This is a genomic window from Aquirufa sp. (assembly GCF_044342065.1).
Classification (GTDB): Bacteria; Bacteroidota; Bacteroidia; order Cytophagales; family Spirosomataceae; genus Aquirufa.
The window spans coordinates 1-57,671 of the sequence record NZ_JBIIQN010000014.1 but is presented as its reverse complement, the minus strand read 5'-3'; the positions used below and the strand labels follow the sequence as shown (position 1 = coordinate 57,671).

Annotated in this window: 50 protein-coding genes, 1 tRNA gene and 1 pseudogene (1 of these 52 running past the window's edge); 26 read left to right on the top strand and 26 right to left on the bottom strand. The window is 41.8% G+C overall.

The genetic code is table 11. The features are described 5' to 3' along the window. Positions 1-434 carry part of the coding region annotated (locus ACIQZ2_RS06960; RefSeq protein WP_395768130.1) for a peptide chain release factor 3 on the bottom strand (this coding region is incomplete at its 3' end). Its footprint begins 842 nt before the window's first position, so 434 of the 1,276 annotated nt are shown. Between the two features lie 221 nt (positions 435-655). Between ACIQZ2_RS06960 and ACIQZ2_RS06955 the strand changes: the two genes are divergently transcribed. The 3 genes from ACIQZ2_RS06955 to ACIQZ2_RS06945 all read left to right on the top strand — a co-directional run bounded on the left by ACIQZ2_RS06955 (position 656) and on the right by ACIQZ2_RS06945 (position 4,496). Beyond that, positions 656-1,903 carry a serine hydrolase domain-containing protein gene (locus tag ACIQZ2_RS06955; RefSeq protein WP_395768129.1) on the top strand — a complete coding sequence of 416 codons (1,248 nt, stop codon included), beginning with the start codon at positions 656-658 and terminating at the stop codon, positions 1,901-1,903. A gap of 146 nt (positions 1,904-2,049) precedes the next feature. Then, positions 2,050-3,048 carry a glycosyl transferase gene (locus ACIQZ2_RS06950; RefSeq protein ID WP_395768128.1) on the top strand — a complete coding sequence of 333 codons (999 nt, stop codon included), beginning with the start codon at positions 2,050-2,052 and terminating at the stop codon, positions 3,046-3,048. Positions 3,049-3,311: 263 nt separating this feature from the next. Further along, positions 3,312-4,496, top strand: coding sequence for a helix-turn-helix domain-containing protein (locus ACIQZ2_RS06945; RefSeq protein ID WP_395768127.1), 1,185 nt, complete (start codon positions 3,312-3,314; stop codon positions 4,494-4,496). A gap of 45 nt (positions 4,497-4,541) precedes the next feature. On the opposite strand, the gene ACIQZ2_RS06940 is transcribed toward ACIQZ2_RS06945, so the two are convergent. Genes ACIQZ2_RS06940 through ACIQZ2_RS06925 form a run of 4 tightly spaced genes read right to left on the bottom strand, consistent with a single transcriptional unit; the run spans position 4,542 to position 10,708 of the window. Continuing rightward, positions 4,542-6,158, bottom strand: coding sequence for an OmpA family protein (locus ACIQZ2_RS06940; RefSeq protein ID WP_395768126.1), 1,617 nt, complete (start codon positions 6,156-6,158; stop codon positions 4,542-4,544). Continuing rightward, positions 6,140-6,721, bottom strand: coding sequence for a TIGR00730 family Rossman fold protein (locus ACIQZ2_RS06935; RefSeq protein WP_395768125.1), 582 nt, complete (start codon positions 6,719-6,721; stop codon positions 6,140-6,142). Before ACIQZ2_RS06935 ends, ACIQZ2_RS06940 begins: the two co-directional genes overlap by 19 nt. Then, the gene (locus ACIQZ2_RS06930; protein WP_395768124.1) at positions 6,714-7,589 is read right to left on the bottom strand and encodes a TIGR01777 family oxidoreductase; all 876 of its coding nucleotides are present in this window, start codon (positions 7,587-7,589) and stop codon (positions 6,714-6,716) included. Before ACIQZ2_RS06930 ends, ACIQZ2_RS06935 begins: the two co-directional genes overlap by 8 nt. Continuing rightward, entirely contained in the window at positions 7,589-10,708 is a 3,120-nt protein-coding gene (locus ACIQZ2_RS06925; protein WP_395768123.1) for a glycoside hydrolase family 3 N-terminal domain-containing protein, read from the bottom strand. Before ACIQZ2_RS06925 ends, ACIQZ2_RS06930 begins: the two co-directional genes overlap by 1 nt. Positions 10,709-10,818: 110 nt before the next feature. On the opposite strand from ACIQZ2_RS06925, the gene tpiA reads away from it, so the two are divergent. Then, positions 10,819-11,580: a triose-phosphate isomerase gene (gene tpiA, locus ACIQZ2_RS06920; RefSeq protein ID WP_395768122.1), complete on the top strand. Its 762-nt coding sequence runs from the start codon at positions 10,819-10,821 to the stop codon at positions 11,578-11,580. Positions 11,581-11,659: 79 nt separating this feature from the next. Continuing rightward, entirely contained in the window at positions 11,660-12,337 is a 678-nt protein-coding gene (locus ACIQZ2_RS06915; RefSeq protein WP_395768121.1) for an HAD family hydrolase, read from the top strand. A 221-nt stretch (positions 12,338-12,558) separates the two neighbouring features. Here ACIQZ2_RS06915 and ACIQZ2_RS06910 read toward each other — a convergent pair whose 3' ends face one another. From ACIQZ2_RS06910 to ACIQZ2_RS06865, 10 genes and pseudogenes are all read right to left on the bottom strand, one after another. After that, positions 12,559-13,152 carry a NifU family protein gene (locus ACIQZ2_RS06910; RefSeq protein ID WP_395768120.1) on the bottom strand — a complete coding sequence of 198 codons (594 nt, stop codon included), beginning with the start codon at positions 13,150-13,152 and terminating at the stop codon, positions 12,559-12,561. Positions 13,153-13,410: 258 nt separating this feature from the next. Further along, positions 13,411-13,668: pseudogene (rpmA, locus tag ACIQZ2_RS06905) on the bottom strand (50S ribosomal protein L27); the annotation flags it as partial. A 38-nt stretch (positions 13,669-13,706) separates the two neighbouring features. After that, positions 13,707-14,021 carry a 50S ribosomal protein L21 gene (rplU, locus tag ACIQZ2_RS06900; protein ID WP_395768119.1) on the bottom strand — a complete coding sequence of 105 codons (315 nt, stop codon included), beginning with the start codon at positions 14,019-14,021 and terminating at the stop codon, positions 13,707-13,709. A gap of 107 nt (positions 14,022-14,128) precedes the next feature. Then, positions 14,129-15,298, bottom strand: coding sequence for an AIR synthase related protein (locus ACIQZ2_RS06895; RefSeq protein WP_395768118.1), 1,170 nt, complete (start codon positions 15,296-15,298; stop codon positions 14,129-14,131). 1 nt (position 15,299) lies between these two features. Continuing rightward, complete coding sequence (gene hemB / locus ACIQZ2_RS06890; protein ID WP_395768117.1) at positions 15,300-16,271, bottom strand: porphobilinogen synthase; 972 nt, start codon at positions 16,269-16,271, stop codon at positions 15,300-15,302. Between the two features lie 31 nt (positions 16,272-16,302). Next, positions 16,303-16,635 carry a helix-turn-helix domain-containing protein gene (locus tag ACIQZ2_RS06885; RefSeq protein WP_395768116.1) on the bottom strand — a complete coding sequence of 111 codons (333 nt, stop codon included), beginning with the start codon at positions 16,633-16,635 and terminating at the stop codon, positions 16,303-16,305. Positions 16,636-16,716: 81 nt separating this feature from the next. Then, positions 16,717-18,126 (bottom strand): M61 family peptidase, encoded by a 1,410-nt coding sequence (locus ACIQZ2_RS06880; protein ID WP_395768115.1) that lies wholly within the window; start codon positions 18,124-18,126, stop codon positions 16,717-16,719. Beyond that, on the bottom strand, positions 18,123-18,809 hold the full coding sequence (gene recO / locus ACIQZ2_RS06875; protein ID WP_395768114.1) for a DNA repair protein RecO: 687 nt from the start codon (positions 18,807-18,809) through the stop codon (positions 18,123-18,125). Before recO ends, ACIQZ2_RS06880 begins: the two co-directional genes overlap by 4 nt. Next, complete coding sequence (locus ACIQZ2_RS06870) at positions 18,799-19,578, bottom strand: lysophospholipid acyltransferase family protein (protein ID WP_395768113.1); 780 nt, start codon at positions 19,576-19,578, stop codon at positions 18,799-18,801. Before ACIQZ2_RS06870 ends, recO begins: the two co-directional genes overlap by 11 nt. Position 19,579: 1 nt before the next feature. Further along, a complete protein-coding gene (locus ACIQZ2_RS06865) occupies positions 19,580-23,995 on the bottom strand; it encodes a hypothetical protein (protein WP_395768112.1) in 4,416 nt (1,471 codons plus the stop codon). Between the two features lie 84 nt (positions 23,996-24,079). Here ACIQZ2_RS06865 and ACIQZ2_RS06860 point away from each other — a divergent pair, with 84 nt between their 5' ends. Then, positions 24,080-24,592: a KdsC family phosphatase gene (locus ACIQZ2_RS06860; protein WP_395768111.1), complete on the top strand. Its 513-nt coding sequence runs from the start codon at positions 24,080-24,082 to the stop codon at positions 24,590-24,592. A 10-nt stretch (positions 24,593-24,602) separates the two neighbouring features. Next, positions 24,603-25,112: a gamma carbonic anhydrase family protein gene (locus tag ACIQZ2_RS06855; protein WP_395768110.1), complete on the top strand. Its 510-nt coding sequence runs from the start codon at positions 24,603-24,605 to the stop codon at positions 25,110-25,112. Between the two features lie 83 nt (positions 25,113-25,195). Here ACIQZ2_RS06855 and ACIQZ2_RS06850 read toward each other — a convergent pair whose 3' ends face one another. The 3 genes from ACIQZ2_RS06850 to ACIQZ2_RS06840 are packed head-to-tail and all read right to left on the bottom strand — an operon-like array spanning position 25,196 to position 28,805. Next, positions 25,196-26,689, bottom strand: coding sequence for a GH3 auxin-responsive promoter family protein (locus tag ACIQZ2_RS06850; RefSeq protein ID WP_395768109.1), 1,494 nt, complete (start codon positions 26,687-26,689; stop codon positions 25,196-25,198). Positions 26,690-26,695: 6 nt separating this feature from the next. Next, positions 26,696-27,379 carry a tetratricopeptide repeat protein gene (locus ACIQZ2_RS06845; protein ID WP_395768108.1) on the bottom strand — a complete coding sequence of 228 codons (684 nt, stop codon included), beginning with the start codon at positions 27,377-27,379 and terminating at the stop codon, positions 26,696-26,698. 10 nt (positions 27,380-27,389) lie between these two features. Beyond that, positions 27,390-28,805, bottom strand: coding sequence for a DEAD/DEAH box helicase (locus ACIQZ2_RS06840; RefSeq protein WP_395768107.1), 1,416 nt, complete (start codon positions 28,803-28,805; stop codon positions 27,390-27,392). Here ACIQZ2_RS06840 and ACIQZ2_RS06835 point away from each other — a divergent pair, their 5' ends adjacent. From ACIQZ2_RS06835 to ACIQZ2_RS06825, 3 genes are read left to right on the top strand one after another with little or no spacing between them, the layout of a single operon-like run. Further along, a complete protein-coding gene (locus ACIQZ2_RS06835; RefSeq protein WP_395768106.1) occupies positions 28,806-30,134 on the top strand; it encodes a chloride channel protein in 1,329 nt (442 codons plus the stop codon). Position 30,135: 1 nt separating this feature from the next. Then, positions 30,136-31,320, top strand: coding sequence for a M14 family zinc carboxypeptidase (locus ACIQZ2_RS06830; protein WP_395768105.1), 1,185 nt, complete (start codon positions 30,136-30,138; stop codon positions 31,318-31,320). 4 nt (positions 31,321-31,324) lie between these two features. Then, positions 31,325-31,960, top strand: a complete 636-nt coding sequence (locus tag ACIQZ2_RS06825) for a DapH/DapD/GlmU-related protein (protein ID WP_395768104.1) — start codon at positions 31,325-31,327, stop codon at positions 31,958-31,960. On the opposite strand, the gene ACIQZ2_RS06820 is transcribed toward ACIQZ2_RS06825, so the two are convergent. Together ACIQZ2_RS06820 and lipB are read right to left on the bottom strand one after the other, a co-directional pair. Next, a complete protein-coding gene (locus ACIQZ2_RS06820; protein ID WP_395768103.1) occupies positions 31,955-32,668 on the bottom strand; it encodes a 3'-5' exonuclease in 714 nt (237 codons plus the stop codon). The two genes, ACIQZ2_RS06825 and ACIQZ2_RS06820, sit on opposite strands and share 6 nt — an antisense overlap. Then, positions 32,658-33,401 carry a lipoyl(octanoyl) transferase LipB gene (lipB, locus tag ACIQZ2_RS06815; RefSeq protein WP_395768102.1) on the bottom strand — a complete coding sequence of 248 codons (744 nt, stop codon included), beginning with the start codon at positions 33,399-33,401 and terminating at the stop codon, positions 32,658-32,660. Before lipB ends, ACIQZ2_RS06820 begins: the two co-directional genes overlap by 11 nt. 70 nt (positions 33,402-33,471) lie before the next feature. Here lipB and ACIQZ2_RS06810 point away from each other — a divergent pair, with 70 nt between their 5' ends. From ACIQZ2_RS06810 to ACIQZ2_RS06765, 10 genes are all read left to right on the top strand, one after another. Continuing rightward, positions 33,472-33,825, top strand: a complete 354-nt coding sequence (locus ACIQZ2_RS06810) for a YraN family protein (RefSeq protein WP_395768101.1) — start codon at positions 33,472-33,474, stop codon at positions 33,823-33,825. Positions 33,826-33,847: 22 nt separating this feature from the next. Next, complete coding sequence (gene ybeY, locus ACIQZ2_RS06805) at positions 33,848-34,258, top strand: rRNA maturation RNase YbeY (RefSeq protein ID WP_395768100.1); 411 nt, start codon at positions 33,848-33,850, stop codon at positions 34,256-34,258. Between the two features lie 32 nt (positions 34,259-34,290). After that, positions 34,291-36,150: a tRNA uridine-5-carboxymethylaminomethyl(34) synthesis enzyme MnmG gene (gene mnmG / locus ACIQZ2_RS06800; protein WP_395768131.1), complete on the top strand. Its 1,860-nt coding sequence runs from the start codon at positions 34,291-34,293 to the stop codon at positions 36,148-36,150. 2 nt (positions 36,151-36,152) lie between these two features. Beyond that, positions 36,153-37,037, top strand: a complete 885-nt coding sequence (locus tag ACIQZ2_RS06795; RefSeq protein WP_395768099.1) for a class I SAM-dependent methyltransferase — start codon at positions 36,153-36,155, stop codon at positions 37,035-37,037. After that, positions 37,030-38,652 carry an Ig-like domain-containing domain gene (locus ACIQZ2_RS06790; RefSeq protein WP_395768098.1) on the top strand — a complete coding sequence of 541 codons (1,623 nt, stop codon included), beginning with the start codon at positions 37,030-37,032 and terminating at the stop codon, positions 38,650-38,652. The genes ACIQZ2_RS06795 and ACIQZ2_RS06790 overlap by 8 nt, the downstream gene beginning before the upstream one ends. Positions 38,653-39,148: 496 nt before the next feature. Next, positions 39,149-40,924 (top strand): AMP-dependent synthetase/ligase, encoded by a 1,776-nt coding sequence (locus ACIQZ2_RS06785; RefSeq protein ID WP_395768097.1) that lies wholly within the window; start codon positions 39,149-39,151, stop codon positions 40,922-40,924. Between the two features lie 97 nt (positions 40,925-41,021). Then, positions 41,022-42,098: a GDP-mannose 4,6-dehydratase gene (gmd, locus tag ACIQZ2_RS06780; protein WP_395768096.1), complete on the top strand. Its 1,077-nt coding sequence runs from the start codon at positions 41,022-41,024 to the stop codon at positions 42,096-42,098. 1 nt (position 42,099) lies between these two features. Beyond that, positions 42,100-43,353: a nucleotide sugar dehydrogenase gene (locus ACIQZ2_RS06775; protein ID WP_395768095.1), complete on the top strand. Its 1,254-nt coding sequence runs from the start codon at positions 42,100-42,102 to the stop codon at positions 43,351-43,353. Between the two features lies 1 nt (position 43,354). Next, positions 43,355-43,825, top strand: a complete 471-nt coding sequence (locus ACIQZ2_RS06770) for a UpxY family transcription antiterminator (RefSeq protein WP_395768094.1) — start codon at positions 43,355-43,357, stop codon at positions 43,823-43,825. A gap of 239 nt (positions 43,826-44,064) precedes the next feature. Further along, entirely contained in the window at positions 44,065-45,501 is a 1,437-nt protein-coding gene (locus tag ACIQZ2_RS06765) for a capsule assembly Wzi family protein (protein ID WP_395768093.1), read from the top strand. On the opposite strand, the gene ACIQZ2_RS06760 is transcribed toward ACIQZ2_RS06765, so the two are convergent. Further along, on the bottom strand, positions 45,498-46,733 hold the full coding sequence (locus tag ACIQZ2_RS06760) for a nucleoside recognition domain-containing protein (RefSeq protein WP_395768092.1): 1,236 nt from the start codon (positions 46,731-46,733) through the stop codon (positions 45,498-45,500). The genes ACIQZ2_RS06765 and ACIQZ2_RS06760 overlap by 4 nt on opposite strands. Before the next feature lie 46 nt (positions 46,734-46,779). Here ACIQZ2_RS06760 and ACIQZ2_RS06755 point away from each other — a divergent pair, with 46 nt between their 5' ends. From ACIQZ2_RS06755 to ACIQZ2_RS06740, 4 genes are all read left to right on the top strand, one after another. Continuing rightward, complete coding sequence (locus ACIQZ2_RS06755; protein WP_395768091.1) at positions 46,780-47,448, top strand: M15 family metallopeptidase; 669 nt, start codon at positions 46,780-46,782, stop codon at positions 47,446-47,448. Positions 47,449-47,544: 96 nt separating this feature from the next. Beyond that, positions 47,545-48,999, top strand: coding sequence for a TolC family protein (locus ACIQZ2_RS06750; protein ID WP_395768090.1), 1,455 nt, complete (start codon positions 47,545-47,547; stop codon positions 48,997-48,999). Between the two features lie 109 nt (positions 49,000-49,108). Continuing rightward, complete coding sequence (locus ACIQZ2_RS06745; protein ID WP_395768089.1) at positions 49,109-50,494, top strand: efflux RND transporter periplasmic adaptor subunit; 1,386 nt, start codon at positions 49,109-49,111, stop codon at positions 50,492-50,494. 76 nt (positions 50,495-50,570) lie between these two features. Further along, positions 50,571-50,644, top strand: a tRNA-Asn gene (locus ACIQZ2_RS06740). Positions 50,645-51,050: 406 nt separating this feature from the next. Here ACIQZ2_RS06740 and ACIQZ2_RS06735 read toward each other — a convergent pair. The 5 genes from ACIQZ2_RS06735 to ACIQZ2_RS06715 all read right to left on the bottom strand — a co-directional run bounded on the left by ACIQZ2_RS06735 (position 51,051) and on the right by ACIQZ2_RS06715 (position 56,128). Then, positions 51,051-51,611, bottom strand: a complete 561-nt coding sequence (locus tag ACIQZ2_RS06735; protein ID WP_395768088.1) for a DUF2911 domain-containing protein — start codon at positions 51,609-51,611, stop codon at positions 51,051-51,053. Between the two features lie 44 nt (positions 51,612-51,655). After that, on the bottom strand, positions 51,656-53,884 hold the full coding sequence (locus tag ACIQZ2_RS06730; RefSeq protein ID WP_395768087.1) for a multicopper oxidase family protein: 2,229 nt from the start codon (positions 53,882-53,884) through the stop codon (positions 51,656-51,658). A 2-nt stretch (positions 53,885-53,886) separates the two neighbouring features. Continuing rightward, complete coding sequence (locus ACIQZ2_RS06725) at positions 53,887-54,600, bottom strand: heavy-metal-associated domain-containing protein (protein ID WP_395768086.1); 714 nt, start codon at positions 54,598-54,600, stop codon at positions 53,887-53,889. Between the two features lie 100 nt (positions 54,601-54,700). After that, complete coding sequence (locus ACIQZ2_RS06720) at positions 54,701-55,261, bottom strand: helix-turn-helix domain-containing protein (protein ID WP_395768085.1); 561 nt, start codon at positions 55,259-55,261, stop codon at positions 54,701-54,703. Beyond that, positions 55,262-56,128 (bottom strand): DUF3347 domain-containing protein, encoded by an 867-nt coding sequence (locus tag ACIQZ2_RS06715; RefSeq protein ID WP_395768084.1) that lies wholly within the window; start codon positions 56,126-56,128, stop codon positions 55,262-55,264. It lies immediately after the preceding gene. A 703-nt stretch (positions 56,129-56,831) separates the two neighbouring features. Between ACIQZ2_RS06715 and ACIQZ2_RS06710 the strand changes: the two genes are divergently transcribed. Both ACIQZ2_RS06710 and ACIQZ2_RS06705 read left to right on the top strand, forming a co-directional pair. Next, the gene (locus ACIQZ2_RS06710) at positions 56,832-57,281 is read left to right on the top strand and encodes a 5-fold beta-flower protein (protein ID WP_395768083.1); all 450 of its coding nucleotides are present in this window, start codon (positions 56,832-56,834) and stop codon (positions 57,279-57,281) included. 131 nt (positions 57,282-57,412) lie between these two features. Then, the coding region (locus tag ACIQZ2_RS06705; RefSeq protein ID WP_395768082.1) for a hypothetical protein at positions 57,413-57,671 on the top strand (259 nt) is incomplete at its 3' end.

Sequence of the window (57,671 nt, the reverse complement as noted above, 5' to 3'; positions counted from 1 at the left end):
TCACGGTCCATTTTATTGATGAAGATAATAACAGGCGTCTTGCGCATGCGACACACTTCCATCAAACGCTCCGTTTGTTCCTCGACACCCTTCACGCAGTCGATCACCAAAATAACCGAATCCACGGCCGTCAAGGTCCGATAGGTATCTTCCGCAAAGTCCTTGTGACCCGGTGTATCCAGGATATTGATTTTTACATCATTGTACTCAAACGTCATCACGGATGTCGCAACCGAGATACCTCGTTGGCGCTCGATTTCCATAAAGTCGGACGTTGCCCCCTTCTTAATCTTATTTGATTTCACCGCCCCGGCCGTTTGAATAGCCCCTCCAAAGAGTAGCAATTTTTCCGTCAGGGTCGTTTTCCCCGCATCGGGGTGAGAGATGATACCAAAGGTCCGTCGTTTGGCAATTTCCGCGTCAATCTTTTGCATAATGATAAATCAAGGTGCAAAAATACGCCAAAAATATCGCTTAGGCAATTTTGTAGACATGCGATACCTTAACGATATGTAGAGACGCGATACCTCGCTTCTTACAAAAAAATAGACGCGAGGTATCGCGTCTCTACAAAAAATCCTCCAACGTCTAAAGTCTAATTGTTTGCAAGTCCCCCACACAATCTGTAGTTTGCAACATAATTCACAAGCCATCCATGAAAAATATTCTATTTTTTCTATTCGCAAGCTTCGCCGCAAGCGCGCAAATACTCTCTCCTATTCAAAAATCGCATCCCCAAATGGATGACAGGCGTCTAGCTTACATAGACACCGTGATGGAGGAATACATTCAAAAAAATTGGCTCGTTGGGTCTACGATACTCGTTGTCAAAGACAATGCGGTCGTTTATCATAAATCACACGGACTTGCTGATTTAGCGAATAAAAAACCCATGCCCGCCGATGCCATTTACCGCATCATGAGCCAAACTAAGGCCATCACCAGCGTAGCCATCATGCAACTTTTCGAACAAGGAAAACTGCGATTAGATCAAGCCGTTGGCGATTTTATCCCCGAATATGCAAGCCAAAACGTCCTGAAAGAGTTTAATCCTGCGGACTCATCGTACACCACGGAACCGGCGAAACGAAAAATCACCATTCGTGATTTATTGAGCCATCGTTCTGGCATCGACTATGCGGGAATTGGCTCCGATAATATGAAAGCCATTTATGCAAAAGCTGGTATTCCATCGGGATTAGGCAATATTAATGCACAATTACTAGACAAAATGAAAGCTTTAGGGCGCCTGCCTTTAGTACATCAACCCGGGGAAAAATTCACCTATGGATTAAACACCGACTTGCTAGGTTGTCTCGTGGAAGTCATTTCAGGCAAAACATTGGACGAATACTTCAAGGAAAATATTTTTGAGCCCTTGGGCATGAAGGATACTTATTTCACGGTTCCGTTAGAAAAATCTTCCCGTATGCCAAAAGTCTATACGGAAAATGCTGAAAACCAAATAATTCCTTGGGACCCTACTTTCCGCAATTTGGACCCCAACTATCCTTTGTTCCCACGCACCTATTTTTCAGGTGGCGCAGGACTATCCGCTTCGACCTTCGACTATGCCATTTTCCTTCAAATGCTGGTAAATGGTGGAATGTATAATGGTAAGCAAATTCTTGGTCGCCGAACCATCGAGCTCATGACAAGCCCACAAATCGCTATTGGGAATGATCATTTCGGATTAGGGTTTAGAATTACATCGAAGAAATCCGCTGACCAGAATATGTTTTCCGAAGGAACGTACAGCTGGGGCGGCTACTATGGAACGAGTTATTATGTGGATCCCAAAGAGAAGTTAATCACGTTGATCATGACGCAACATACACCTAATTCACATGGGGAATTCAATCAAAAAGTAGAAAACATCATCTACAGCAGTTTGAAAAAATAGCTTCTACGCACGGGTTGACGCCTGAAGGCCCGTGCGGTGGCGAACGCTGCCGGGGTCATGACCCCGGCAGCGTGGTCACACCAGGCGCCAAAGCCCTAACGATTTTCAAATTACATTTCGTATTTTTGAAACTGATAATCTGAAGCATGCAAAAAATCGTCATTACCATCTGTTCCATTAACTACCTCGCTCAGGCCAAAACGCTCGGCGACTCCTTAATGAAACATAACGCAGATTATACGTTTTTAATTGGATTGGTAGACAAACTCGATGCCTCTCAGGTGGACAAGAACCTTTTGCCCCCTTACCCCCTCGTAGAGTTGCACACCATTGGCATAGAAGACCTCGATGAAATGTGTGCGCGTTATGACATCACCGAACTAAATACAGCCGTAAAACCGTACTTTTTAGACTACGTCTATCAAAACTTTCCTGAAGCCCAACACGTTCATTATTTTGATCCCGACATCACTATATACCAACCGCTTACGGAAATTGAAAAGGGACTTGAAAACCACAGTTTGTTTTTGACCCCACACACGTTAAAAGCCTACCCAGATGATGCCTGCACCCCGAATGAACGCGGACTATTAAACACGGGTTTATATAATTTAGGATTTATTGGCACCAAACGCAGCGAAACCACTAGCCAATTTCTCCAGTGGTGGAAAGACCGATTATTTGATCAATGTTACATCGATTTGGCCAATGGGATGTTTGTCGATCAATTGTGGGTAAATTTTGCTCCCATTTTTTATGAGGACGTCTACGTTAGTAGAAACCTTGGACTGAATATGGCCTATTGGAACCTACATGAGCGCCAGTTGACAAACGATAACGAACCCTATTTAGTCAATAATAAGGATCTCTTGGTGTTCTTTCACTTCTCGGGTTACTCCCCAGAGAAACCCACCAAAATTTCAAAATACCAAGACCGATACACCTTCCAGGAAAAAGGGGATGTTGCCAGCTTATTCGATTATTATGCCCAGGCCTTAATCGCTAATGGCCATAAAGAATTAAAGCAATATAGCTGCTTCTACATCAAACCTATCGCAAAAGCCCCTGTTAAACGTTATTTACGTGTTCGCAAATATATGAGCATGCCTTTCCGCTGGATCATAAAGCTCATTGAGCATGCATAAAAAAAGTCGTACATTAAAAACGCACGACTTTCTCTACTCTGTGTTCTAAAATTTAATCTTTATCGGAAAAAACGAGCAAGCGCTTCAATCAATATATCCTTTGAATTTCAATAGCTCAACAAAGGTCTACATTTTATTCTCCAAAATTGTTTAACTGGGTGTGGACTTGTCCGACTTTCGAAAATTTGGACAGCAAGAATTATTAATTCGCCATTTCCGATATCTTTGTTGTGTTATAACACAATATCTGTTCTAAAATATCAATGTTTCTATTTAATGCCCTTTTGAGTTTATTTATCTCTGTCATACTCGTTATTTTTAATTGGCGAGAAAACAAGAACACCATTTATTTGGGCGCTTTTTTGATTATCATTTCCATTTATAGCCTAACACATTACTTTTCCGTATTTGGTAATTCCACTTTTTGGTTGGCAATCTTTTATGGAAATTTTTCGCCCATCATGATGATGGCTGGGCCATTCTTATTTTTCTATGTTCGAGGCATTATTCGAGATAACTATGTAATCGAAAAAACCGATTTCTTACATTTTATTCCGGCCCTAATCGTTTTTGTAGGTAACATCCCCTATTACCTAACCCCATTTTCAGAGAAACTTGTGCTTGCGGAAAGGATAATAAATGATATGGATCAACTGAAGTATGCGAGCATAAATTTCATTTTTCCTATTTCCGTAAACTACGTCATGCGGGTTACAACCTTGCTAGTATATGGAATCTACAGTTATTACAAAGTTTGGCAATACCGACCTAGCACAAAAAAATCACTCCCGACCGAGCAATATTTATTAACCTATCGCTGGTTAAATATGTTCTTCATATCATTGATTATTTTATTATTTGCCTTTGCATTAATAACTAGTGATTTCATCCAAAAAACCCCCAAAGAAACCTACGGAGAATTGAATTTAGTGCATAGCCTTAGTGGTATTATGTTCACCTTGCTATCAGGTAGTCTGCTGTTTTTTCCCCAAGTCTTATACGGTTTTCCGGTGTATAAAGACCAAAGCAACATGCGAAAAACCAAAATACCCGCTGTTCAATCAAAACGTCTAAACCATCAAGACGACGATTTAGACGAAGAAGATAACCCATTTATTGAATTGAGAGATCAGATTAATGCCTATTTGGAGGACGAAAAACCCTATTTAAATCCAGATTTTTCAATTGGAGATTTAGCTATTGCGCTGAAGGCTCCTCAACATCACGTCTCCTATTGCTTACGGGTATTATTCAAACAAAGTTTCCCCAAACTAAAGACAACCCTACGCATTCAGTATGCGATAGAAATGATGAATTCTGCCGAATTTGAACATTTAAGTATTGAAGGAATAGGCCAAATGGCTGGATTTAGCTCGCGATCAAGTTTTTACTCCGCTTTTCAGGCTGAAATAGGCTGCTCGCCTGGGGAATACCTTGAAAGGAAGTAAGAGGTAAGAGGTAAAATGCCTTCGGACTGACAACTAGCGACTAACCTACAAGATCGAAAACTCTACCCGTCTATTCTGTGCTCTTCCCTCCTCCGTTTCATTTGTGGCTTTTGGCTTCTTAGATCCATAACCTTTCGACTGAATCCGCGCCGCCGGAATACCCGCCGTTAACAGATAGGTTTTTACCGCATCCGCACGCGCCTGTGATAAAGCATTGTTAATTGCATCGGTACCCGTATTATCCGTATGTCCGCTGATCTCAATTCGTAGCGCTACATTGTCAAGCATCACCTGAACCATCCGCTTCAACTCGGGCTCTGATTCGGGCGTTAGTGTCGCCTTGTTTAATTCAAAGAACAAATTATTCACCGTAACCGTACTTCCTTTTGCAATCGGCACGAACGATAAATCCCGCCCGTCTAACTCCAAATATCGGCCCCGCATTTGGCTTAAATCCAAATGCAAGGAACTTGGTAAAAACCCATCAGCTTTCGCCGTGATTCCATAATTCGTACCATATGGCAATACCAATTTATATTGCCCAGAACCAGGATCAGGAGTTGCTTGCCCAATGATCTTACCCGTTTTCAAATCTTCATAACTCACCGAAGCCCCCGTAGGCACCTTACCCGTTGCATCACTCACTTTTCCGGATAGCAAAACAACCGCCTCTGAACTCTCTGAAGATGTAATCCGTGGACTCGACTTAACATCCTGTTGCAAAATCGGCTTCGCCTCCGCTGCATCGACTGCCGCAGGTTCAGGCTCTTGCTCAATCGCAATTCGGAAAATGTCTTTTTTCCCAGACTCCGTCGAGGATAAAAAGTACGCGTAGTCCCCTTTGGCCGCCAAGGTATAATACGCATCATATGTACTCGTATTTACCGGAGGGCCGATATTCACTGGTTTACGCCATGATGACCAGCCATTTCCTAAACGCTTCGTTAAATATATATCGTGAGAACCCTGACCCCCTGGCCGGTCCGACGAAAAATACATCGTCCGCCCATCAGCTGCTAAATAAGGTGTCGTTTCAGAAAACTCGGTATTAATTCCATCGCCCAGGTTCTCAGGTCTAGACCATCCCGAAGCCCCCAAAAGGCTAACATAGATATCATCCCGATCGCTATTTTTCTTCTCAGCAAAGGCTAATAACAACGCCTTCCCGTCCATGGACAAATAGGCATATTCGTTTTTCCCCCGACTAAGCTTCTCGTAACCTGGAATATTGATTTTTTCAGGAGTAGCCCAGCCTCCCACAACCTTTTGAGATAAAGAAAATCCACGCGATTCATATACCCCATTGATATAAGCGCCCTTCAATAGAATGGTTTGGCCATCTGGCGAAATCGATAAAATCGTATTGTACTGATCACGATTTAATACGTCTGGCATCCGTCGCGCCGTACTCCACACATCCCCAACTCGCTCACTAAACCATATGTCCTGAGAGCCCGCGACAGTCTCTGAACCCTGCGTCCCAAATCGATTGGATGGATGACTCTTCCGGCCAAAGTACAAGGTCTTTCCGTCTGGCGCCATGACCGGATTCAATTCCGCGAATTCGCTGTTTACAGCCGAACCAAGATTCTCTGGCTTTTTTTGGCCAAAACCGAGGTAAGACACCAACAAGAAAAGCAAAACTACCCGCGATAAATCCATTTTTTTTCCATTTTCTCTGGCTCATACGCCATGATGTAATCAACCAATGCCTCCGGATTATCTTCCACTTGCAATGCTTCTAAATTAGGGGATTTCAAAAACCCTTCATCGACCATGTGTTGCAATTGAGCTAATAAATGATCATAATATCCATTCGTATTTAGAATGGAAATCGGCATTTGATGTAAATCCAATTGCTTCCATGTCAACATCTCAAACAACTCATCCAAGGTTCCAAAGCCTCCGGGAAGCGCGATGACGCCATCAGCCAACTCCGCCATTTTTTGTTTCCGACTGTGCATCGTTTCCGTCACATAGCATTCTTGAATTCCCTTATGCTTTACCTCCCAAGGTTCCATAAACGAAGGAATTACGCCAATCACATGTCCGCCTAAACGCAAATATTCATCTGCCAAAACCCCCATTATACCCACGCTTCCCGCACCAAAAATCAAATTACAATCGTACTTTTTAAAGGACTGCATCAAGGCTTTGGCCTCTGCCTCATAAATCGGGTTATGCCCTTTAGAAGAGCCGCAATAAACTAAAATCGTTTTAGACATGTAGTATTTGTGTTAACGCATCCTTCAGGCGCGTATATGTAAACGAAAAATGTAACTCTTTTTGTATTTTCTCCGACGAAACAAAATTTCCTCCCGTAACCAAAGCCGCCATCTCGCCTAGTACTAAACGCAAGGCCCAAGCCGGTACCTTTGGCCACCAAACAGGACGATGATAGACCGCCGCAATTTGTTTTGTCATTTCCGCATGTGTTACCGGTTCTGGCGCAACGGCATTATACACTCCCCTCGCACTTTCATCCGTCAGCACACAAGCAAACATCTTGACCAAATCCTGAATATGAATCCACGATTGACCTTGAGTCCCTCGTCCTAAAATCACGCCAGCAAACCAGCGAATCGGTCGAGCCAATACAGGGAAAATTCCCCCATGTGCCCCTAGGACTAAACCAATCCGTAGTTTAACAACGCGATACACAGGTACTTCATCTACTGCCTGTTCCCAAGCAAGCGTACAAGTACTTAAAAAATCGTGGCCAGCAGGTGTATCTTCCTTACATAATACCTCCCCAGAATCCGCTCCATAATATCCAATTGCCGATGCAGAAACTAAGGTCCGCACCTGATGTTTTCGGGTTTTTAACGCCTTCGCCAATAAAGCAGTCGAGGCTACACGCGAATGAATTAATTCTCTCTTCCGCGCTTCCGACCATCGTTTATCCGCGATGCCCGCTCCTGCTAAATGCACAATCGCATCGATGTTTTCAAAAGCATCTTCCACTAAATATCCCGTGGAGATATCCCAACCATTCCGGCGTGATAAAACGCGCGTTTGGTGCCCCAATGCCTCCAAGTGGCTTTGGAGTTCTTTCCCTATAAAACCCGTTCCACCGGTGATGAGGATGCGCATTAATTTCCTTTTTTGATGGCTTGGTAAATTACCTCATTAATTCCTGTCCGAATATTGGCATCCGATATTTTGCTATTATTGCGCGTTGGGTAAACCCGATTCGACAAGAAGACATAAACCAAATCCTGTGTTGGGTCAACCCACGTATAGGTTCCTGTAAATCCCGAATGACCAAAACTGGCCCCACTCGCGGATGCTGCCGCTGAAATACCAGCCCGCTTTCGATCGGGTTTGTCAAAGCCAACCCCGCGCCGCGAATTCTCTTCTACCGAAAGCGGGTATGATGTCCATTGTTTAACCGTCTTTTCTTCCAAAAACTGTTGGCCCCCATAATACCCATTTTGCAAATACATCTGCATCAATTTCGCTAGATCATTGGCATTCCCAAACAACCCCGCATGACCACTAATTCCATCCAATAAAGCCGCTCCCTCATCATGCACCTTCCCATGAATAAGTGTCTTTCGGAATAAAGAATCATATTCTGTAGGAACAATGCGCGCCATTGGAAAATACTTATCTGCTTGGTAAACCAGCGTACTTGCTCCTAAAGGTTTATAAAAGGTTTCCGACAGGAAATTAGTCCAGGTTTTTCCGGTAATCCGAGGGGCAATTTGGGGCAATAAATAGTAAGATAAATCCGAATAAATATATTCCTTTTTGTCCCGAAGCGCCGAGTTTTTTATCGCGTCAGTCACCTGCGCACTGATGCTACGGTGTGCCCACAAATTCGGAGCCACCTGAATCGGATACTCTTCAGATGATGCATAGGAAAGCGTCTTCGGTTTCCAGCGCGTCACTTCATTCTTGATATCAACACATGCTTCCCAAAGGTTTTTTTGAGAACGAATGATTTTCTTAACCCGTTCTTCGCCTGCATTCTTGGTTACATACTTTTCCAAAACGGAATAGCCCATGTCGCCTTTGGCATACAATTGATTAAACTTCTTGCTATGAACGATCATATCCGTACTATCGATGTAATCCTGCCAAAAAGGAATCCAAGCCCGTAAACGTGCCTGGTGGGTTAGCACATCCAAGTACTTCAAATCTTTCTTGTTGCTCTGCGCAAAATCAGGAATTAATTCTCCCATGGTCGCATCCAAAGAAAACTTACCCTGATCTTGCCATTTCATCAATGCCGGAACAGACGTTGAGATTTTTGTTATAGAGGCTAAATCATAAATGTCGGTCTTCTTCAAAGGTTCCTTAGACTCGTAGGTCTGAGATCCAAAAGCCTTGTGGTAAATTACTTTTCCTTCTTTGGCAATCAATACCACAGCACCCGGGGTAGCTTTAATGTCAATCGCTTTCTTTGCCAAAGAGTCTACATGCTTATTCAAATATGCGCCTGAAATTCCCACGGATTCAGGTAACACATTGTATTGTAAACGCCCTAAGCTCGGGGTAATTATGCCCATTCCCGCTGGATAATCTGCAGATGCACTAACGGGCATTTTGCCTTCCGCTGAAATACCACCAAATAATAAAGACGCCGCCGCTTCTTGTTGGGCCACCCCATCCTGATAGGTCATCACCAAACCTCCCAAATTCTTTATATTCTCAAAAGATTTCAAGGTGAAAGGGTTTGCAAAATAAGATAGGATGGTTTTGGGCGTTGAGAAGCGCTTCACCAATGCCTGAATCTGGGATTTAATGCCGTAGTTATTGACCGGCCGATAAGAAATCCCGTGCAAGCCCATAAGAACCACATTGTAGTTCGTCAGCGCCTTTTCTACGCGTGAAATAGTAGTATCAGCACTTGATTCGTCTAAGTAGAAATGATCCATTTCCACATAGTTTTGCGCTAATTTTTGGAATTCCGTAGGAAATGTTCCGCCATAATTAGCCTTACCTATAGCCAATGTCGCAATCTTCAAGGTATCCAAGCGACGCAAAGGAATTAAATCGTAGGGGTTTTTTAGTACCGTTGCCGACTTCTCCGCGAGGGTTCTTTTGAGTAAATCCGCTTGAAGTGGATTGAGGTCATTGATCAGATTTGTCATATTAATCGCTTGGTAACGATCCAATCCCGCCCATGCTTTCGCATTCAAGATACGCCGAACACGTTTATCAAGTTCGGCTTCGGTAATTTCGCCTTCCGTTAAGGCTTTCTTGATTGCATTAAATGCGGCAGGCACGTCAACGAATGTTTCCAATATATCATTCCCAGCTAAGAATGCTTTCACATTTGCTTGGCCTTCAGGGAACATTTTGGTAGCCCCTTTCATGTCCATAGCATCCGTAAATACAAGACCCTCAAATTTTAATTGGTCACGAAGTAAGTTGGTCACGATAGGTTTAGACATGGAAGAAGCCAAATTCGCTGTTGAATCAAGAGATGGAATGCTTAGGTGAGCCACCATGACCCCTTGAAGACCTTTTTTGATGAGTTCAGCATAGGGAAACAATTCCAGGCTATCGAGGCGAGCGCGGTTGTGGTTAATCACGGGAATATCGTAATGGGAATCAACGCCGGTATCACCGTGGCCAGGAAAATGCTTGGCAGAAGTTATTATGCCGCCTTTTTGCAATCCGCGCATGTAGGCAAGTGATTTGCTTGTGACCGCATCGCGATTTTCCCCAAAAGAGCGGAAGTTGATTACGGGATTATTCGGATTGTTATTCACATCTACTACCGGTGCGTAATTTATATGAATGCCCATGCGTTTGCATTGTTGGGCAATTTGAAATCCCATTTTCTCAATGAGAGCTTCATTGCCTTGCATGGCTCCGAGCGTCATTTGGTAAGGATAACGGACAGTGGAATCAAGGCGCATGTTGAGCCCCCATTCTAAATCCATGCCGATAAACAAAGGTACTTTGGACATCGCCTGAAGCTTATTTACCAAACGCGCCTGGTTGGTGGGATATCCAGCAAAAAGGACAAATCCCCCCACGTGGTATTTGCGCACAATCTCATAAAGCCTTGCGGTGTCGTACGTTATGTTGGTATTCCCTCTTGGCATTAGCACCTGGCCGATTTTTTGATCGACCGACAGGCTTTTCATGACGGAATCCACCCATTTTGATTTGGTATGGGGGAAGAGGTCGGTTTGGCTAAAAGCTTTATTGCCTACGGAGAAAAGCAGCAGGCCGAAGAGAATACGTTTGATCATGATAAAAAAGGTAATGGATTGTGAAAATACGGAATCTTTGGGATTTTTTTGCTTGGATTTTCGTAAGCGGGAAAGGAATTGTATTTTTGAAGCTTAATTAAGATGAACGTATGAGAAAAAAAATTGTTGCTGGAAACTGGAAAATGAATAAGACGGCTGCTGAGGCATTCGTGCTAGCTACCGAAGTAGCTCAATTAGTAAAGTCGGAGGTTCCTTCTGACGTACAAGTAATCATGGCGACGCCAGCCTTGTATTTAACCGGTGTTTCTCAAGTCGTTGAGGGCATTGAAAATTTAGCTGTTGCGGCACAAAACTGCCACGAAAAAGCGTCTGGTGCTTACACAGGTGAGATTTCGGCGGTACAATTGGCATCAGCTGCGATTCCTTATGTATTAATAGGTCACTCGGAGCGTCGTGAATATTTTGCAGAATCGAATGAACAATTGGCATTGAAGGTAGACGCAGCTTTAGCCAATGGCATTACACCTATTTTCTGTTGTGGAGAGAGTTTATCCTTACGCGAAGGGGGTGATTTCTTAGCTTATGTCGCGGATCAATTAACGGCGAGTTTGTTCCATTTATCTGCTGAGGAGTTCGGCAAAGTGGTTATCGCTTATGAGCCTATTTGGGCGATTGGGACGGGCTTAACGGCTTCGGCTGGGCAGGCACAAGAGATGCATGCGCACTTACGTGTTCACATTGCTGCAAAGTACGGCGTAACGGTAGCAGATGATTGTTCCATTTTATATGGCGGTTCTTGTAATGCTAAGAATGCACAAGAAATATTCGCGGGTCCAGATGTGGATGGCGGGTTGATCGGTGGAGCTTCGTTGATCGCCGCAGATTTCATTACGATTGCGAAATCATTTTAATCGGTAAACGCTGCCGGGGTCTGAAGACCCCGGCAGCGTTACTCCCCGAACGCATTATATTCCAAAAAAGTATATCATTATGTTGATAATCGCATTTGACGCGGACGACACCCTTTGGGTAAATGAGCCCTATTTTCGTACAAGCGAAGAGGCGTTTGCGGCGCTATTTGAAGATTATTTACCACAGCATACTACCCAGCAAGAACTTTTTAAAACCGAGATGGACAACTTAGCACTTTATGGCTATGGGGTGAAGGGTTTTATGCTGTCTATGGTGGAAACGGCCATTCGGATTACAGATGGGAATTTGTCTGCTGAAGGCACAAATCGGATTATAGAAATTGGGAAAGAATTACTGAATCGGCCTATTGAAATCTTGCCGCATGTGGAAGAAGTCCTACAAGCATTATCATCAAAATACCGTCTTGTTGTAGCCACAAAGGGTGATTTATTAGATCAAGAAAGAAAATTAAAAAAGTCTGGTTTAGCAAAATACTTTCACCACATAGAAATTATGTCGGATAAAAAACCAGCTGATTATCAGAAATTACTCCAGCATTTAGACGTTGCTCCGGATCAATTTATGATGATTGGAAATTCGTTGAAATCAGACATTCTTCCGGTGTTGGACTTGGGTGGACATGGAATTCACATTCCATTTCATACTACTTGGGCACATGAAATGGTGAGTCATCCGGTAGAACACCCAAACTTTCGAGCGATCGAACACCTAGACGAAATTCTCGCGTTTTTATAAATTCAAAACTTTAATGAAAAGGATCAGGCAGTTTATCAATAACTTGATATGGCTTTGTCCTATTGTGGCGTTTAGATTAAAATCAGGGCTAAAATAATCAGTTTATTCGGCAGAAAAGTTTTTCTGGGAAGAGGGGGTGAAAAGGTGACGCTGCCGGGGTCTTCGACCCCGGCAGCGTCTACCAACGACCACGACAAGGTTATATTGTCCAATAAAATGATTTAAACGCCCTCTGCGACAACTTCTTTCACCGCTGGGACCATACGAGTCATCAAAGTTTCAATGCCCTGTTTAAGGGTCATTTGAGATGAGGGGCAACCCGAGCAAGAGCCTTGCAACAATACCTTCATTTGACCAGTAGCTTCATCAAAGGAATGGAACGAAATAGCACCGCCATCTGATTCAACGGCAGGCTTTACATATTCTTCCAGCACTTGCTTGATTTGGCTAATAAGTTCTGAATCTGAGGATTCCCCTTCCTCGGCAAATTCAGTAGTAGGCAAAGAAAAAACAGGCTGCTTCTCGGCAAAATACTTCTTTAAGTACTGCTTGATTCCGAACAACTCATCCTCCCAAGCCGCATTCTCCGTTTTGGTCAACGTGATGAAATTCGAAGTAATAAAAACCCTACGAACAAACTCGAAGCCAAATAATGCCACGGCCAACGGAGAGTTTTTCTCTTTGGTCAAGCCATCAGATGGTTGCGTGTAATCGAAAGACATGCCATCAGGCAATAATTCCACATTAAAAACGAATTTCATCGAATGTGGATTGGGCGTAGATTCCGTATAAATTGTAACAGGTGAGGTAAGCATAAAAGGGGAGTTATATGGCTTAAACCGACAAAAACGGAATAAGTTTGCTAAAAATAAAAAAAACCTGACACTTTCGTATCAGGTTTTCCATAAAATTTTAACTGATTACTCAGCTGCAACTTCTTTTTTCTTTGCTGGAGCTTTTTTAGCTTTTGGAGCTGCTTCAACGGCAACTTCAGCAACTGGCGCCGCCTCCACTGCTGGAGCTGCTGCTTTTGCTGGAGCTTTCTTTGCTACAGGTGCTACCGGAGACGCTGCTGCCACTGATGGCAAAACGTGCACGAATGAACGACCTTTAAATCCTTTTTTGAATGCAACTACACCATCCGCTAAAGCAAACAATGTGTGATCTTTTCCAAGACCTACATTTTCGCCTGGATTGTGTGCTGTTCCTCTTTGACGAACAATTATGTTCCCAGCGATAACTGCTTGGCCTCCAAATAACTTAACGCCAAGACGTTTACTATGTGATTCGCGCCCGTTTTTCGACGATCCGGCGCCTTTCTTATGTGCCATGTTTTTTTATTTTATGCGTACAATACGCTAATGTTCAATTATTTAACAGAAATACCCTCAATTAACACCTGTGTCAAATCTTGACGGTGTCCATTCATTTTTTGGTAAGACTTTCTACGTTTCTTTTTGAATACCAAAACCTTTTCTCCACGAACGTGAGCTAAGATTTTAGCTTTTACAGTCGCACCAGCTACTGTGGGTGCTCCTACGGAAATCTTTCCGTCATTGTCAACAAGTAATACCTTGTCGATAACCAGTGCAGCGCCTTCCGCTCCCGCCAAACGGTGGGTATATACGGTACGGTCTTTTTCTACTTTAAATTGCTGCCCGGCAATTTCTACGATTGCGTACATTTTATATGTATTTAAGTGAAACAATCCCACGAGGCCAGGTCGTTACCTTTATAAAGCCTTTTAAATGGGGTCGCAAATATAAAAAGGATTTGCCAAAAAGCAAAGCCTTAGTCGTAAATAAATTCTCCGTTTGGACTTTTTATCGTTAATTGCTTCTTTGGCGAAGCCTCTACGCGACCCACAATTTGAGCCGGAATACCAAATGACTCCGAAATCTGAATGATTTCTTTTGCGAATTCAGGTGCCGCATAAATCTCCATCCGGTGACCCATGTTAAACACCTTATACATCTCTTGAAAACTCGTTCCACTCTCCTTTTGAATTAATTCAAACAGCGCTGGAATCGGAAATAAATTATCCTTAATCACATGGACGCCCTCCACAAAATGCATCACCTTCGTCTGCGCCCCACCTGAACAATGCACCATGCCGTGAATTTGCCCACGCAAGGCCGCTAAAACAGCTTTAATAACCGGCGCATACGTACGTGTAGGCGACAAAATCAGTTGGCCTACATTTAACGGAGTACCAGGAACCGCCTCCGTCAACAAGCGAGAGCCTGAATAAACTAATTCCGAAGGAACAGATGGGTCAAAACTCTCCGGATATTTACTAGTCAAATAATTCCCCAAAACATCATGGCGCGCCGAAGTCAATCCATTGCTGCCCATGCCACCATTATAGGTTTTCTCATAGGTCGCTTGGCCATCTGAAGCTAAGCCGATAATCACATCGCCCGCCTGAATATTGCCATTCGAAATCACATCCGAACGCTTCATCCGACCGATCACCGTACTATCCACAATAATTGTCCGTACCAAATCCCCTACGTCAGCCGTTTCGCCACCGGTACTATATATGCCTAAACCGTTTTCACGCAACATCTCCAACACCTCTTCGGTCCCATTAATAATCTCCGCAATCACTTCGCCTGGAATCAAATTCTTGTTGCGACCAATCGTACTCGAAAGCAACATTTGGTCCGTCGCACCCACACAAATCAAATCATCCGTATTCATGACCACCGCATCCTGTGCAATCCCTCTCCAAACAGAAATATCCCCCGTTTCCTTCCAATATAGATAGGCTAATGACGACTTCGTACCCGCTCCATCCGCATGCATGATGTTGCAGTAATCAGCATCTCCTCCTAAAATATCGGGCGAAATCTTGCAGAAAGCCTGCGGAAATAAGCCCTTATCTAGCTTGGCAATGGCCTTGTGAACATCTTCTTTAGAAGCCGAAACTCCCCGTTGCATGTAGCGATCGGTCGACATATTACGCTTTGGTTAATTGAGCAAATTCTTTGGCAAAATACGTCAGGATTACCTGAGCACCTGCCCTTTTAATCGATAATAAACTTTCCAACATCGCCTTTTCTCCATCCAACCAGCCATTTTGAGCCGCTGCTTTGATCATGGCATATTCCCCTGACACATTATACGCGGCAATCGGCAAATTCGAATTTTCGCGCAACAGCGCAATGATATCTAAATAGGCTAAAGCCGGCTTTACCATCAGAAAATCAGCCCCTTCTGCCTCATCTAATTCCAACTCTATCAAAGCCTCCCGACGATTCGCAGGGTTCATTTGGTAGGTTTTTTTATCACCAAATTTAGGTGCAGACTCCAATGCGTCTCGGAACGGTCCGTAAAAAGCAGAGGCATATTTCGCTGTATAAGCCATGATGCCCACCTGCGAGAATCCTGCCCCATCTAAGGCTTCGCGTAAATAGCCCACCCGGCCATCCATCATATCCGAAGGCCCTATCAAGCGTGAACCCGCTTGGGCCTGCGCAATCGCCATGTTGGCAAGTATCGGCAATGTCTCGTCATTCAAAATTTGACCGTCCTTCACAATCCCGTCGTGTCCGTCCGAACTATAGGGGTCCATGGCCACATCAGTTAATAAAGATATTTCTGGAAAACGACTTGAAACCGCCTGAATAGCCTCTAAATACAAGGAGCCTTTACGGTAGCTTTCTGAGGCCATCGAATCTTTTAAAGACTCGTCTACTTGGGGGAAAAGCGCAAAAGAACGAATACCCAAAGACACACATGCTTCGATTTCCTTCAACAATAAATCAACCGAGTAACGATGTATTCCCGGCATCGAAACGATAGGCGTTTTTACCCCGGTGCCCGATTGAACAAATAAAGGAAACAGCATATCCTTCACCGATAGGCGAGTCTCCTCAACCATATCACGAATGACTGTACTCTGACGATTTCTACGTGGCCTTTGTAACATATCGAATGATTTAAGCGACAAAGGTAGGAATTTATTGCGGCAGTTTAGAAAGGATATCGCTTAATTGTCGTTCAAGTAAATTCAATTTATCAGCTTGTTGGATAAATTCCGCACGTGTGACTAAACCATAACCGAATTTTATGGGGTCCTCTACCAAAGTCGTCGGTTCTGATTCAAAAAACTGAGGTAATTCGAACTGCAAAATTTCGGCTATTTGGACAAGCCGACTGATGGTTAACTCTGTTTTCCCGCGTTCGATTTTCGAATATGCCGAAAGTGTAATTCCCAACTTCATTGCCATATACTCTTGGCTGAAATCGTGAGAAACTCGAATTTTGCGAAGTCGCGAAGAGTAAAGGTTCATAATGGCAAGTTAACGAATCGTATATACACTAACGTTATGGCACCATCGACAAAATATTTCCAAATACGACATAAATTAGCCTTAAAAGGCGCGCGAGAAATTATTTAAATCTTCCTCATGAATGCAATGAAGTAATCCGTCTTGCGTAAAATCCAACCCAACATAGGCCAATAAATCCCGAATATCTCCTTCCAATGGTTCAGCCGATTCCACCCATTTTATCCAAAAATGAGCTAATGAGCCCTCAAATACCTCCTCCACCAAGGCATAAAAATCCTGTCGGGTATAGCCCTTTTTCAGTTGGCCATAACGCGACTGCATCAGCAACATCACCTCCCGAAGGGATTTGGTATGATTAAATTTCTTGCGAATCAACAAGTCTAATCCCAATGCAATTAGCGCCCCCTTAAAATAAATCGAAACCCGTTTCCCCGGCAAAGCAGCGCCATACCCGTCCAGCCACAAGTCGATAGAACTCTCCACCAAGGACTGCTTGGAGGATCCGTCGCGTTCAAAATGTAACTTCAAATTACCAAGTAACAAGCTCAAATATTCCGCTGTACGAACAACGCCTGACGCCCACAAAAACCAATCCCCCAAATACGTCGTAATCCCTTCAATAATCCAACCCGTATCAAAAATAACCGCCTTGGTATAATCATAAGGCAATAATGCCTTGGGTCGAATCGTCGCTACATTCCAAACGTGAAACAATTCATGCGACCCCAAGCCAATCAAATCTTCATAAGAATCGCGATCTTCAGGCCCCAAAACCATCATCGTCGACTTCGTGTGTTCCACCCCATGATAAAATGGTTTAGGGCAAATCCACAACATAAAACGGTACTCACGAACGGGAAACTCCCCCATATAGGCCAATTGATACTCCACAAACTTTTGGTATGCTTTAACCAGGCGATCCGAGAAATGATTCTTTGGTCCAAGACCTTGCAGGTAAAAAATAGCACCGCCTGATTTCCAACGATGTGAATGAATTTTAGGAGCCGCTAAGTACGGCGAATCTACCAGCTCGCGATACGATTTGGCGCGAAATTGATTTTCATAAGTCCTTAAAGAACAGGAGGTTTCGTACCCCCCTGCCGGGGTATTTCGATGTAATATTTCCACCACGCAGGGGCGATTTTCGCCCCTCTTTGGAAACAATAAACAATTCACAAAATTGATATAGACCATCGACTCGTCCACCCACGAACCGCCTGCATCCGGCTGTTCTGCATGGTAACAGTAACGAACAGTTATGGGCTTGATTTCATGAACCTCAAGCGTCCAAGAAGATAAATCTGACTTGATAACAGGCCCATGCGAACTCGAGACCATGGCAATGTTTTTGGCAAAATTTTGTACCTGATAACGCCCTGGCCTCCAAATAGGTAAATGCAATACCATCGCCCCTAAGCGCGAGGGAACAAATGTCAACTCAATATTCAACGCCCGGGGTGTAGGTCTAATGAAATAGCTTAACGTTCTCATGACATGACCTCCTGTAAAATCTGCAATGATTTCAATTCTCCGAACGATTCCATATGCAATCCATAATAATAAATCAGTGCTCGTAAAATAGCGGCGCGCTGAGCTCGGTTAATTCCAATCGCTTCCCCATAGTGCGAATCAAATAAGTTCTGAACAGCTTTAGGGTCCAACTCGCCCATCCCCGGAACGCCCGCCTCGCGCAATTGGTCCAAAAACTCCCCAACTTGGCCAGCATGAAAACCCAAAAACTCGCTCAATCGCCAAAGAAACTGCAAATGAAAATTTTCCATATGCCCAGAACCTTGATCCAACAACTGAAAAGACTCTTCTAAAAACTCAAATAAAATCGGGTTTGCCTCCTCTTCCTTCAATACCTTCCCCAGCACCTCCGTTAAAAACAATGCAATACTTGAAAAGGCAATATCAAAGGGAATTCTGCGATATGGGTAATAACACTTCGCCTCTGAAATACGGTGTAAGCCCTTACTCGGTTTGTGATAAACCTCTAAATCCAATAAAGTCAGCGGCTGAAAAAGGGCTATTTTATGTTTGGCTTTGGCTGAGCGAACCCCGTTCTCAACATAAGAACTTATGCCAAATTCTGCCGTGTAAATCGTTACCAGTAGCGAAGATTCTCGGTATTTCATGTAGTTGATAACGATGCCTTTCGTTTTATTCAACATGATCTAAACCTATTTCTTGCTGTAAACGAGCTAATATTTCTTCCGTAGTATCTTCGGAAGAAAAGCGAATAGGTTCCCGGAACTCTACCGTTAATGTGGTATTTCGCTTACGCCACAATAATCCTTTTTTATCAAATGCGCGCCTGAAACCATTAATCCGAACCGGAACGACAATGGGATTCTCTCCTTTAATCAAATGGGCTGTTCCTTTTCGTAAAGGGGCAAAAGGGCGTGTTGTTCCTTGTGGGAAACTGATAACCCATCCGAATTTCAAACCCTTGCCGATCTTCTCCACCGCAGCCAAATCTACATCCCGCTTCACATCTACTCCCTCTGCGCGCCAAGAGCGATTCACCAAAATTGCTCCTGCTTGGGCAAGAACACGAGGTAATAATCCATCATTTTTCATCGTTTCAGAGGCCGCAACATAAAACAAATTAGATCGTGGGGCCAATAAATACAAAGGATAATTCAGGGTATTTCGAAAGCCCCACTTGACGGAAAAAAAGATGTGATATAAACAAACCACATCCATAAAATAAGTCTGGTGATTCGGTAAAAACAATACCCCTTGATCAGGTAGGTTCTCCAAATATTCCGTCCCCGTTATCTTTGTTTTATTGTAAACCGTCAACCGATTATAAGAAATAAAGCCAAGGATCATCACGATAATCCGCTTGAATAAAATCGGATTACCAAAGGGGTCCCGCTCACCCAATCCGAGCGTATCCATAAACTGAAAAACCTTGGCCAACTTTGACTGACTCATATTAAAATCCTCCTTTTTTCGCTTTCGTTGGTGGTGTAGTTGATTTAGTAGGCGTAGCTTCTTTTTTTGTCGCTTTCTTAGTTGGCGCACTACCTTTATAAAAGGCCAAAAACCGCTTCAAGAATGCATCTTTCTCGTCTCCTGCCGCCTCCACAACCACCAATTTACCCTTTTTATCTGATTTAACCGCCTCCCGTATCGTTGCTAAAAACGCTGGGTCTGAAGAATAAACACCTAATTCGCCATTAAAAAAGGCAAAATAATACCATAAATCTTCAGAAAGCTCCCAATATCCATAAAACTCCTCCTTACTTGGCTTCTTAATTACTTCCAGGTAACCCTTAACCGTAATATTCAAATCTACCGGCCCTACATTCACCCATGGAATGCCTCCAACCGAATAAAATGAGGATGTATTGGGTGACCAATTCCATTTAATTCCAGAAAAATTGATCGAATTAGAAAATTCCGGCGCCAACTTATCCAAAGCCATGTGTACTTGATCCGCCTTTGTTCGCATAGGTTCCTGAATAGATTTACCCAATACCTGCTCCAATCTTTTCAAATAAGCATCCCTTCGTTCAGGATCGTCGGCTGGCTCACTTTGAATGCCTTCGTTTAATTGATATTTTACGATGCGATCTCCCATGACCTTTAGTAATTTAGCAGGAAATGGAAACTGCAAACTTAGCCACGTATCTAACCGAGGCAACAAGCTGTCCGTCGACATTGTTAAATTCCCAAAAGACCGAATAGATTGATTCCCCGTAAATAATTGAATAGGCCCTTCCGCCTCCACCCGATGTTTGTCGATAAACAACTTCATATCCGCTTGCTTGCCCTTCACCTCATAACGATCACTCGACTCAATCACATCCCCTTCTGCCTGGAATAAAATTGGGTCTAAATCATCAGATTGCGGACTTAAAAAAGTAGGATATAAGCGGTTTTGAGCATTAATGAAAATGCCTGCTGTGATAGGACGCCCGGCTTCATCTTGCAGATCTTTATTTAAAATTAAATGCGGTTCTTCTCCTTTGGCATTCTCAAAAGGAATCCATGCCGCTCGGAAATTAGGCAAACCTATTACCGGCCGGATAAATCCCTTAAAATTCAAATTCGGATTACGCGTATCAAGGGAGACTTCTCCCTTAAACTGTTGATGCTTACTAAAACGTAGCGGCACCTTCTCCGACAATAGACCATCAGCCGTCACATAATTTTTGCCTTCAAAATGAAAATTACGCAAAGCAATACTTACCGTATCTCCATCGCTGCGAGGAAATTGATAATTTGCCTCCCCCTTCCAGCCGGTCGAATTCCCCTCCACGATTTTTAAATCCTTTAACAGGTGTTTGCCGTTCAACAACGCTTTTGCCCCTGAAAATGGCTTAAATGCCCCATCTTTTTGAATACCCAAAACCCCCTTTTCTGGATATAACAAGGCTGAACCCACCTCAACTTCCTTCACACCACTCAATGCCAAATATTGTGCTTTCAAATCGTAAGACGCTGTCGTTGCTTTAATTGTAGAGCCGCTAATCCCTAGGCTATCGATGCTCTTGAGCTCGAAACCTTGTTTGCCAGCCAACAAAAACCGTTGATTTGTCAAATCCCACGTTGCTTCCGAAAGGCTACTTTGGTAAGCCACAAAGGGAAATGTGATTTGCGTTCCTAAGTCGCCCTTCATCGGTCGAATAAAAACTTTATGCGTTGTCATATTGGCCTCTAAAGCAACATGATCCATAAAAACTGAAGGCGAAAACAATTTCATTTGTTTTCCAATTTTTAAATTCGCTTCGTTGGCATACCAATTTTGCGCGTCAAATCGAAATCCTGAAGATTCCATTACCCCATCTTGTAAGGTCAAATTTCCTTTCCCGAAAACCTGTTTTTGATGCATACCAATGGAACCGGCCAATTGAACCTCCTTTCGATACAGCTGAATAGGCTTATTCGGGTTAATCCAAAGGCTGTCGGACAGTAAATCCCAAGAAAGACGATGTTCTGCCAACTGCACCGATGGAAAACCCTTTCCTTCCATGGTCGCGTCGACTCCATTTGCTATCAAGGAATCCGGATAAAAATGCGTTTCCTTTTGATTTGAAATTAAGCCCAGATAGGTAAGGGCTCCTGAAGCCGAAAGCCCTGATTTATTCATCAAAATAGGACTTTTTTGTTGGTAAGACGCTTTACTCCGATAAATGCTCAACGGCAATTTCTGATTATACGAAAACCCAAAGGTCTGGTCTGGCATTAAAACGAGTGACGATTTGAGCGTTGGGAAAAGACCATCAGAGAAAAAGCTTCCTTCAAAGGTTATTTCCTTTTGCGTCAGGGAGTCTAACTCAATTCTCGGCACTTGAAAAAAATGTTTCTTGTTATATACTCCTTGCGCACGCCATGGGTCATCAAAATAAGAAACTACCCCCTTGGGTATAATCAATTTTGGATAGGCACTAAGGCCTAAGCGACCTGATTTATTATTTGGCGGTGCCAATAAAATATGACCTGCCTCGTAACGAAAATGGCCCCCAAGTTCTCGGAAAGTTCCTTTGCGTACAAAGGTAATCGAATCTATCTGAGGCAGATTAATGGAATAATCTGTGAAATTAAATCGGAAACCTTGACCACGGAATCGGTAATTGCCAATTTTAATTTCGCCCATGAAGTCAAAATCCCTGCCTTGCCCGAATACAATTTGATTGTTGGCCGGGATAAAATTCGCCTTTAGCGAATCCGAAACCATGACCTCCTTGATTCCCCGAATCACCAGTTTTTGTTGGCCTAAATCCAACGAAATATTCGCTGAATCTTTCGCGAGCATCGCTCCAAAAGAAGGAACAAAAAACCGGTCAAAATCTTTTTGTGCAAATTTTACTTGGGCATAGTGGCGCCCTAGCCGAGTAAAGGAAACGTCACTCGTTTTGTCGTCGAAATTTAAATACCCTGCATGTTTAAACTGTTGAAATCCTCCCCTCAGCCATTGAGCATCCTTTTTGTTTGCCTCTGCGATATCAAATAAATTGGCTTGGCTTCGCTTAATCTTTGCTAAATGATTATACAAGATCCTGATCGGATCATAGGTCAAAATTCCCTGTTGGCTATCTAGTCGATCCGCGTCATAAAAATCAAAAGACTCTACCCAGGCAGGGTTTTGGCTCTTGCCAGACAATCGGAAAAAATCCATTTTCTGTGTATCCGCATGCAAAATCCCGATATCAGCCGATATAGAAACTTGATGAAAGCTATCTTCAAATAATACCTGTTCTTGGGTAGGCTTGATGTGCCAAGCGGATTCGCTCGGAATCCAACTTGCTGTCACAAATCCATGATAAAGGGAATCCTTTTTGCCTACGTAACCAATAAAAGAGCCCTCCTTAATTTGAATAGATTCGTTGGGCTGAAGCATGGCTTGTTGGGTCCATATTTCACCTAATTTCCGCTGGGTACCCCAAATTTCCAAACGCGCGGGTTGCGTTTTAGAACCTAGCAAGCCCCGCTGGTCTCCAATCACGTACAGACGACCATAACCTTTAAAATAATTTCCCACAAGTGGTTTAGTAAGAAAATCTTTAGATTTAAACTCAGCTCCAAAAGTCCGAGCGCCTGTCTTTTTCTTCAGAGGCATGCGCAATGCGCCTTCGATTTTTTGATCTCCATCCTGCCAGGTCATTTGTTCGCTCAGTAAATACCCCTTTCGCGGATTAATTTGAAAGCGCGGCATTGCCAATGTTCCTTGTTCAAGGTTTCCCTGTTCACCAGAAAATAAGCGATCATTAACGGAAAAAGCCAAGCGTTTAACCTGAATTTTAAGGCTATCTTGGTTGATAAACGACGTGCAGATTGCATCATCCCAAACCAAAGCGGGCCCAGGATTTACTACTTGATATTGAATCCAAGTTTCCCCTGCACTTTCCGATGATGGGCTATCCCAATTGTCCGACTGAACCGCCGTGCTATCGGTATCTTTCCAGCGTACCGATAAATTCCCTTGAACTCGAATGGAATAATTACCCGTTTGAATTAGCCTCTGATCAAATTGCCAATTGACAAGTTGCTCCAATAAGGCCGTTAAGGATTTAGGGTCTTTTTTATCTATGAGCACCTGGGTGATTTGAATCAAATCTGCCTGAAGTGATGGATCTGCTTGTAGAAAACAACGGGCCATTAAATACGCCGACTGGGGCGATTTAACTCCTGATTGGCGCATACGAAAAGCTAAATCAACAAAGGCCTTGCTCGGATTGTTCTTTGCTTCTTGGGCCCATTTAACAGCATCCTGGTATTTACTTTGTTGGATGCTGGAAAGAAATTCCAGAAACACCAATTCCGTTTTTTCAGCCTCTTGGGCATGCAGTATCCTAGGGCAAATCGCCAAGGCAATGCAAAGTATAGTAAAACGGACAATCCTCATAAGGAGTAAAAATACAAAAAGCCACCACGAATCGCACCAAGTCTTTCCGCATATTTATGTAATTTAACGGTCTAATCCACGCTTATGTCCAACGCACTTACACAATTTGCGCAAATTAAAGCCTTCGTTTTCGATATAGACGGTGTCATGACTGATGGCAGCGTTCATGTATTAGAAACAGGGGAACATTACCGAACTTTCCATATTCGAGATGGTTATGCAATCGAAAAGGCACGGGAAGCAGAATACAATTTATGTGTCATTACTGGCGGTGGCCATAAGGGCGTCAAAAAGAGGCTTGAAAATCTAAAGTTTCAAGATATTTATTTCGGATTGGGGGGGAAAGATAAGCTTGAAACATACTTGATTTGGTTAGAAAAAATAGGCCTGGATGAATCTCAAATTTTATATATGGGCGACGATGTTCCCGATCTAAAAATTCTATCGCGTCCAGCATTATTAAGCACCTGTCCAGCAGATGCCATTCCTGAAATTCAAATGGCCTGTAAATACGTTTCGCCTTTTGGTGGCGGGAAAGGTGCTGTGCGCGATGTGATTGAGAAAGTAATGAAATTGCAGGGACACTGGCCTGCTTAATGATACGATTATGGCATTAATTATTCCCATAAAAGGGGTGTCTCCGCAATTTGGTGAGGAGAATTGGCAAGCGGCAAACGCGAGCATCATAGGGGATGTGCAATTTGGCACACACTGTACCGTATGGTATAATGCGGTAGTTCGAGGAGATGTGAATCGAATTCGCATAGGCAATTATAGCAATATACAAGACGGTGCTGTAATCCATTGTACCTACCAAAAAACCGAAACGCATATAGGGAATTATGTGTCTATTGCCCATAATGCGATTATTCACGGCTGCACGATCGAAGATTATGTTCTTGTGGGCATGGGGGCTATCATCATGGATGGGGCTTTAATTGAAACGGGGTCCATCATTGCTGCTGGCGCTGTGGTTACCCAAAATACCCGCGTTCCTGCAGGCAGTATTTATGCTGGAAATCCGGCCAAATTTCTTAAACCCGTAAGCCCAGAAGCTGCCGAAATATTCATGCGGACAGCGATGAATTACTTGGATTATGCAGGGTGGCAAAAATAGACGTTAGACAAAGGACGTTGGTCGTTGGAAAGTATATATAGAGACGCGATACCTCGCGTCTTTTTAGTATTACAGGTGAGGGTCTATATAAAGCTCAATTTATCCGCAATCGCCCGATCATTCGCCAAACGTGGAACTTTATTTTGGCCCCCTAATTTGCCTTGTGATTTCATGTAATTTATAAATGCCTGGGCAGGGAGAATAGTCAATTTCAACGGCTGTAATACCTTGCCGATAATCAAATCCTTGTAATAGATGTTTTGAGCAATCATAGAGGCCTCTAGAGCAGCCTGGAATTTAGCGATATCATGCGGCGCTTGGGCAAATTCGACCAACCACTCATGATAGGGCAATTCACCCGCCTGCGGATTTACCTGTGGCGCAAGTGTAAATTCCACTAAAGAGGCTTCAGGGCAAGCATTTAAAGCTTCAGCCATGGCACGTTCAGCTTCCTCCGCAATAACATGCTCACCAAAAGCCGAAATAAAGTGCTTAATTCGGCCAGTGACAACTATTCTGAATGGGTTCAAAGAAACAAACTTAACCGTATCTCCTATTGAATAGGACCAAAGTCCCGCATTGGTTGTTAATAAAAGGGCATAATTAACGCCCAACTGGACCTCTGAAAGCATTAATCGCTTAGGCGTTGCCGTAAAATAGGTTTCAGTAGGCACAAATTCGAAGAAAATTCCACCGTCCACATTCAATAATAAACCCTCCTCACCTGTCGAATCTTGAAAGGCGATAAAGCCCTCAGAAGCCGGGTATGTCTCTACTACATCTACTTCGCGACCTATCGATTCCATGAGTTTATGGCGATATGGATCGAAATTCACGCCCCCCGTGACAAACAATTGAAAATCTGGAAAAAGTTCACCGATCTTTTGGCCCGACAAGGCTTCTAATCGGTCAAAATACATTTGAACCCAAGGTGGAATTCCAGAAATCAAACTCATCCGCTGGTTAATCGTCTCATGAACAATGGCCTCCAGCTTCTCTTCCCAATCCTCGATGCAGTTCGTAGCATAAGTGGGCAATTGATTGCCTCGTAAATACCCAGGCACATGATGATTAACTATACCTGACAGGCGCCCCGTAGGGATGCCATTTTTCTGCTCCAAAACAGGAGACCCTGACAAGAATATCAACTTTAGGTCGAGAAAAGTGGCGTTTCCTGAATGATAGACATAATGTAATAACGCATCCCGCGCACCCGTTATATGAAAAGGCATGGAATCCGTGGAAATAGGAATGTATTTTGCCCCTGATGTTGTTCCGGAAGTCTTGGCAAAATAAGCGGGTTTTCCAGGCCAGAGAATATTGGGAGAACCCAAAACCATTTCGTCAATGTAGTTTTTTAAATCCTCATATTCCGCAATGGGGACGCGGATTTTGTACTCAAGGTAATTGCGGATTTTATCAAATTCATATGCCTGGCCGAAGATGGTCTGCTCCGCCTTTTTAAGGTTATTCTTTAGCCAATCTTCCTGAATTTTTATCGCCTGACCGTGACTCTTTTGGTGTTTTTTAACCACCCGTCGCGCAAAAGGTTTAGCAAATAAGGATCGAATTCCCATGGTTAATTACTTAAATACCCCCTGTGGATCAGGCATTTTTTCAGCTAAACTGTGACCTAAATTTAAATCCAGTTGGGTAATATCAAGCTTCCGACATTCATGTAAGTATGCCCAAGCATTCTCGTATTTTTCTTGTAAAAATGCCACTTGCGCGCGCTTCATCCAAGCTGTTGCATAATTGGGTGTTTGAACCAACGCTTGCTGCAATAGCACATCTGTTTCATCCAAAGTACCACAATCCATCGATTTCAAGAAACAACTCAATTTAACAATCGCCAAATCCACACGAAGAATGCTTTGCGCACTATCCAATGCCAAACCTTTAGATAAAAACTCGATGGCTTTCGGGAAATCTTGTTTTTGAAAAGTAATTACACCAAGGCCCCAATATGAATCAACTGCCTGGCTATCAAGTGCTTGAACCAAATTAAACCGATAGGTTGCTGTATCTAAATATCCAGATGAAACAAACTCCCAAGCGCGTTCTGAGAAAAACTGAACCGCCTCCTTTCTCGAACCAAAACTGGCATCACAAGATTCTACAAATTGATTTAATTCCAATTGATCTTTAGCCGATAACGCTTTTTGGCCATATAGTGGCAAATATTTTGCCTCCTTTGGCAGGTCTGATTGTTGGGCAAGCGCAAGGCTGCTCACCAGGGTGAATAAGCTGAATACTAGTACTTTCATTGTTACAAATCTACCTTTTCTTTTTAGATGATGAAGCACCCGGACGAAATTTTGCATTTTTTCCTGGGCGATTATTCCGCTGTTGGGGTTTAGGAGCAGAAACCGCCCCTCCTTTCGGACCCGTTTTGGTCACCGCTTTTCTCTGAGGAACCTTTTTCCCGCTAGCCCGCGCCTTGATAATCCATTTTTTCTCATGGAACGCTCCTTGAAAATCGGGATCCTCGCGCTTCCGTTGGTCGTCCACCGCGCGCAGCATATCTTGTTGTTCCACAAATGGCGTCTCTTCGCGCCCTACTTGATCCGGAAGTTGCTGAATTTCAATAGTTTGTTGAATAATCTCTTCAATCTTGGCCCAATGATATTGTTCCGCCAAGGTGATAAATGTGATTGACTCGCCTACTTGATCTGCCCGGCCAGTCCGACCGATTCGGTGGACATAGTCCTCGTAGATTAGGGGAACATCAAAATTAATGACGTGAGAAACCTTGGGGATATCGATTCCGCGAGCGGCCACATCCGTGGTTACTAACACCCGAATAGAACCTTCGCGAAAGAGTTGCATGGCGTTAATTCGTGTGTTTTGGCCCTTGTTCGAATGGATAGCCCGAACTTGGTCCTCAGGGAGAACCTTGCGTATTAAAAACTTTTCTACTTGATTCGCCACATCCTTACTCCGACAAAATATCATGACGCGCTCAAAAGATTCCTGGCTTAAGAAATACGCCAAAGCATTAATTTTCGTACTTAAATTTGGCGCCTCAAAAACGTATTGGGTAACTTGGCTAGCTGGCGTGGCTTGACGGGTAATCTCGACTTTAATCGGAAATTCTAAAAATTCATGCGACAAGTTCTCTACTTTTTCGGGGAATGTCGCCGAAAACAAGCCATTTTGGCGTTTTTTATACGGTATTTTTTCGAGTATTTCACGAATCTGAGGCATGAAACCCATGTCCATCATTTTGTCGGCCTCATCCAATATAAGGATCTTTAAATCCTTTACTACAATTGCATCCTTGCGATATAATTCTAAAAACCGCCCCGGCGTAGAAACTAAAATATCAATACCACTTTCAAGTGATTGAATTTGTGTTTTTGGGCCTAGGCCTCCATACAAGGCTAGCATGCGCAAATCCGTTTCCTCGGCCAAGCCTACAATAACTTCGTGAATTTGCATGACTAACTCACGCGTAGGGGCTAAAATCAAGGCGCGGGGGTTCTTCCCTTGTGCATACTTACAGCGCATCAAAACAGGCAAGGCATAGGCGGCTGTTTTCCCCGTACCCGTCTGCGCAATCCCGAGCACATCGTGTCCTTGCAACATCAGCGGTATCGCTTTCTCCTGAATGGGACTTGGTGAAACATAGCCCAAAGCGTCACATGCACGACATAGTTGGGGATTCAAACCAAGTGAAGAAAAATCAGTCATATGATAAAGATTGATGAAGGAACAATATCCTTCTTGGAAATTCGTTCGCGAACGCCGCCGGCGCCCAAAGGAAGTTCCAGGACAAAGGTAGGCAAAATAAAATTGCCTACCTTTGAAACAAAAATTCTCTTAATCATGCGAATTTGGGGCATACGAATCTTCTTATGGGCCATCATCTCCTTTATGAGCGGAAGCTTTGCCTCGCTTTTCCTATGGGGGCTTGACCAAATTACAAATTATCGACAAGCCTATTTTCTCTTCGCGCTTCCACTAGTTGGTTTATTGCTAAACTGGACTAAAAAATTCGCCTTCTCACAGGGCAGTTCAAATGATTTAATTAAAAATCTTCAGGGCAAAGCTAGCAACATATCGTTTGGCCAAGTGCCATTCTCCTTATTGTCATCTTGGCTAAGTCATTTTGCTGGAGCGTCTGTAGGAAGGGAAGGGGTAGCCGTATTTATGGGCGGCACCATAGCCCAGTCAAGTACACAAAGATTCAATATCACCGAAGAAGAAAAATCTATTTGGCTACGCGCTGGAATGGGCGCAGGCTTTGCAGCGATTTTTGGTACACCTTGGGCGGGCTGCTTTTTCGGTCTTGAAATAAAGGAAGTAGGAAAAATTCATTTGCGCGCTCTTTTCGCATGTGTAACATCGGCTTTTGCCGCAAATCTGGTAAGTCTCCACGTGTACGGCACAAAACACGTTTTGTTTCCACCTATTTTCTTGCCCTCTATTTCGCCCTCATTTTGGGCCAAATTAATACTTATTGGCCTTTTTTTAGCCCTTATTGCTCGCCTGTATAAGCGCTTAGAATCGATTATTTATTTTATGGCTGATAAATTACCCGTACAAGCTTACCAAAAAGCGATTCTCACGGGCCTGCTTTTGGCTGCACTCTTCCAATTTTCTTTTTTCAAAGAAAGCATTGGGCTGGGATCAGAATTTTTGCTGAGACCATTTTCTGAAAATTTCCAAGGGGGTATTTTCGCCATCCAAAAATTAATTGCCACATGTCTTAGTCTTGGGTTTGGCTTCAAGGGGGGAGAAGCAACGCCCTTATTTTTGATAGGCTCTCACGCAACCGCTGGACTTGCGGACCTTTTACAATTACCGGGTCCGTTCTTGGCAGCAATCGGATTTACCAGTTTGTATATGGGATTAACAAAAACTCCCATAGCGGGCATGATGATGGGTGTCGAATTATTCGGTTCTGAAGCGTGGTTTTGTTTCCTTCTTGTCACCGTAATCGTATGCTATTTTGCTGGAAGCAAAGGAATATTTAAATCTCAAACTTGGGCCAACTACTTGCCTAAACTATCCTTTTAATATGTATCATTTCTTTTTCGACAACTACTTTTCTTATCAAGAATCGCGTATTAAAAAACGCAGGTTTGACGAATCTACCTGGCAAGAACTTATCGATAGATGGGCCGAATCACCTCATCTACAAATAAGGACCGTAGGCGAAACCTATGAGAAAAGACCCATTCACGAAGTTCGATTTGGAGAAGGTCCCATTCAGATTATCGCCTGGTCGCAAATGCATGGAGATGAAGCCACAGCTACAATGGCATTGTGTGATATATTCAACTTTATCAACTCGAATAACCCAGAATTCAACAAAATCAGGGAAATATTGCATCAGAATTTGAGTATTAGCATAATCCCCTATTTGAATGCAGATGGAGCTGCGCGGTGGACCCGCGAAACCGCATTAGGCATCGATATGAATCGGGACGCCTTACATCAATACAGCCAAGAAGCCAAGCTGCTGTCTGCGTGGGCAGATGAAATTCAACCTCAGTTTGCATTTAATTTACATGATCAAAATAGGCTGTATTCCGTTGGAAATTCTGCTCATCAAACGCATATCGCGTTCCTCGCTACCGCAGGTGATGAGACAGGAACCTGGACAGAATCTCGCTTAAGGGCCGGCAAATTGGCCAACAGGCTCACGCGTTTTATTGAAGAAATTATTCCAAATAAAGTGGCTAAATGGAGCGATGAATATAATGCACGCGCCTTTGGGGACACCTTTCAAAAAAGAGGATACGGATTGTTATTAGTTGAATCTGGGGGATCAGGCTGGGACTTAGAAAAACAATCCTTGCGCCAACTAACTGCAGCGATCTTATTAGATTCCTTTTATTGTATTGCCACGAATGAATATGTGAACGAAAATCTAGATGCTTATCAAGCATTAGCAACCAATGAGCGCCAGCTATTTGACATTAAATTAAAGCAGGCACCGCTAGAAGCCAGCGGACAAATACGCGCTGATATTGGCATCAACTTAAAAGAAACGGGATCCAATAAAACCGATATCACCTACAGCTGGACCATAGAAGAAATAGGGGATTTAACCTACATGCATGCATTAAATGAATTGGATGCCAGCAATTGGCATTATACACAACCCGTATTCTTAGGCGAAGAAATAAATGATTTAATCTACGAGAAAGCGGGAGAAACAATCTTTGATTTGCGTACTTTTACAGCCAAAATAAAATAATCTTATGACATCATTACCCGTAATCATTATAGGCGTTAATCCCTTCGCCCTGGAAGTGGCACACATATTTCAACAAAACAACGTCATTGTATATGGCTTTTTAGATGATGATGTAAAGAAAAAGGACACCATGATTGGTGAAATTCCTGTATTGGGAACAACAGAAGATGAAAATTATTGGGGATTAATAGGCAAAACGTGTGCGGTATTTGTGGCTTTAGAAAACCCTACAGAACGCAAAAAAATGATCGAATTAATTGAAGAAGATCGTAAAACAAAACCCGTACACGCCATACACCCAAGCGCACAGATAGCCCATGTAAAAAGCCTGGCATACGGAATTTTCATAGGAGCTAATGTCGTTGTGGGTGCTGAAGTAAAAATAGCAGACCATGTAATCATAGGTCCTGGATGTATCATAGAAACCGGTGTAAACATTGATGAATTAAGTCAAATTGGCGCCGGTTCGGTCATTGGGAAAGAAGCACAAATAGACAAAAATGCTTTCATTGGCATTCATTCCACCATCGTTGGTAGCATCAAAATAGGAAAAGGCGCAACCATAGGTGCTGGCTCCGTTGTAATAGAAAATATCCCCGCAAGTAAGCGTGCGTTCGGAAACCCTGCCAAAATACTATAGTTTTTGGATATTGTGTGGCTCTACAAGATTCATGAAATGGAATCGCAAATACAGCTGGGCCACGACAATCACATCCTCCCGGCAATAAGCTTCAATGCGGGCTAAATTACCCTCCTTATAATACACCCGGTGTACCTGATTGCCAGATAAATCTGATTTCACTCCCTCAATTCCCATCATTTCTGCCAACAACTCTAAAGAAGTATAGTTTTTTCGATCCCCAAATCGCCACATCTCCATGGTGTCTTGATGGATGATTTCCCATGGTTTTTTACCCTGAACTTGTAGTGATTTGGGGATTTCAAGGTTATTTGCCAACATTCTTCTGCACAAATACGGGAAATCAAACTCCTTACCATTGTGTGCTACGAGTGTTAACTCTTTTGATTTATACGTCTTATTTATAAAAGCGGCGAACTCATTTAGAAGCTCTTTCTCGTCATGGTGTGCAATGGTCTTCACCTTTAAGCTTAGCTCTTGATCCGAGTTTACATACAAAAACCCCATGCCAATTACAATTACGCGCCCAAACTCTGCGAACAATGCAGCTCGGTCGGCATACAAATCTTCTAGGCTCAAATTGTCTGTGTTGTATAAATTCTTCGCCTTTTTTAGCCAGAACTCTTGCATCCGTTCTGAAATCTGGGAAAAATCCGCTTTTCCCGATACGGTTTCAATGTCAAGAAATAGCGTATTTTTAAAATTCATTTTTTATGGGGGTTGGTAATGTTTCACGTGAAACATGTTCAGGGATAAACAAGAAAAGCTCTTGAAGATTCTGCAGGACGCGCTCCTTGACTTCGTTGATATTGACGGATACCCCAAGCTCTTTATGCAAGGATGTTACGCCCTTTGTAGCTATGCCACAAGGGACTATGTGTGCAAAATACGAAAGGTCGGTGTTAATATTGAAGGCGAAACCGTGCATACTAATCCAGCGAGAAGCCTTTACGCCGAACGCGCAGATCTTGCGAGGGTCTTGGGATTCGTGATCAATCCATACACCCGTTAGCCCCTCGATTCTGCCTGCCACGAGCCCATATGTTGCACAGGTCCGAATGATTGCCTCTTCAAGCGTTCGGAGGTATAAGTGTATGTCCGTGAAGAAATTTTCTAAATCAAGAATTGGGTAACCTACTAGTTGGCCAGGGCCATGGTACGTAATATCTCCCCCGCGATTAATCTTGAAAAAGCTTGCGCCAATGGTGTGCAAAAACGACTCTTGCATCAGTAGGTGCGATTCATCGCCGCTTTTTCCTAAAGTATAAACATGCGGGTGTTCACAGAAAAGCAAAAAGTTGGGCGTGGGGCGGGCTTCTGTGTGGTTTCTGTTCGCCAGTTTGATATGCACCGTGTGTGCCATTAGGGCTTCTTGAAGATCCCACGTTTCTTTGTATGGGACTAGTCCTAAATCAACAAACTGAATATTTTTATTGGGCATACCGATTATCAAATAGCTGTTATGCTTCCGCTGTAGAAAATGATTCTTTTGGGAAAACAAATATACAAGAATGGCCAAACATTTAAGACTGGGGAAACGAGCAGAATGTCTGGCTTCTGATTATCTGCTAAGTAGGGGCTATTACATTCGAGACAAAAACTATCGAAGCGGACAATCAGAAGTTGACATTATTGCCCAAAAACACCAAACCCTTTGTTTCATAGAAATTAAATCAAAGCACTCATTGCAATTTGGCGAGCCAGAAAATCAGATTGGAATACGTAAAATAAAACTATATCACCAGGCCGCAGATAGCTTCCAACAAGAGGAAAAGTGGCATGGAGAAATCCAATTTGACTCTATTTCGATTACTTTTTTTCCACAAGCTGTTAAAATTGAGCATTTCGAGGATGCTTTTTCGTAAATTCGCGGTTTATTAAACGAATATGATCAGTTTCCATACAGAAGATGTTTCTTTTACCCTGCAAGACAAGATCAAGCATAAGCAATGGCTGCAAGCGGTTGCCAAAGAAGAGCTTAAGAAAGTAGGCGCGTTAAATTATGTCTTTTGCTCCGACAGCTACTTGCTGGAAATTAATCAAAGCTATTTGCATCACGACACCTTTACGGATATCGTGACTTTTGACAACTCGGACGAACCGAACGTTATTGAGGGAGATATTTTTATCTCATACGATCGTATCCTAGAAAATGCGGCAAAATTCGGCACAGAAAGCAGTGAATTACAGCGCGTAATGGTTCATGGGCTGTTGCATTTGTGTGGGTATAAAGACAAGGGGAAGGCCGACAAAGCGTTAATGACAAGCAAGGAAAATTATTATTTAGCAAAAAGATAATACGTGTTCCACGTGAAACATAAATAAAGATGATGCAGAATTCATATGATGTAATCGTAGTAGGAGCAGGGCATGCGGGCTGTGAGGCGGCGCATGCGGCAGCGCAAATGGGCTCGAAGGTATTGCTGATTACAATGAACATGCAAACAATTGCACAGATGTCCTGCAATCCGGCGATGGGGGGTGTGGCTAAAGGTCAAATTGTGCGTGAGATAGATGCGCTTGGGGGCATGTCGGGAATAATTTCCGACAAAACCATGATCCAGTTTCGAATGCTTAATCGTTCGAAAGGCCCCGCTATGTGGTCACCAAGATGCCAGTCAGACAGGGCGCGCTTTGCGGAAGAATGGCGCTGGGCATTGGAGCAAAATCCGAACGTTGATTTCTGGCAAGATTCTGTGGAAGGATTGGTTTTAGAAAAAGATGTCGTGAAAGGGGTGAAGACGCGATTAGGCATGGACTATTTTGCTCCAACGGTCGTGTTAACCAATGGAACATTTTTAAATGGATTAATACACATTGGTGAAAAGCAATTTGGTGGAGGAAGAATGGCAGAACCAATGGCCGGAGGGATTACAGAACAATTGGTGCAATTGGGCTTTGAATCCGGCCGAATGAAAACGGGAACGCCACCCCGCGTAGATGGAAGGAGTTTGGATTACTCCAAAATGGAAGAACAAAAAGGAGATGAGGATGCGAGTTCGTTTTCGTATTTAACTAAGACCCATATTCAAGAACAACGCTCATGCTGGATTACCCACACCAATGAAAAAGTGCATGAGGTGTTACGCAAAGGTTTCGATCGCAGTCCCATGTTTGCGGGAAGGATCAAAGGTTTGGGTCCGCGTTATTGTCCATCTGTAGAGGATAAAATAAATAGGTTTGCCGACAAAGATTCACATCAAATTTTCGTGGAGCCTGAAGGTTGGAATACCGTCGAAATATATGTCAACGGTTTTTCTACATCACTCCCCGAGGACATACAATTCGAAGCCATCCGCTTAATACCGGGATTCGAGAACGCCAAGATGTTCAGACCGGGCTATGCCATTGAATACGATTATTTTCCGCCAACACAACTGAATGCCACATTAGAAACCAAACGTGTGTCAGGTTTATTCTTTGCGGGTCAAATAAACGGAACAACGGGCTACGAAGAAGCGGCATGTCAAGGATTAATGGCCGGCATTAACGCACACCAAAAAGCACATCAGTTAGCGCCATTTACCTTGTCAAGATCTGAAGCCTATATTGGGGTCTTAATTGATGACCTAATTAATAAAGGCACCGACGAGCCTTACCGCATGTTTACCAGTAGAGCAGAGTTTAGAACCTTATTAAGACAAGACAATGCCGATGAACGATTAACCGAGAAGGGCTATGCGTTAGGCTTGGCGACACAAGTTAGGCTAGAAACCTACCTAGAAAAAAAAGAGCAGGTTACTGCATTAATCGAGGTTATTCAAACTACAAAGGTAAAGCCGATAGAAATTAACGATTGGTTACAAAGCCAAGGCACCGCGACGTTAAAAGAAGGGGCGCCATTGATTAATTTATTAAAGCGCTCCGACTTAAGTTTTGAACAAATTTTACAACACGAAATAGGGCACGCGATTAAAGAAACTTTTTCAAAAGAAGTAATTGAACAAGTGGAAATAATTGTGAAGTATGAAAGCTATATAGAGAAGGAGCGATTAATGGTGAACAAGATGAAAAGCATGGAAGACTTGGCAATACCCCCGAACTTCGACTTTGATAAAATTAAAACCCTATCAACCGAATCGCGAATAAAACTAAAATCTATTCGCCCGCAAACCATCGGACAGGCAAGTCGGATCTCAGGAGTTTCGGCAGCCGATGTCTCCATTTTATTATTATTTATGGGTCGCTAATTATGGAAACATTAAAAAGTTGTCCGGCGTGTGGAGAGAAAAAAATGACACGCGTTTTACAGGCCAAAGATTATACCGTTTCGAAGAACACATTTGATATTGTTCGTTGCGCTTCCTGTAATTTACTTTTTACTAATCCTCGACCAGAAGCTGAACAAGCTGGCTATTTCTATAAGTCTGAGAATTATATTTCGCACAGCAATACACAAAAGGGGCTTGTCAATAAGCTTTACCACGCCGTTAGAAACATTACGCTAAAACAAAAAACCCATTTGATACAAGGCTGCCAACAAGGCTCAAAAAACTTGTTGGACGTTGGCTGTGGAAATGGCCACTTCTTGCATGCATGCCAACAAAGCGGTTGGAATACCTATGGGATGGAACTAGATCCCGATACGGCAGCGCGCGCGGCGGCTTTAACCCAACAAAGCATCTATCCAAATTTAGAAGCTATTCCAAATGACATTACATTTGAGTTAATCAGCCTGTGGCATGTACTAGAACATGTATATGAGCTTGATGCGTATTTCAAATTCTTTAAAAACCGAGTAGCCCCAAATGGGAAATTGCTTTTGGCGTTGCCAAATTCCAATTCTTATGATGCTACCTATTTCAAAGAATTTTGGGCGGCTTATGATGTGCCGCGTCACATTTACCATTTCAACCCGGAAACAATTCAATCGGTCGCAAAAAAACATGGGTTTAAATTAAAAACCCAGCGCGGTCAAATTTTTGATAGCTTTTACATTGCCCTGTTGAGTCACGAATACAAAACGGGGAAGAAAAAACTTCTTTCTTCGTTTCTCATCGGGCTACTTTCAAACGTGTTGGCTTTTTTCAAAACGGGAAATTATTCGAGTAATATCTATATTTTTGAACATGCCTAAATACTTGTCAAAATTAGCCTTTGCTTTCTTTATCATGCTCTTAAGCTTAAGCATGTTTCAGCGTTGTGCACAAACGGCTAGCCCTCCCGGTGGCAAGAAAGATACATTAGCGCCCAAGATTGTTTCAAGTATTCCCTTAAACAAGAGCAAAAACTATTCGGGCAAAAAAGTCGAGTTAAACTTTAATGAATACGTTGGAGTGCGCAACCTAAATCAAGAATTGCTAATTACCCCAAACGTAGGCACATATGATACGCGAATCCGCCCAATGGGAATTACGCTGATCATGGATTCAACACTGAAACAAAATACAACCTATACCTTCAACTTTAGAAATGCCATTGAAGATGTGTCGGAGCGAAACATTGGTAAAAATATCAAGCTTGTTTTTAGTACCGGCTCAGACATCGACTCCTTACAAATTAGCGGGCAAGTAAAACACCTGGAAACAAATAAAAAGCTAGAATCGGTTTTGGTTGGCCTATATCCATATACAGACACCTTGCGAATAGACAAGGTTAAACCGTATTATTTTACAAAAACAGACACTTCTGGAATTTATCAAATCGAAAACGTTGCCGCGGGCAAGTACTATATGGCTGCGTTTGCCGACATCAACAATAACCTATTATACAATTCGAATAAAGAACTTGTCGATTTCATTACACAAGATTTTATCGATTTGAACAAGAACCAAACTCAGGATTTCAGAGTTGCTTTGCAAAATCAAGATCCAATTAAAATAAACAAGACAACAAGTACAGCGAAAACAGTCTTGTATGAGCTGTCGCGTGGTGTTAAATCATTAGACATCCAACCAAAAACACTCGCCTATCAGGTTGAAAATAATCGTAACCTGCGATTCTATGTAGGAAACGTGGAACATCAAGATACCGTACGTATATCTGCCATCGTTACAGATTCCTTAAACCGCGTAAGCACACTAGCACTAAAGGTAAAATTTAGGGAGTCCAACAAAAAAGAGAAAATTGTCAACAATCCCATGCGAATCGAAGTGTTGCCAGCGAGTAGTCAACTTCTAAGTCCTAGCGATTCGATTATTATCAAATTTCCAAAACCTATTGCTTACGTTAATACCAAGCTAATCTCGTTCATTAGCGGTCCTGACGAAGAAATACAATTGCCGGATGAAGCTTTTACTTGGAATAGCTATGTGAATGAATTGAGCATTGACAAAGGATATTTGCCTTTGCGCCAAAAGTTTGATTTAAAATTTGCTAAACATGCATTTGTATCCGTGGAAAAAGATTCATCGCAAGTATTTACCCAGGGATTTGAATTTCAAGATTTAGAGAACTATGGCAGCATCTCGGGAGGCATCAATGTAAAGCAAGGTAAGTTTATTTTCCAATTGATTAAATCTGACAATAAGTCCATAGCCTACCAACAAAAATCCTCCAATAGCTTCAGCTTTCCGCATGTTGAACCCGGTTTATATGAATTACGGGCTATCGAAGATCGTAATGGAAATGGGCTTTGGGATTTAGGCAACTTTAGAACAAAAGAAAAACCCGAATCCATCTATTTCTTTCCTACCAAAATTAAGTTAAAGGCGAATTTCCAGATTACGGATCTGTTGATAAGTCCCGAATAAACCCGCTTTTTATCCACAATTACTGTTGACGAATGTGGATAAAATGAACAGCCTTGTTGACAATGTGCATAAGTCCAGACTTATCCACGGATAGACAAAATGTTATCCACAACGAAAGGGTGCTTCTAAAAAATATATAGGTTTGATAATAAGCTATTTACAAACCTATATTTGACTTATCCACTTTTCCACATTGAACAACAAAGAGAAACAAAGAAAAGATTTTAAAAAGTTTTTCTTTTTTTAAATTATGTATGTGGATAAAGATTGAATGTTAAAATTAGTTAGCGTCTAATTTCACTTTTGGTGTTATTTTATATATAAATACGTTATTTTATTATAATAAAGATAAAATAGCATAATTTAATAGGTACTAGTGTGGATAAGTTGTGGATAAATACATACAAAAGAAGCCTTCGTACAAAAAAATCGTATAAAAATGCAAATGAAGTAGCTGTTTTATTAACTTTGGGATAAGTATCAACCAACTAAATCTATGCTAGACTTTAACAATTTCACCCGCGTTTTTGATTTATTACCTATTTATGACCAGCTTCATAAATCCGATTTGTTTTGCATGAAGCGAAATGGCGAATGGCGAAAGTACAGTTCGGAAGAAGCCATCGATACGATTCATGATGTAGCGCTAGGTTTGTTGTCATTGAAGATTAAGCCAGGAGATAAGGTAGCTATTATTTCAGGTAACCGACCTGAATGGAATTTTATAGATTTTGGTATTCAATTGATTGGCGCTGTTTCCGTGCCCATGTATCCTACCATTACGGTTGAGGATTATTCTTTCATTTTTGAAAATGCAGAAGTTAGCTATGTTTTCGTAGAAGGGGAAGAATTATATTTAAAAGCAAAAGAAGCGTCGAAAGGAAATAAGAAAATTAAGAAAATTTTTACGTTTGATCCTGTGGAGGGAGCCGATATGTGGACAGACGTTAAAGACGCAGGGGTTGGTATGGATAGGTCACCCATAAAGGTTTTGCAGGATGCTGTAAAGCCCAGTGATTTATTGACGTTGATTTATACTTCAGGTACGACTGGCAGACCCAAAGGGGTTATGTTAACACATCACAACATTGTTTCCAATGTGAAGGCTTTGATCCGGGGTAAATTTTTCGGGTTAGCTTCAGATGATAAGGCACTAAGTTTCTTACCGTTATGTCACATTTACGAGCGTACAGACATTTACATGTACATGTCCTATGGCGTGTCGGTTTATTATGCTGAAAGCATGGAAACCATCGCTGATAATATCAAAGAGGTTAAACCATCTATGTTTGCTTCGGTACCGCGTTTGTTGGAAAAGGTCTATGATAAAATTTTGGCGAAGGGAAATGAGTTAACGGGTATTAAGCGTAAACTCTTTTTTGGTGCAATAGAATTTGGTTTGCAGTATGACCCTATGGTGAAGTTGGGCCTAATCGACTCACTTAAATTGGCATTTTATCGCAAATTAATTTTCAGTAAGTGGCGCGAGGCTTTGGGTGGAAATGTGCGCTTGATTGCATCAGGTTCAGCAGCGTTACAGCCTCGTTTATCTCGTGTATTTTGGGCTGCGGGTATTCCGGTAAGTGAGGGATATGGTTTAACAGAAACCTCGCCTGTTATTTCGGTTTCACAGGTTAGTCCGCCCGACTTCAGAATCGGATGTGTGGGAACTTTAGTTGATAGTATGGAATTAAAAATTGCCGAGGATGGTGAAATTTGTGTTCGTGGTGATTCGGTTATGGTAGGTTACTATAAAAATCCAGAGGCTACCGCTGAGGCTGTTGATTCAGATGGGTGGTTCCATACGGGTGATATTGGCGAGATGGTAGAAGGAAAGTATTTGAAAATTACGGATCGCAAAAAGGAAATATTTAAAACGTCGGGCGGTAAATACGTCGCGCCGCAATTGGTTGAGAATAAACTTAAGGAGTCCGCTTTTATTGAGCAGTGCATGGTGGTAGGTGAGAGTCAAAAATTCCCTGCGGCATTAATTATTCCAGAATTTGCTGCGCTGGGTGTGTGGTGTAAACAACATGGAATTGCAGATGGCACGCCTGAAGAGCTCATTCAAAATAAGGACGTTATTCGTAAAATTGAAGAAGAAATGATGTCGACCATGGCGTCGGTTGCGAAGTACGAGCAGGTTAAGAAATTCGTTTTATTACCGCGTCTGTTTACCGTTCAAGACGGAGAAATAACGCCAACCTTAAAGTTGAAAAGAAAGGCAATTTATGCGAAGCACGAAAAAGCGATATTGGCTTTGTATGAATAAATGAATGTGTTTTCACGAATTAACTTTAGTGCTCGGCTAAATTTTCGTAATTTTGGGGTTTGAAAAACATTCCGCAAGGAGTCATTTAATTGGATGTATGTCACAGCATAAAAAAGTTGCCTTAATTACGGGTATTACGGGTCAGGATGGAGCCTATTTGGCAGATTTGTTGTTGAGTAAAAACTACGTTGTTCATGGTATTAAGCGAAGGAGTTCTTTAATTAATACGCAGCGGATTGACCATTTATACGAAGATCCGCATGTAGACTCCTCTAATTTCCATTTACACTACGGCGATTTAAGTGATTCAACTAACATCATTCGAATTATTCAAGATGTACAGCCGGATGAAATATACAATTTGGGCGCGATGTCCCATGTAAAAGTTTCTTTTGACGAACCAGAATATACAGCGCAGGTAGATGGATTAGGAACTTTGCGCATATTAGAGGCGGTACGCTTGTTGGGAATGACTCAAAAAACCAAGATTTATCAAGCCTCAACCTCTGAGTTATATGGGTTGGTGCAGGAAGTTCCCCAGTCTGAAAAAACACCATTTTATCCGCGCTCGCCATATGCGGTGGCTAAACTATATGGGTATTGGATTACGGTGAATTACCGCGAAGCCTATGGCATGTTTGCGGTGAATGGGATTTTATTTAATCATGAATCTCCACTTAGAGGCGAAACATTTGTTACGCGTAAAATTACACGAGGTGTGGCGCAGATTGCGCTGGGCCAACAAGATAAGTTGTACTTAGGAAATTTAGATGCGAAGCGCGATTGGGGACATGCGAAAGATTATGTTGAGGCGATGTGGCTGATTTTGCAGCAAGAAAAACCAGAGGATTTCGTAATTGCGACAGGAATTACGACGACCGTTCGCGATTTTATTCGCATGGCATTTAGTGAGGTAGGGATTGAAGTTAAATTTTCCGGCGAAGGTGTAAACGAAGTGGCAACAATTGCAGCATGTAATAACCCCCTGTATCAAGTAGAATTAGGCAAAGAGGTCGTGTCCGTAGATCCGCGCTATTTCCGCCCTACGGAAGTGGAATTGTTGATTGGCGACCCAACAAAAGCAAAGGAAAAATTGGGATGGAAATTACAATATGATTTACCGGCTTTGGTGAAAGACATGATGGCGTCAGACGTAAAACTTTTTACCAAATAAGATGAATCCATCGATTGCTATCATAGGTTTAGGTTATGTGGGATTCCCGCTAGCGGTGGAATTTGGTAAACGCTACCCGACACTCGGTTTTGATATTGACGTGTCGCGTATTGCTGAATTACAGTTGGGCCAGGATCGTACCCAAGAAGTAAACGCGGCCCAATTAGCCGAATCAAAAAACCTCCGCTTTTCTTCTCAGCCTGCTGATTTAGCGGCTTGTAATACGTATATCGTTACGGTTCCTACTCCGATTGATCATTTTAAAAAACCGGATTTGGGCCCACTGTTGAAAGCCTCTGAGATGATTGGAAAGGTCTTGAAGCAGGGCGATGTTGTGATTTATGAATCAACAGTTTATCCGGGTTGCACGGAGGAAGACTGCGTACCGGTACTCGAGAAATATTCAGGATTGGCATTTAATCAAGGGTTTTTCTGTGGCTATTCGCCGGAGCGCATTAATCCTGGGGATAAGGTAAATACCTTGACTAAAATTAAAAAAGTGACATCAGGCTCCACACCCGAAATAGCGGAATGGGTGGATCAGCTTTATCGGTCGATTATTGTAGCTGGCACTCACAAGGCCTCTTCATTAAAGGTTGCAGAGGCAAGCAAGGCGATTGAAAATGCGCAGCGAGATGTTAATATCTCGTTTGTAAATGAGCTTTCACTCATTTTTGATCGGATGGGCATTGATACCACCGAGGTGCTGGAGGCGGCAGGAACTAAATGGAATTTCTTAAATTTTAAGCCCGGATTGGTTGGTGGCCACTGTATTGGGGTCGACCCCTATTATTTATTGCATAAGTCAGAAAGTTTGGGCTATTATCCACAAGTTATTCTGTCCGGCCGTCGGGTTAATGACAACATGGGAATTTTTGTTGCCAATAAGTTGGTCAAACTACTGATTCAAAAAGGCAAGAAAATAGGTGGTGCAAAGACCTTAATGCTTGGAATTACCTTCAAAGAAAATTGTCCTGATATCCGAAATTCCCGCGTGGTTGATATTTACAACGAGTTGATTGATTTTGGTATGGATGTAGATGTTTACGATCCGTGGGCGAATGCCAAAGAGGTTGCCCATGAGCACGGAATTAGTCTTGTTTCGGAATTGGGTCGTGCCTATGATGCGATTGTTTTAACCGTTGCGCATCGTGAATTTTTAGATCTCGCGTACAGCGAATTAAAAGCCCACGATGGGGTGCTTTTTGATATCAAATCCGTATTGGATAAATCCATCGTAGACGCGCGATTATAGCATGGCCTGGTATGCGGTTTACACGAAATCTCGCACGGAGAAAAAAGTGGCCTTGCGCTTAAGAGAGGAAGGAATAGAAGCCTATTGTCCAGTTAAAAGACAGGAAAAACAATGGTCGGACCGGCGGAAGGTCACAGAAGAACCCCTTTTTCGTTCTTATGTATTTGTTAACATTGATTTGGCTATGCAAAGTGCAGTCGTTCGCCGAACGCTCGGTGTTGTCAATTTTGTCTACTGGCTGAATAAGCCCGCCGTCATTCAAGATGACGAAATTGTAGCCATCCAGCAATTTTTATCAGAACACGCTTCAGTTGAGGTTTTGGGAAATACCTTACAGGTGGGCGATTTTATCACAATAGATGCGGGTGCCCTGAAAGGTCAAAAGGCCGAAGTAACCGGGATAAAAAACCGACACGAGGTAAGGTTGCGCATCGATTCGCTTGGATTTGAGTTGGTGGCGCGGGTGGAATAGAGTTGCCAGTCGTCAGTCTAAGTCGATAGTCCGTAGGCTTAATGAGAATGCGGCAATAGTAGAGACGCGACACTTCGCGTCTATCTTTTTTCTAAAGCTTCGAGGGTAGACGCGAGGTATCGCGTCTCTACATAATACGGAGCATATCCTGTTAGACGCGATACTGTGCCTATCTACAATCACAAAAGCTCTCAACTCTTAATTCTTTTTTTGTATTTTGCGGTCCTAAATCTTTTTGCATGCGTCTTTGCGCGACATTCTTTTTTCTTTTAATGGCTTTTTGTGCACTTGCACAAGAAAAAAAAGCGCCGAGTTTTGAGTTGGGAGCCGGTATTTCTAGTGGTAAATATATGCCTTTTTGGTTGCGCGCGAATCAATACGGCGCAGTTCCCACAAAGGAAAGCTATGCGACCGCAGCGGTTTCATTTAGCGATTTTGTGCAGGTTAATAAACGCGCGAGCTGGGGCTATGGTGTTCGTGCCTTGGTCAACTTAGCGGAAACGCGTGCAGATGTTTTATTGCAGGAAGCATATCTAAATGGCCGATTTGGTATATTTGAGTTACAAGCGGGACGCAAAAAACAATTACAAGGATTAATGGATTCCACGTTAAGTTCGGGGTCTATTATCTGGTCGGGGAATGCGTTACCCATGCCCATGATTAATTTAGTTGTGCAGGATTATTGGGCTCCTAAATTCGTTCAGGGAATTGTGGGATTTAAGGGCAATTATGCGCACGGGTGGTTCGATAACCAACGAAGCGATGTGTCCAATTTTTATTTGCACCAAAAATCATTTTATGGCCGATTAGGCAAGCCGAATGGTCTTTTCAAGTTTTATGGTGGATTTAATCATCAGGTTCAGTGGGGCGGCAAGCTAAAATATGCTGACCCGGGCAATTTCTCAGCGAAAAATGGAAAAATAGCGAGTAGCCCGAAGGATTATTTTTACATAATTACAGGCCAAAGTATGAACGTGGTCGGCGGAGATACCGCCACCTACGGCATAAATGATGGCTGGAATCGCCTTGGAAACCACTTGGGGACAATTGACGTAGGGATGGAAATTGATTGGAAAAAGGCCAAATTGTTTCTCTATCGTCAGAGTATTTATGAAGACGGCTCGCTTTATTATGGTAATAATATTACGGATGGGCTACACGGGGTAGCGTTCACCCAGAAAGCAGATCAAGGAATTATCAAAGTTGTTATCGAATACCTAAATACCACCTCACAAGGAGGCTCGGTTTTTAATGGTTCTAGCGTCTTTCGTGGACTAGACAATTACTTTAATAATGCCGTTTATCGAGATGGCTGGACCTATAATGGCATGGGGTTGGGAACGCCTATGTTGACGCTTGATTCTGAAACCGACCTGACAAATACCGATGGCACCTTTTACGACAACAACCGGGTGGAGTCCTTCTATATGGGCGTGGAGGCCAAATTAGGCGAAAATGCCTTTATGCTTCGAGGATCAATGTCTAATTCGATAGGCTGGTTTGGTCAAGAAAATATTCCTGCAAAAAAGCAGTATTCCGTTGGCCTGCAATGGCAAAGACCCCTTCAACTAATGGGATACAATACCCAGCTCAAGGCGACGCTAGGTGCCGACAGAGGAAGCTGGAAACCTGATGTTATCGGAGGGAACGTGTCTTTAATCGTGCCTTTGAATTAAGCAAAAAACAAGTAGCTTACCCAAATTGCCGTTACAATTCCAACAAAGTCGGCGGCCAATCCCGCCCATAAGGTATAGCGAATATTGCGCACCTGAACCGATCCAAAGTACAGCGCTACCACATACAAGACAGTTTCGGCGGAACCTTGGAACACACAAGACAGTCGGCCAACAAACGAATCAGAACCAAAGGTTTTCATGGTATCAATCATCATGGCACGCGAACCGCTGCCACTGACAGGGTGTAATAAGGCGGTAGGCATGGCGTCTACCCAGCGGTTGTCGATGCCTGACAAATCCACCAAGTACTTGATTCCGTCCACCATATAGCCTAAAACACCGGAGTTACGCAAACAGGAAATAGCGACCAACATCCCCACGAGGTAGGGAATAATTTTAACCGAGGTTTCAAAGCCTCCTTTGGCACCCTCAACAAAGGTTCCGAAAATGTCAATTTTCTTACGCATCGCTGCGGCGATAAAAGAGAAGATGAGCAAGAAGAGTATGCCGTTTGAAATTACTTTGGATTGTATCTCGATGGCCTCTTTTGGCAGGGAACTAAAATACCATAATATTCCGCCAAGAAAGGCTGTTAAACCTGCTAGCCAAGCGAAAAGTACAGGTTCCAATAAATTGATTTTTTGTTTTATCGAAACAATAATCAAACCGGTTATGGTTGTTGCATAGGTTGCCATGAGGCACGGGATGAAGATATCCGAGGCATCTTGGGCGCCGTAAATGGCTCTTTGAGCCATGATACTCAAGGGAATTAAAACCGGGCCAGCCGAATGCAGCACCAGGAACATGATTTGTGGGTTGGATGCTGTTTCTTTGTTGGGATTTACCTCTTGTAAGCTCTGCATGGCTTTCAGCCCGAAAGGTGTTGCTGCGTTATCGAGGCCTAACAAATTAGCCGAAAAGTTCATAATCATTTGACCATGGACGGGGTGATCTTTGGGAATCTCAGGAAACAGGCGGGTAAAAAAGGGTCCGATTCGTTTGGCCAAAAACTGAATAGCACCGGCCTTCTCGCCTACTTGTAAAATCCCCATAAAAAAGGTCATTACTCCGGCCAGCGGCAAGGCAATTTTCATCACCGCTATTTCCGCTGAATCGAACATGCCATCAACGAGAATTTTGAATATTTCGGAATTGCCGAAGAAAAGGTATTGAATAACCGCGACAACAAAAGCCACACCAAAGAATAAAAACCAAATCCAATTTAATGCCATAGGGTCGAGGAAATTTGGTTAAATTTAGGGAAAATCTCGGATTAATATGCGGACGATTGTCATCCTACTACTTTCCTTTGCTGCTTATGCGCAAAAAACAACCTGTTCTTATGAGCTTGCCATGGAGAAACAGGGCCTCTTAGAAGTTACATCAAATGCCCCCCGGGTGCTAGTTGAATTGAAATACGCAACGGCAGATAATTTCATGGGAAGAGATGTTTATGGATGCCTAACACATGCCTACGTTCAAAAGCCGGTTCTTCATATGTTGAACAAAGCGCAGGCTTCGCTTGAAAAAAAACATCCGGGATATCATTTGTTGATTTACGACGCTGCCCGCCCCTTGTCTATACAATGGATATTGTGGAATACACTGACACAGTATAAGCCTGCGGAACGCCAAAAATACGTTGCTAATCCCACGCAGCATTCTATACACAATTACGGTTCAGCGCTTGATTTAACCGTTGCGGATGCAAATGGAAAACCCCTAGATATGGGAACGAAGTATGATTTTTTTGGTGATTTGGCTTATCCTTCCAAAGAAAAAGCGATGTTGGCTGCTGGCAAGCTGAGTGAACAAGCCTATAAAAATCGCCTTATTTTAAGAGAAGCGATGCAGTCGGCGGGATTTATGCGCATTGAATTTGAGTGGTGGCATTTTAATGCTTTTTCACGTGCAGAAGCCAAACGCCGTTTTCCTGTGGTGCAGTAATCGCGGATTTTATCAGCGACTCTTGCCGTTTATCCAAAAATCAAGTTTGCTCCCAATCCATTTATGTATTATTGTGATCTAATTCTTTTGACGCCTATGTCTATCAAAAAATATTTTTCAGTAGCCTTGTTGGCAGGAATGTCGTGGGTAGCGCAAGCGCAGACAGCTGTTCAGGGTAATGCGCAGTTGGTGCATTTAGGTTTAAGCCAAGCGGTGGACATCGCACTTCAGCATAATTTGACGGTTAAGTCGTATGAGGTAAGCCTGAAAAATGCGGAGTTGAGTTACCAGCAAGCAAAATTTAATCAATTGCCATCATTGGGGGGCAATATTAATCAGGCGGCGAGTTTTGGTCGTTCGCTAAATCCGTTTACCAACGGGTTTGATTCGCGTAATATTAATTTTAATAATGTGGGGTTGAATGCCAACGTGCTTTTGTTTAATGGTGGCCAACTGAAAAACACGGTGTTACAAAATGAATTTGCCTTGAAGGCGACGCAACAGGATTTGCAATCGATGCGTGAGAATATAGCGTTACAGGTTGTTCTTTCTTATTTATCAATATTGAATGCGGAGGATCAATTAGCGATTGCCAAAGCTCAAACAGAGATCACGAAATTACAGATTGAACGGACACAGAAGTTGGTTTCTGCGGGAACTTTACCGGTATCAAATGTCTTGGATTTGAAGGCACAGCTCGCCAATGAAGAGTCGAATGTGGTTTCGTTCCAAAGTACTTTGGACATCAATAAATTAACCTTGTTACAATTACTAAACGATTCGAATATTCAGGCGTTTGATTTACAGCGGATTCAGGTTCCGGTTCCTTCATCTAAGGCTTATGATGTATCTGTGAATGAAGTTTACGCCAAAGCCCTAGAGATTCAACCTTTGGTTCGGGCGGCTGATTTTCGGGTTCAGGGAGCAGCGAAGAGTGTGGATGTGGCCAAGGCTTTTCGTTTGCCTACGCTTTCGATGAGTGGAAGTTGGTCAGCGAACCAATCAAATGCATTGCGGACGATTGAATTTTTGGGAACTCAGACGGTTAATTTGGGATCAGTTGCGATAGGAGGAACGAATTATCCGGTATCTACGACCCAGCCTAAGTATGGCGAGGGAGCGACGGTGGGTTATTTTGATCAGTTGAACAATACACAGAACAAGGTGATATCTTTGAATTTAAATATTCCCATTTTCGCCAAGTATGCGAACCGCACGCGGATTATGCAGGCGGGCTTGCAAAAGGAAAATGCGGAGATTGAAGCAGAGCGTGCGCGTTTGACATTGCGTCAAAACATTGAACAGGCGTATGTAAATATGTTGAATGCGGCGAATAAATATGAGGCGTCTGCCCAGCAAGTATCGGCTTTAGAAGAAAGTTTCCGGGCATCAGAAAGCCGATTTAATGCGGGAACGATTGATTTTGTGAGTTATAATTTACAGAAAACGAATTTGGATAAGGCGCGTTTGGGATTGATTCAGGTGAAATATGATTATGTATTTCGGACGAAGATTTTGGATTTTTACCAAGGGAAGAGCTTGACATTTTAGAGTTACTAGTAGAGACGCGAAACTTCGCGTCTTTATTTTAAATTATTTTTTGCAAAATAGACGCGAGGTATCGCGTCTCTACAATTAGGACTGATTAACAATTAAGAATATGAATAACAAAAAAACATGGATTATCATTGCTGGTGTGGTGATATTGATTTTTGGAGGTTTGGCATTGGCGAAGAAGATGGAGTGGATTGGAAAAGAGGAGCCTACGGAGGTGGAGTTTGCCAAAGTCGCGAAGGCAACGATTGTAGAGAAGGTTTCTGCATCAGGAAAGATTCAGCCGGAGGTTGAGGTAAAAGTATCGCCGGATGTATCTGGAGAGATTGTTTCATTGAATGTTGCGGAGGGAGATTCGGTGGTAGCTGGGCAGGAATTGTTGAAGATTCGTCCGGACAATTATGTGTCATTATTAGCTCGTGCAGAGGCGCAAGTGAATGCGCAGAAAGCTGGTTCGGAGCAAAGCAAGGCGGTATTGGCGCAGAGCGAAGCGCGCTTAAGCAAGGCAAAAATCGACTTTGATCGGAATGATCGCTTGCATAAGGATAAGGTGATATCAGATTCTGATTTTGATCAATTCCAGTCGGCCTATTTAGTTGCCAAACAAGATTTGGAAGCGGCGAAAGCTAATGTAAAGGCTGCGAATTTTAACGTGAAATCAGCGGAGGCGGCATTTAAAGAGGCTAAGACCAATTTAACGAAAACGACGATTTATGCGCCACAGAGTGGTATTATTTCGAAGTTGAATGTAGAGTTAGGGGAGCGTGTGGTGGGAACGTCGCAAATGGCAGGAACGGAGATGTTGCGCATTGCGAATTTGAACAACATGGAGGTTCGTGTGAATGTGAATGAGAATGACATAACGCGGGTGAGTTTAGGAGATACGGTATTGATTGATGTGGATGCATTCTCATCGTCAGAGCGTAAGTTTAAGGGGGTTGTTTATGAGGTGGCGAGTTCGGCGAATTCGTCGGGAACGGCAGCTTCGGTGACGACGGATGCGGTAACGGAGTTTGAGGTGAAGATTCGGGTATTGCGTAGTTCGTATGCGGATTTGATACAGGGTAAATTATCGTATCCATTGAAACCGGGCATGACGGCATCGGTGGAGATATTGACAAATACGAAAACGAATATTTTAACGGTGCCTTTATCATCGGTAACGACGCGCGAGTTGGGCGCACCTACGGAAACGAAAGAAGGCGATGGTAAGTCAGGGGGAGACGAGGCTGTAGTAACAACGCAGGAAGACGCCAACACGGCTAAGAAGCGCAAGGAGAGCACGAAGGAAGTGGTGTTTGTGGAAGAGAAAGGCAAGGCGAAGCAGGTAGTTGTGAAGACGGGTATTTCAGACTTTGAGAATATTGAGATTATCTCGGGATTGAAGGAGGGTCAGGAGATCATTTCAGGTCCTTATGCTACGGTTGCTAAGAAGCTGAAGGAAGGCGAAGTCGTGAAGAAAAAGGACGCTAAAAAGGCGGAAAAGAAATAAAAACAAAAAAAACAGGGGGCTATCTTGCATTTAATGATTTAGCCCCCTATTTTTGCAGTCCCAATAGGAACAATATTCCTTCTTAGCTCAGTTGGTTAGAGCACATGACTGTTAATCATGGGGTCCCTGGTTCGAGCCCAGGAGAGGGAGCAATTAGAAAAGTCATCAGAAATGGTGACTTTTTTGTTTATAATCATTCTCTATTTCTTCTATTCATCGATTTTCTTGGTTTAAGCCCAGTAGAGGGCTTAGTGTTTTTTGACTATTTTAGTTGAGAGTTATACCTGTGGTTTTCAAATTGTGCCAAGAATGTGCCAAGAGTTGGTTTTAGTCAATCCGGTTTCAACTTTTTAAAGAGAGAAATCATCCTGTAAATTGGAGGAAGTAAATGTCGCTTTCCAATGATAAAAATTAATGATTTATCCCGCAAATCTCCTAATAGATGAATTTTGGATTAGTTAATCAGCCATAGCCCTTGGGTGCTTTCTGACCAAGACTATTCATAGCAATACGGGTTAAATTAGTTGATTTCGCTCATTTCTTCCCCCAAAATCATTTACTTATTTTTAAACGGAAACTCAACGCTCAAATACTCCCAGCTCAATTTTATTTTGCCTTCGTTAGCATTGGTCGGCATTACTTCATACGTAAGGGCTTCAACTAATTTATCGCTTTTGAAGGGTTTTACCTTAATTCGGATGATGTCATTTTCTTCTTTATAATCGTCCGATAAGTGCATATCCCACGTTTTACTCAAAATCAAAGTCCACGTTTCTCTATCAGGAATAGTAAAAAATCCATATTTACCTTTTGTAATAACTTTACCTTCAACCATTATATCATGACCAAAATCTATCCAAGTAGCTTTGTGAGCTCCCGATGACCATACTTGATTGAAGGCAACTAAACCATTCCAAATATTCCGCCCTCTCACACTCGGTGAACCGTATTCTATATGTACATGATTTGTGCCTACCATTGTCATTGCGGTCATTTTGGGACTTTTGGGTTTGACCGCTGTTTTACTGGTATCGGCTGGGGGTTGATGGTTTTGGTGTTGGGCAAAAACACCAATAGGAAATGCCAACAAGAGGTTTAAAACAATGATTTTTTTCATGATTTTGTTATTTTGAATTCTCTCAATATACAATTTAAAAGTTTTTAATACGAAAAAGTAATTCCAGCTCCCAATCCCATATCACTATCATAATGCGATGTAATTCCCATGTTTTTGTTTACGATGTAACGAAAACCGGCCATGTATTCCTTATCGGTATTAAGCATAAAACTCATTCTAAGTCGTTTGGTAATTGGCATATCTTCTCTCATAAGTTGAAAACGAATATTTCCATCTTGATAGATTTCAGCTTGTCCTACAATAAGTAACGGCAACGTGTAATTTACACCGACCGTAACAAGACTTCTTAAGTCCTTGCTATTGGTTTGTCCAAATATATTTGTTTCCTGTTCATCTATTCCAAACTTTCTATAACGCCAATCAAAGCCGATAAATGGCATTAACCACTGCATTTTACCGATGTATCTACCAATATGTGTTTCTACCTCATATCCATGAAAATCATGATACCCCAATCGCCATTCAGAGCCAATGCTCCACCTTGTATTTTGTAACATAGCCATTCCATCATTACCATTTGTTGCAAAATCATTCTCAGCCATAAAATGAAATTTACGGTCATCTGCAAACAGTTTCCGCTGCGCAAGTTTGGGATTGGGAATCAATGGATTGGGCATCTGATTTTCATAACTAAATACCCTCCCCATACCACTCATCATGTGGTATAAAATATGACAATGAAAAAACCAATCTCCCTCAACATTCGCATTAAATTCTAATGTGTCTGTTTCCATCGGCATTATATCAACTATGTTTTTTAAAGGAGCATTTTGTCCTTGACCATTCAGTAATCTAAAATCATGTCCATGCAGGTGCATTGGGTGGCGCATCATGGAACCATTGTATATTACAATTCGCACATTCTCCCCTTTTTTGATGAGTATTTTATCCGACTCTGAAACGACTTTATTGTCTAAACTCCAAACGTACCGGTTCATATTACCCGACAGTTTAAAGTATAATTCTTTTACGGGAGCTGCCTTGGGCAATGCTGTTATAGTAGGGGACTTCAACATGGCATAATTCAGAGTTACAATATCTCCCAGTGCATTGGCATTATAACGATTGGGGTCATTGTCATCTTGTTTTGGTTTAGCATCGCCCGTTATTTCAGGATACATCACCACATTCATGTCCATTTGATTTAAACTCATGGCCATACCCATATCATCCAGTTCACCATTCATCTTCATCATGTCATTCATCATCTTCATCCCTTCAAAATACTTTAATCGGGGTAAAGGTGATTTCAACTGTTTTATTCCATTCCCAATATAAATGGATGCGGAATTTGTCCGGTCTTCCGTAGTTGCTAAAAATTCATATGAAGTCTTATCTGCTGGAATGGTAACAATGACATCATAGGTTTCCGAAACTGCTATAATTAATCTATCAACTTCAACCGGCTCCACATCATTACCATCATTCGCAACCACAGTAATTTTTCCACCTGCATAGGTAAGCCAAAAATATGATGATGCACCACCATTTGAAATTCTTAATCTAACTTTATCACCACCTCTTAATTTGTATCCTGAGATACTTTTAAGCTGTGAACTCGGTTGACCATTAATGAATATTTTTTCATAATAGACATCACTCACATCCATAGCCAACATTCGCTTCCATTCATTTTTCAATTTAGTTTTAAAATGACCTGCAGAAATTGCTTCACTATAACTTTGAACGGAGTTCTTTTTCAATGCAGGATAATCATTAGCATTATGGAGCATTCTATGGATGTTCTCAGGTTTTAGATTGGTCCACTCACTCAAAACGATGGGGAGTGTTGGTAAATCATCTATTCCCTTTCTAAAGGTGGGGTCATTGGGTCTTTTTAACATGACAAAATTCCCATACATTCCTATTTGCTCTTGTAATCCTGAATGCGAATGATACCAATGCGTACCATTTTGAATGATGGGAAAACGATAGATATGAGTTGTATTTGGCCGAATAGGCATTTGTGTCAGGTTGGGAACCCCATCTTCTTTATTGGGTAAAAATAGCCCGTGCCAATGTAACGATGTTTCCTCCTTAAGCTGGTTATGAACATGTATTTCAGCCGTATCTCCTTCGGTAAAAGTCAAAGTTGGCATAGGTATTTGACCATTAACCGCAATCGCACGTTTTTCTTTGCCGGCAAAATGCACTAAGGTATCTTTCACGTAAAGGTCGTAACGGACTACATTTTGTCCATATATATTTATCGAAAAAAGGAATAAAATGGCAATTATTAGTATCAATCTCATGTTTAAAATAAATTTAAAATCATATATCCACTCATTACAATCATCAATGCATCTTCGATTATTGTAACAGTACTCATTGGCAAATTAAAAACTGCCCCCAAACAAGCACATTGTATTTTCTTATTATCAAATACCGACTGCAAAACCCCTAATATACTTACACTCATGACTACAAACGTACATGTATTTGTTATCAATGGATTGTAATTTAAAAGATAAGAAATGCCCAAGCCAACTTCTACAAAAGCGTATAAATATGCCCAAATGGGTATTTTCTTTGCTACCACATCATACATTACATAACTTTCAGCAAAACCTTTTAGATTTAATAATTTGAAAAACGAGAACACCAAGAAGAACCCAGCCATAAAATGCTGCATCGCCTCCATTAAAATAAATTGTTCGTTTTTTAGTTGAATTAATAATGTAATAGTAGTGATATAGAGAAATATTAACAGAATAGGAGTATAGGTTTGAAACCAAGATTTTGCTTGCTCCTCTAATTCAATGTGTTCTATTGCAGAAATGGTATATTTTGCATCTAACACTTTCTGAAAATCTGACAAGCTAATATGCCTATCCATTGAAATTGTCACCCTACTGTCCTCCTTTGAAACTTCCACCTTAGTTACGTTTTCAACCCTCTCTAACGATGATTTTACTTTTGCTTCACAACTTGTACAGGTCATTCCAGTTAATTGATATGTATGTATCATATTCGTGTTTTTTAACAGAGTTATTTAAAACGGAAATTTCCTAAATTAAAACTATCGGGATGTTACGTTATTTTTTAAAAATTATATAAGATTTCCTGTCTTATAATCTGTCTATACCGGTTCTTTTACTTGATTTAAGTTGCTTAAAAAAGGACGTTGTAAAACCTGTTTCCCTTTTAAATTGATTACTTAGATATGCAACACTACTGTAATTCAATAGGTAGGCAATTTGGCTCAATGTTAATTCATCATATATGAGCAATTCTTTTACTTTTTCAATTTTTTGCTTGATAAAGAATTGCTCAATGGTTTGATTCTCCACTGCTGAAAAAAGGGCACTTATAGATTTGTATTCTTGATTTAGGTGTTGTGATAAATAATTAGAAATATTAACTTTTAAGTCATTGTTTTTTTGATGAACCAATTCTATAATTAGATTTTTTAATTGTTCAATTACTCTTACTTTTTTGTCATCAATTAATTCAAAACCAATAGACTTAAAGATTTTTATTACCTCAAACTTTATGGAATCTATATTTTCTTCTTTTATTTCCACCTCACCTAACTCAATGTCAATTGGGTGAAGTCCAAGTTTTTCCAACTCAGACTTCACAACCATTTTACAACGATTACAAACCATATTTTTTATGTATAGCTTCATTTAGTTCAAGGTTTCAACAGTTTTACCACATCCCATCATTTTAGAGCCATAATATGGATTTTTAACGATGTTTTCCTTACTCAACCAATTTGCACCTTCCCCTTTGTTAGCCATCGGACAAAATTGATAATATATCGGTACATCTTGTTTGGACACTTTCATTACCGCATACATATTTTTGGATAAAGATGTGAAGTGGTCTCTTTGATGACCCACATCTTTAGTTTCTGAAATATGTTCCGCATCAAAAACCAAATCTTTCATCACTTTCATCCATTCGGAATGTTCATCTTTCGTTAAATTTTCCATTTTAACTGCGTTTATGGAATTTAAAAGTAAAATGGCTTTAGTTGCTGCCATATTGCCGTCTGTTTTAACTAAAGCATCTTTCACTGCAAAATAAGAATTGAAGACTTCTTTTAGTTGTAGTTGCTCCCCTTCTGTTTTTATCTCTAAATTTGGTGCGACAACTTTTTCTTCTGAGGCAAGTATTACCGTTTTTACGTCTTCAACTTTTGCAACAACTTTTCCTGCCCGTTCATATTGGCAACAGGTTTCAAGTTTAGAATATACATTGTCTGGAGCGAGAAATTTGTCGCTGTCATACCCCGCCAAACCGATGCGCTTTAAGATTTCATCTTGATTTGTTTGTTTTTCATCATAGGTAAGGACTGCCATTTTTGTGTCCTTATTCCATTCTACCTGGACCACATTCTTTACATAGGCAGCCGTTTCAATGGTTCTTTTACAGATGGAACAATTGCCATAGATATGCACCGTTTCCACTTTGGCATTTTTAATTTCTGCGAAACATGTTGAGATGGATAGCAATAATACCATTGCCATCAATAATTTTATTGATTTCATTTTTTAAGAATTTTACTGTTAGAAATAATTGATTCTAAAGCAATATTTTGCTTCCGTTGAGACAGTCCTGTGGCTGTCATGGCAATAAATTAGCCTATATTGGGAGGGGTCCAAATGTAACCAAAACCAAAAGAATGGTAGGTTTCGTTATAATAAGATTTTACTTTTTCTCTTGCCGTAAAGGTATTAATGTCTATGGGGACTAAAAAATTGGACAAAACCAGAGAAGTTAAAGTTGAGGGACAACTACATTTAGAATTATCACAATTCCCTCCACAACTATTGTCTTCCTTTTGTTGGGTATCTTTACGATTATTGCAACAATCCTTTTTGTTAGATTTCTCAGGCATGTCTTTTAAACAGCAAGATTTCTCCGCTTTCTTTGATTTTGTTCCACACGCATAGGATTTCATGGGCGTCGTTAGACAGCCAAGAAATGTAATTATGAGCAGTATGTAGAATTTTTGTAACACAATGTTTAAAACGCTTAAATTACGAATTTGTTTCATTTTTTAATTAATTGGCTCTAAATTTTAATACTTCCTTCAAATTAAATAAAGTGCTCTTAGATTAATTTCACAAATAATGATAAAACGTGTAATTTCTTAAAATGAAAGAAATGATGATGAATGTCATATGGCAAAATTAGTTCAGCGGTACTTAATTCGTTACGTTTGGTTTTAACAATGTAAACAAACAAATCATGAAAAAGTTATCAATTATTTTGTCGATTGTATTCAGCATGTTTATTGCGCTTTCAGTGTCGGCACAGCAGGTAAGAGATAGCAAAGGCCATTTGATACTAAATTCCAAGGGGGATATATACTTCGATGGAGTAAAAACCGGTACTGTTTCGAAAGATAAAATTATTAGTGATTCGAAGGGTAAAAAACTTGGGTTTCTTGGTGCTGATGGAGTTTTAAAAGACGAAAATGGGAAGATGATGGGAAAAATGGGTAAAGACGGGAAAACCTATTTTGATGAAAAAGGTAATATTATTTTGACCATTGTAGATTTTGACAAGGAAACGTGTAACATCAAAGATGCCAAAGGGGTAGTTATTGGCAATGTTCATAAATCACTAAAAGGAGTGGCCTGTGTTTTACATTGTTTCCAAAACCAAATGGATATGAAAACACATTCCAAGCATTAGTGAATAGAATACCCGAATAAAAATTATTTGAGTAACATTTTCGATAATTTTGGCTGCAACATTCCACCTATTAAGGGAGCAATATCAAAGTAAAAGGGTTATACTTGTATAGTGTAACCCTTTTAGATTTTATGAAAAAGTATTTTACTCTCTTACTGATATTTCTGTCGTTGAACTTGTATGGACAATCGGTTCAAAATAAGAATTGGGAGTATTCAAAAGTTGTCTATAATTCTTCAGTCAAGAATAAAATAAGTATTACAAATAGTTTACCTAAGGGAGGTGGAATCGTTTCCTATAAAGGAAAAGAGTACAATTATTTCATTTTTTGGACTAATGTACGCAATGAAGCATCATCGCCTCTAGATTTAAAAATTCAATTTCCGACAA

Excerpts from the sequence above, each read along its gene's own strand:
- ACIQZ2_RS06955 (WP_395768129.1), top strand. The coding sequence starts at position 656 with ATGAAAAATATTCTATTTTTTCTATTCGCAAGCTTCGCCGCAAGCGCG.
- ACIQZ2_RS06950 (WP_395768128.1), top strand. The coding sequence starts at position 2,050 with ATGCAAAAAATCGTCATTACCATCTGTTCCATTAACTACCTCGCTCAG.
- ACIQZ2_RS06945 (WP_395768127.1), top strand. The coding sequence starts at position 3,312 with ATGTTTCTATTTAATGCCCTTTTGAGTTTATTTATCTCTGTCATACTC.
- ACIQZ2_RS06940 (WP_395768126.1), bottom strand. The coding sequence starts at position 6,158 with ATGGATTTATCGCGGGTAGTTTTGCTTTTCTTGTTGGTGTCTTACCTC.
- ACIQZ2_RS06935 (WP_395768125.1), bottom strand. The coding sequence starts at position 6,721 with ATGTCTAAAACGATTTTAGTTTATTGCGGCTCTTCTAAAGGGCATAAC.
- ACIQZ2_RS06930 (WP_395768124.1), bottom strand. The coding sequence starts at position 7,589 with ATGCGCATCCTCATCACCGGTGGAACGGGTTTTATAGGGAAAGAACTC.
- ACIQZ2_RS06925 (WP_395768123.1), bottom strand. The coding sequence starts at position 10,708 with ATGATCAAACGTATTCTCTTCGGCCTGCTGCTTTTCTCCGTAGGCAAT.
- tpiA (WP_395768122.1), top strand. The coding sequence starts at position 10,819 with ATGAGAAAAAAAATTGTTGCTGGAAACTGGAAAATGAATAAGACGGCT.
- ACIQZ2_RS06915 (WP_395768121.1), top strand. The coding sequence starts at position 11,660 with ATGTTGATAATCGCATTTGACGCGGACGACACCCTTTGGGTAAATGAG.
- ACIQZ2_RS06910 (WP_395768120.1), bottom strand. The coding sequence starts at position 13,152 with ATGCTTACCTCACCTGTTACAATTTATACGGAATCTACGCCCAATCCA.
- rplU (WP_395768119.1), bottom strand. The coding sequence starts at position 14,021 with ATGTACGCAATCGTAGAAATTGCCGGGCAGCAATTTAAAGTAGAAAAA.
- ACIQZ2_RS06895 (WP_395768118.1), bottom strand. The coding sequence starts at position 15,298 with ATGTCGACCGATCGCTACATGCAACGGGGAGTTTCGGCTTCTAAAGAA.
- hemB (WP_395768117.1), bottom strand. The coding sequence starts at position 16,271 with ATGTTACAAAGGCCACGTAGAAATCGTCAGAGTACAGTCATTCGTGAT.
- ACIQZ2_RS06885 (WP_395768116.1), bottom strand. The coding sequence starts at position 16,635 with ATGAACCTTTACTCTTCGCGACTTCGCAAAATTCGAGTTTCTCACGAT.
- ACIQZ2_RS06880 (WP_395768115.1), bottom strand. The coding sequence starts at position 18,126 with ATGAGAACGTTAAGCTATTTCATTAGACCTACACCCCGGGCGTTGAAT.
- recO (WP_395768114.1), bottom strand. The coding sequence starts at position 18,809 with ATGTTGAATAAAACGAAAGGCATCGTTATCAACTACATGAAATACCGA.
- ACIQZ2_RS06870 (WP_395768113.1), bottom strand. The coding sequence starts at position 19,578 with ATGAGTCAGTCAAAGTTGGCCAAGGTTTTTCAGTTTATGGATACGCTC.
- ACIQZ2_RS06865 (WP_395768112.1), bottom strand. The coding sequence starts at position 23,995 with ATGAGGATTGTCCGTTTTACTATACTTTGCATTGCCTTGGCGATTTGC.
- ACIQZ2_RS06860 (WP_395768111.1), top strand. The coding sequence starts at position 24,080 with ATGTCCAACGCACTTACACAATTTGCGCAAATTAAAGCCTTCGTTTTC.
- ACIQZ2_RS06855 (WP_395768110.1), top strand. The coding sequence starts at position 24,603 with ATGGCATTAATTATTCCCATAAAAGGGGTGTCTCCGCAATTTGGTGAG.
- ACIQZ2_RS06850 (WP_395768109.1), bottom strand. The coding sequence starts at position 26,689 with ATGGGAATTCGATCCTTATTTGCTAAACCTTTTGCGCGACGGGTGGTT.
- ACIQZ2_RS06845 (WP_395768108.1), bottom strand. The coding sequence starts at position 27,379 with ATGAAAGTACTAGTATTCAGCTTATTCACCCTGGTGAGCAGCCTTGCG.
- ACIQZ2_RS06840 (WP_395768107.1), bottom strand. The coding sequence starts at position 28,805 with ATGACTGATTTTTCTTCACTTGGTTTGAATCCCCAACTATGTCGTGCA.
- ACIQZ2_RS06835 (WP_395768106.1), top strand. The coding sequence starts at position 28,806 with ATGATAAAGATTGATGAAGGAACAATATCCTTCTTGGAAATTCGTTCG.
- ACIQZ2_RS06830 (WP_395768105.1), top strand. The coding sequence starts at position 30,136 with ATGTATCATTTCTTTTTCGACAACTACTTTTCTTATCAAGAATCGCGT.
- ACIQZ2_RS06825 (WP_395768104.1), top strand. The coding sequence starts at position 31,325 with ATGACATCATTACCCGTAATCATTATAGGCGTTAATCCCTTCGCCCTG.
- ACIQZ2_RS06820 (WP_395768103.1), bottom strand. The coding sequence starts at position 32,668 with ATGAATTTTAAAAATACGCTATTTCTTGACATTGAAACCGTATCGGGA.
- lipB (WP_395768102.1), bottom strand. The coding sequence starts at position 33,401 with ATGCCCAATAAAAATATTCAGTTTGTTGATTTAGGACTAGTCCCATAC.
- ACIQZ2_RS06810 (WP_395768101.1), top strand. The coding sequence starts at position 33,472 with ATGGCCAAACATTTAAGACTGGGGAAACGAGCAGAATGTCTGGCTTCT.
- ybeY (WP_395768100.1), top strand. The coding sequence starts at position 33,848 with ATGATCAGTTTCCATACAGAAGATGTTTCTTTTACCCTGCAAGACAAG.
- mnmG (WP_395768131.1), top strand. The coding sequence starts at position 34,291 with ATGCAGAATTCATATGATGTAATCGTAGTAGGAGCAGGGCATGCGGGC.
- ACIQZ2_RS06795 (WP_395768099.1), top strand. The coding sequence starts at position 36,153 with ATGGAAACATTAAAAAGTTGTCCGGCGTGTGGAGAGAAAAAAATGACA.
- ACIQZ2_RS06790 (WP_395768098.1), top strand. The coding sequence starts at position 37,030 with ATGCCTAAATACTTGTCAAAATTAGCCTTTGCTTTCTTTATCATGCTC.
- ACIQZ2_RS06785 (WP_395768097.1), top strand. The coding sequence starts at position 39,149 with ATGCTAGACTTTAACAATTTCACCCGCGTTTTTGATTTATTACCTATT.
- gmd (WP_395768096.1), top strand. The coding sequence starts at position 41,022 with ATGTCACAGCATAAAAAAGTTGCCTTAATTACGGGTATTACGGGTCAG.
- ACIQZ2_RS06775 (WP_395768095.1), top strand. The coding sequence starts at position 42,100 with ATGAATCCATCGATTGCTATCATAGGTTTAGGTTATGTGGGATTCCCG.
- ACIQZ2_RS06770 (WP_395768094.1), top strand. The coding sequence starts at position 43,355 with ATGGCCTGGTATGCGGTTTACACGAAATCTCGCACGGAGAAAAAAGTG.
- ACIQZ2_RS06765 (WP_395768093.1), top strand. The coding sequence starts at position 44,065 with ATGCGTCTTTGCGCGACATTCTTTTTTCTTTTAATGGCTTTTTGTGCA.
- ACIQZ2_RS06760 (WP_395768092.1), bottom strand. The coding sequence starts at position 46,733 with ATGGCATTAAATTGGATTTGGTTTTTATTCTTTGGTGTGGCTTTTGTT.
- ACIQZ2_RS06755 (WP_395768091.1), top strand. The coding sequence starts at position 46,780 with ATGCGGACGATTGTCATCCTACTACTTTCCTTTGCTGCTTATGCGCAA.
- ACIQZ2_RS06750 (WP_395768090.1), top strand. The coding sequence starts at position 47,545 with ATGTCTATCAAAAAATATTTTTCAGTAGCCTTGTTGGCAGGAATGTCG.
- ACIQZ2_RS06745 (WP_395768089.1), top strand. The coding sequence starts at position 49,109 with ATGAATAACAAAAAAACATGGATTATCATTGCTGGTGTGGTGATATTG.
- ACIQZ2_RS06735 (WP_395768088.1), bottom strand. The coding sequence starts at position 51,611 with ATGAAAAAAATCATTGTTTTAAACCTCTTGTTGGCATTTCCTATTGGT.
- ACIQZ2_RS06730 (WP_395768087.1), bottom strand. The coding sequence starts at position 53,884 with ATGAGATTGATACTAATAATTGCCATTTTATTCCTTTTTTCGATAAAT.
- ACIQZ2_RS06725 (WP_395768086.1), bottom strand. The coding sequence starts at position 54,600 with ATGATACATACATATCAATTAACTGGAATGACCTGTACAAGTTGTGAA.
- ACIQZ2_RS06720 (WP_395768085.1), bottom strand. The coding sequence starts at position 55,261 with ATGAAGCTATACATAAAAAATATGGTTTGTAATCGTTGTAAAATGGTT.
- ACIQZ2_RS06715 (WP_395768084.1), bottom strand. The coding sequence starts at position 56,128 with ATGAAATCAATAAAATTATTGATGGCAATGGTATTATTGCTATCCATC.
- ACIQZ2_RS06710 (WP_395768083.1), top strand. The coding sequence starts at position 56,832 with ATGAAAAAGTTATCAATTATTTTGTCGATTGTATTCAGCATGTTTATT.